56 protein-coding genes (2 of these 56 running past the window's edge) are annotated in these 54,839 nt (G+C 61.8%); 31 read left to right on the top strand and 25 right to left on the bottom strand.

The features are described 5' to 3' along the window. Nucleotides 1–516, bottom strand: partial view of a type IV pilus twitching motility protein PilT gene (locus ACM6HV_RS09485; protein ID WP_414904049.1) — the beginning only. 519 nt of this gene lie to the left of the window's left edge; the window shows 516 of its 1,035 coding nt (coding positions 1–516); the start codon lies at nucleotides 514–516; its stop codon lies off the left edge, out of view. A gap of 56 nt (nucleotides 517–572) precedes the next feature. Here ACM6HV_RS09485 and ACM6HV_RS09480 point away from each other — a divergent pair, with 56 nt between their 5' ends. From ACM6HV_RS09480 to ACM6HV_RS09435, 10 genes are all read left to right on the top strand, one after another. Then, nucleotides 573–1,259 carry a YggS family pyridoxal phosphate-dependent enzyme gene (locus ACM6HV_RS09480; RefSeq protein ID WP_414904048.1) on the top strand — a complete coding sequence of 229 codons (687 nt, stop codon included), beginning with the start codon at nucleotides 573–575 and terminating at the stop codon, nucleotides 1,257–1,259. A 28-nt stretch (nucleotides 1,260–1,287) separates the two neighbouring features. Then, nucleotides 1,288–2,106 (top strand): pyrroline-5-carboxylate reductase, encoded by an 819-nt coding sequence (proC, locus tag ACM6HV_RS09475; protein ID WP_414904047.1) that lies wholly within the window; start codon nucleotides 1,288–1,290, stop codon nucleotides 2,104–2,106. Between the two features lie 10 nt (nucleotides 2,107–2,116). Continuing rightward, nucleotides 2,117–2,707, top strand: coding sequence for a YggT family protein (locus ACM6HV_RS09470; protein ID WP_041063533.1), 591 nt, complete (start codon nucleotides 2,117–2,119; stop codon nucleotides 2,705–2,707). After that, entirely contained in the window at nucleotides 2,704–2,997 is a 294-nt protein-coding gene (locus ACM6HV_RS09465) for a DUF167 domain-containing protein (RefSeq protein WP_108184094.1), read from the top strand. The genes ACM6HV_RS09470 and ACM6HV_RS09465 overlap by 4 nt, the downstream gene beginning before the upstream one ends. Before the next feature lie 186 nt (nucleotides 2,998–3,183). Further along, nucleotides 3,184–4,323, top strand: coding sequence for a homoserine O-succinyltransferase MetX (gene metX / locus ACM6HV_RS09460; RefSeq protein ID WP_103369352.1), 1,140 nt, complete (start codon nucleotides 3,184–3,186; stop codon nucleotides 4,321–4,323). 7 nt (nucleotides 4,324–4,330) lie between these two features. Then, nucleotides 4,331–4,951 (top strand): methionine biosynthesis protein MetW, encoded by a 621-nt coding sequence (gene metW / locus ACM6HV_RS09455; RefSeq protein WP_003229126.1) that lies wholly within the window; start codon nucleotides 4,331–4,333, stop codon nucleotides 4,949–4,951. A gap of 26 nt (nucleotides 4,952–4,977) precedes the next feature. Beyond that, nucleotides 4,978–5,412 carry a DUF4426 domain-containing protein gene (locus tag ACM6HV_RS09450; RefSeq protein ID WP_041063542.1) on the top strand — a complete coding sequence of 145 codons (435 nt, stop codon included), beginning with the start codon at nucleotides 4,978–4,980 and terminating at the stop codon, nucleotides 5,410–5,412. Continuing rightward, nucleotides 5,409–6,005 carry an RdgB/HAM1 family non-canonical purine NTP pyrophosphatase gene (gene rdgB, locus ACM6HV_RS09445; RefSeq protein WP_041063545.1) on the top strand — a complete coding sequence of 199 codons (597 nt, stop codon included), beginning with the start codon at nucleotides 5,409–5,411 and terminating at the stop codon, nucleotides 6,003–6,005. The genes ACM6HV_RS09450 and rdgB overlap by 4 nt, the downstream gene beginning before the upstream one ends. Continuing rightward, entirely contained in the window at nucleotides 6,002–7,207 is a 1,206-nt protein-coding gene (gene hemW, locus ACM6HV_RS09440) for a radical SAM family heme chaperone HemW (RefSeq protein ID WP_414904046.1), read from the top strand. The genes rdgB and hemW overlap by 4 nt, the downstream gene beginning before the upstream one ends. Nucleotides 7,208–7,229: 22 nt before the next feature. Further along, on the top strand, nucleotides 7,230–7,553 hold the full coding sequence (locus ACM6HV_RS09435; protein WP_003229134.1) for a DUF3392 domain-containing protein: 324 nt from the start codon (nucleotides 7,230–7,232) through the stop codon (nucleotides 7,551–7,553). Nucleotides 7,554–7,673: 120 nt separating this feature from the next. Here ACM6HV_RS09435 and trmB read toward each other — a convergent pair whose 3' ends face one another. The 4 genes from trmB to ACM6HV_RS09415 all read right to left on the bottom strand — a co-directional run bounded on the left by trmB (nucleotide 7,674) and on the right by ACM6HV_RS09415 (nucleotide 9,916). Continuing rightward, nucleotides 7,674–8,399 carry a tRNA (guanosine(46)-N7)-methyltransferase TrmB gene (gene trmB, locus ACM6HV_RS09430; RefSeq protein WP_064589653.1) on the bottom strand — a complete coding sequence of 242 codons (726 nt, stop codon included), beginning with the start codon at nucleotides 8,397–8,399 and terminating at the stop codon, nucleotides 7,674–7,676. A 9-nt stretch (nucleotides 8,400–8,408) separates the two neighbouring features. Then, the gene (locus ACM6HV_RS09425) at nucleotides 8,409–9,203 is read right to left on the bottom strand and encodes a thiazole synthase (protein ID WP_007964131.1); all 795 of its coding nucleotides are present in this window, start codon (nucleotides 9,201–9,203) and stop codon (nucleotides 8,409–8,411) included. A 60-nt stretch (nucleotides 9,204–9,263) separates the two neighbouring features. Further along, nucleotides 9,264–9,464 carry a sulfur carrier protein ThiS gene (thiS, locus tag ACM6HV_RS09420; protein ID WP_167734067.1) on the bottom strand — a complete coding sequence of 67 codons (201 nt, stop codon included), beginning with the start codon at nucleotides 9,462–9,464 and terminating at the stop codon, nucleotides 9,264–9,266. An 80-nt stretch (nucleotides 9,465–9,544) separates the two neighbouring features. Next, on the bottom strand, nucleotides 9,545–9,916 hold the full coding sequence (locus ACM6HV_RS09415) for a DUF423 domain-containing protein (RefSeq protein ID WP_003229144.1): 372 nt from the start codon (nucleotides 9,914–9,916) through the stop codon (nucleotides 9,545–9,547). A 74-nt stretch (nucleotides 9,917–9,990) separates the two neighbouring features. Between ACM6HV_RS09415 and mtgA the strand changes: the two genes are divergently transcribed. Continuing rightward, nucleotides 9,991–10,713: a monofunctional biosynthetic peptidoglycan transglycosylase gene (mtgA, locus tag ACM6HV_RS09410; protein ID WP_150370157.1), complete on the top strand. Its 723-nt coding sequence runs from the start codon at nucleotides 9,991–9,993 to the stop codon at nucleotides 10,711–10,713. A 198-nt stretch (nucleotides 10,714–10,911) separates the two neighbouring features. On the opposite strand, the gene rpoH is transcribed toward mtgA, so the two are convergent. The 4 genes from rpoH to ftsY form a co-directional block, all read right to left on the bottom strand. Further along, complete coding sequence (gene rpoH, locus ACM6HV_RS09405) at nucleotides 10,912–11,766, bottom strand: RNA polymerase sigma factor RpoH (RefSeq protein WP_003229146.1); 855 nt, start codon at nucleotides 11,764–11,766, stop codon at nucleotides 10,912–10,914. Between the two features lie 115 nt (nucleotides 11,767–11,881). Beyond that, on the bottom strand, nucleotides 11,882–12,907 hold the full coding sequence (gene ftsX, locus ACM6HV_RS09400; protein WP_007964135.1) for a permease-like cell division protein FtsX: 1,026 nt from the start codon (nucleotides 12,905–12,907) through the stop codon (nucleotides 11,882–11,884). Next, nucleotides 12,904–13,575, bottom strand: a complete 672-nt coding sequence (ftsE, locus tag ACM6HV_RS09395; RefSeq protein ID WP_003229148.1) for a cell division ATP-binding protein FtsE — start codon at nucleotides 13,573–13,575, stop codon at nucleotides 12,904–12,906. The genes ftsX and ftsE overlap by 4 nt, the downstream gene beginning before the upstream one ends. Further along, nucleotides 13,572–15,074 carry a signal recognition particle-docking protein FtsY gene (gene ftsY, locus ACM6HV_RS09390; protein ID WP_414904045.1) on the bottom strand — a complete coding sequence of 501 codons (1,503 nt, stop codon included), beginning with the start codon at nucleotides 15,072–15,074 and terminating at the stop codon, nucleotides 13,572–13,574. Before ftsY ends, ftsE begins: the two co-directional genes overlap by 4 nt. A 344-nt stretch (nucleotides 15,075–15,418) precedes the next feature. Between ftsY and ACM6HV_RS09385 the strand changes: the two genes are divergently transcribed. The 5 genes from ACM6HV_RS09385 to ACM6HV_RS09365 all read left to right on the top strand — a co-directional run bounded on the left by ACM6HV_RS09385 (nucleotide 15,419) and on the right by ACM6HV_RS09365 (nucleotide 20,850). Beyond that, nucleotides 15,419–16,774 carry a M16 family metallopeptidase gene (locus tag ACM6HV_RS09385; protein WP_414904044.1) on the top strand — a complete coding sequence of 452 codons (1,356 nt, stop codon included), beginning with the start codon at nucleotides 15,419–15,421 and terminating at the stop codon, nucleotides 16,772–16,774. Continuing rightward, on the top strand, nucleotides 16,767–18,254 hold the full coding sequence (locus ACM6HV_RS09380) for a M16 family metallopeptidase (RefSeq protein WP_414904043.1): 1,488 nt from the start codon (nucleotides 16,767–16,769) through the stop codon (nucleotides 18,252–18,254). Before ACM6HV_RS09385 ends, ACM6HV_RS09380 begins: the two co-directional genes overlap by 8 nt. Continuing rightward, complete coding sequence (gene rsmD / locus ACM6HV_RS09375; protein WP_027610566.1) at nucleotides 18,254–18,865, top strand: 16S rRNA (guanine(966)-N(2))-methyltransferase RsmD; 612 nt, start codon at nucleotides 18,254–18,256, stop codon at nucleotides 18,863–18,865. Before ACM6HV_RS09380 ends, rsmD begins: the two co-directional genes overlap by 1 nt. A 162-nt stretch (nucleotides 18,866–19,027) precedes the next feature. Further along, nucleotides 19,028–20,023: a hydrolase gene (locus ACM6HV_RS09370; protein ID WP_414904042.1), complete on the top strand. Its 996-nt coding sequence runs from the start codon at nucleotides 19,028–19,030 to the stop codon at nucleotides 20,021–20,023. Further along, complete coding sequence (locus ACM6HV_RS09365; protein ID WP_121187666.1) at nucleotides 20,020–20,850, top strand: AraC family transcriptional regulator; 831 nt, start codon at nucleotides 20,020–20,022, stop codon at nucleotides 20,848–20,850. Before ACM6HV_RS09370 ends, ACM6HV_RS09365 begins: the two co-directional genes overlap by 4 nt. 78 nt (nucleotides 20,851–20,928) lie before the next feature. Here ACM6HV_RS09365 and ACM6HV_RS09360 read toward each other — a convergent pair whose 3' ends face one another. Further along, a complete protein-coding gene (locus ACM6HV_RS09360) occupies nucleotides 20,929–21,783 on the bottom strand; it encodes a sulfurtransferase (protein WP_414904041.1) in 855 nt (284 codons plus the stop codon). A 31-nt stretch (nucleotides 21,784–21,814) separates the two neighbouring features. Continuing rightward, a complete protein-coding gene (locus ACM6HV_RS09355) occupies nucleotides 21,815–22,486 on the bottom strand; it encodes a TetR/AcrR family transcriptional regulator (protein WP_414904040.1) in 672 nt (223 codons plus the stop codon). Between the two features lie 145 nt (nucleotides 22,487–22,631). Between ACM6HV_RS09355 and ACM6HV_RS09350 the strand changes: the two genes are divergently transcribed. From ACM6HV_RS09350 to ACM6HV_RS09330, 5 genes are all read left to right on the top strand, one after another. Then, on the top strand, nucleotides 22,632–24,062 hold the full coding sequence (locus ACM6HV_RS09350; RefSeq protein ID WP_414904039.1) for a coniferyl aldehyde dehydrogenase: 1,431 nt from the start codon (nucleotides 22,632–22,634) through the stop codon (nucleotides 24,060–24,062). Between the two features lie 28 nt (nucleotides 24,063–24,090). Further along, the gene (locus ACM6HV_RS09345) at nucleotides 24,091–24,636 is read left to right on the top strand and encodes a twin-arginine translocation pathway signal protein (protein ID WP_414904038.1); all 546 of its coding nucleotides are present in this window, start codon (nucleotides 24,091–24,093) and stop codon (nucleotides 24,634–24,636) included. Between the two features lie 120 nt (nucleotides 24,637–24,756). Then, nucleotides 24,757–26,352, top strand: coding sequence for a GMC family oxidoreductase N-terminal domain-containing protein (locus tag ACM6HV_RS09340; protein ID WP_414904037.1), 1,596 nt, complete (start codon nucleotides 24,757–24,759; stop codon nucleotides 26,350–26,352). A gap of 115 nt (nucleotides 26,353–26,467) precedes the next feature. Beyond that, nucleotides 26,468–26,947, top strand: a complete 480-nt coding sequence (gene coaD, locus ACM6HV_RS09335) for a pantetheine-phosphate adenylyltransferase (protein ID WP_003229157.1) — start codon at nucleotides 26,468–26,470, stop codon at nucleotides 26,945–26,947. A gap of 102 nt (nucleotides 26,948–27,049) precedes the next feature. Beyond that, complete coding sequence (locus ACM6HV_RS09330) at nucleotides 27,050–27,301, top strand: YfhL family 4Fe-4S dicluster ferredoxin (protein WP_003195146.1); 252 nt, start codon at nucleotides 27,050–27,052, stop codon at nucleotides 27,299–27,301. A gap of 132 nt (nucleotides 27,302–27,433) precedes the next feature. Here the strand turns inward: ACM6HV_RS09330 and ACM6HV_RS09325 are convergent, their stop codons facing one another. The 3 genes from ACM6HV_RS09325 to ACM6HV_RS09315 all read right to left on the bottom strand — a co-directional run bounded on the left by ACM6HV_RS09325 (nucleotide 27,434) and on the right by ACM6HV_RS09315 (nucleotide 29,464). Further along, a complete protein-coding gene (locus ACM6HV_RS09325) occupies nucleotides 27,434–27,757 on the bottom strand; it encodes a hypothetical protein (RefSeq protein WP_041063610.1) in 324 nt (107 codons plus the stop codon). A gap of 69 nt (nucleotides 27,758–27,826) precedes the next feature. After that, nucleotides 27,827–28,639: a bifunctional DNA-formamidopyrimidine glycosylase/DNA-(apurinic or apyrimidinic site) lyase gene (gene mutM, locus ACM6HV_RS09320; protein ID WP_414904036.1), complete on the bottom strand. Its 813-nt coding sequence runs from the start codon at nucleotides 28,637–28,639 to the stop codon at nucleotides 27,827–27,829. Between the two features lie 12 nt (nucleotides 28,640–28,651). Beyond that, nucleotides 28,652–29,464 carry an HDOD domain-containing protein gene (locus ACM6HV_RS09315; protein WP_186448443.1) on the bottom strand — a complete coding sequence of 271 codons (813 nt, stop codon included), beginning with the start codon at nucleotides 29,462–29,464 and terminating at the stop codon, nucleotides 28,652–28,654. A gap of 228 nt (nucleotides 29,465–29,692) precedes the next feature. Between ACM6HV_RS09315 and ACM6HV_RS09310 the strand changes: the two genes are divergently transcribed. From ACM6HV_RS09310 to ilvD, 6 genes are all read left to right on the top strand, one after another. Continuing rightward, entirely contained in the window at nucleotides 29,693–30,232 is a 540-nt protein-coding gene (locus ACM6HV_RS09310) for a type 1 glutamine amidotransferase domain-containing protein (protein WP_131670630.1), read from the top strand. A gap of 207 nt (nucleotides 30,233–30,439) precedes the next feature. Then, the gene (locus ACM6HV_RS09305; RefSeq protein ID WP_041063621.1) at nucleotides 30,440–31,636 is read left to right on the top strand and encodes a class I SAM-dependent rRNA methyltransferase; all 1,197 of its coding nucleotides are present in this window, start codon (nucleotides 30,440–30,442) and stop codon (nucleotides 31,634–31,636) included. A 437-nt stretch (nucleotides 31,637–32,073) separates the two neighbouring features. Beyond that, a complete protein-coding gene (locus ACM6HV_RS09300) occupies nucleotides 32,074–33,147 on the top strand; it encodes a SagB family peptide dehydrogenase (protein WP_414904035.1) in 1,074 nt (357 codons plus the stop codon). Further along, the gene (locus ACM6HV_RS09295) at nucleotides 33,144–34,121 is read left to right on the top strand and encodes a diiron oxygenase (protein ID WP_222017883.1); all 978 of its coding nucleotides are present in this window, start codon (nucleotides 33,144–33,146) and stop codon (nucleotides 34,119–34,121) included. The genes ACM6HV_RS09300 and ACM6HV_RS09295 overlap by 4 nt, the downstream gene beginning before the upstream one ends. Further along, nucleotides 34,114–35,346: an MFS transporter gene (locus ACM6HV_RS09290; protein ID WP_145593620.1), complete on the top strand. Its 1,233-nt coding sequence runs from the start codon at nucleotides 34,114–34,116 to the stop codon at nucleotides 35,344–35,346. Before ACM6HV_RS09295 ends, ACM6HV_RS09290 begins: the two co-directional genes overlap by 8 nt. A 258-nt stretch (nucleotides 35,347–35,604) precedes the next feature. After that, nucleotides 35,605–37,446 carry a dihydroxy-acid dehydratase gene (ilvD, locus tag ACM6HV_RS09285; protein ID WP_007964170.1) on the top strand — a complete coding sequence of 614 codons (1,842 nt, stop codon included), beginning with the start codon at nucleotides 35,605–35,607 and terminating at the stop codon, nucleotides 37,444–37,446. 172 nt (nucleotides 37,447–37,618) lie between these two features. Here ilvD and ACM6HV_RS09280 read toward each other — a convergent pair whose 3' ends face one another. Beyond that, nucleotides 37,619–38,674, bottom strand: a complete 1,056-nt coding sequence (locus tag ACM6HV_RS09280) for a hypothetical protein (protein WP_047297167.1) — start codon at nucleotides 38,672–38,674, stop codon at nucleotides 37,619–37,621. Nucleotides 38,675–38,915: 241 nt separating this feature from the next. On the opposite strand from ACM6HV_RS09280, the gene ACM6HV_RS09275 reads away from it, so the two are divergent. Then, nucleotides 38,916–40,307: an L-cystine transporter gene (locus ACM6HV_RS09275; protein ID WP_041063642.1), complete on the top strand. Its 1,392-nt coding sequence runs from the start codon at nucleotides 38,916–38,918 to the stop codon at nucleotides 40,305–40,307. Nucleotides 40,308–40,397: 90 nt separating this feature from the next. On the opposite strand, the gene ACM6HV_RS09270 is transcribed toward ACM6HV_RS09275, so the two are convergent. Further along, on the bottom strand, nucleotides 40,398–40,910 hold the full coding sequence (locus tag ACM6HV_RS09270; protein ID WP_414904034.1) for a dihydrofolate reductase: 513 nt from the start codon (nucleotides 40,908–40,910) through the stop codon (nucleotides 40,398–40,400). 85 nt (nucleotides 40,911–40,995) lie between these two features. Here ACM6HV_RS09270 and ACM6HV_RS09265 point away from each other — a divergent pair, with 85 nt between their 5' ends. Then, the gene (locus ACM6HV_RS09265) at nucleotides 40,996–42,369 is read left to right on the top strand and encodes a DUF2868 domain-containing protein (RefSeq protein ID WP_414904033.1); all 1,374 of its coding nucleotides are present in this window, start codon (nucleotides 40,996–40,998) and stop codon (nucleotides 42,367–42,369) included. Beyond that, a complete protein-coding gene (locus ACM6HV_RS09260) occupies nucleotides 42,362–43,738 on the top strand; it encodes a GTPase/DUF3482 domain-containing protein (protein ID WP_414904032.1) in 1,377 nt (458 codons plus the stop codon). Before ACM6HV_RS09265 ends, ACM6HV_RS09260 begins: the two co-directional genes overlap by 8 nt. Before the next feature lie 111 nt (nucleotides 43,739–43,849). On the opposite strand, the gene ACM6HV_RS09255 is transcribed toward ACM6HV_RS09260, so the two are convergent. The 7 genes from ACM6HV_RS09255 to ACM6HV_RS09225 form a co-directional block, all read right to left on the bottom strand. After that, entirely contained in the window at nucleotides 43,850–44,404 is a 555-nt protein-coding gene (locus tag ACM6HV_RS09255) for a phosphonate degradation HD-domain oxygenase (protein WP_414904031.1), read from the bottom strand. Continuing rightward, entirely contained in the window at nucleotides 44,404–45,537 is a 1,134-nt protein-coding gene (locus tag ACM6HV_RS09250; protein WP_414904030.1) for a TIGR03364 family FAD-dependent oxidoreductase, read from the bottom strand. The genes ACM6HV_RS09255 and ACM6HV_RS09250 overlap by 1 nt, the downstream gene beginning before the upstream one ends. Before the next feature lie 165 nt (nucleotides 45,538–45,702). Further along, nucleotides 45,703–46,728, bottom strand: coding sequence for a putative 2-aminoethylphosphonate ABC transporter substrate-binding protein (locus ACM6HV_RS09245; RefSeq protein WP_003229178.1), 1,026 nt, complete (start codon nucleotides 46,726–46,728; stop codon nucleotides 45,703–45,705). A gap of 35 nt (nucleotides 46,729–46,763) precedes the next feature. Next, nucleotides 46,764–48,488: a putative 2-aminoethylphosphonate ABC transporter permease subunit gene (locus ACM6HV_RS09240; RefSeq protein ID WP_414904029.1), complete on the bottom strand. Its 1,725-nt coding sequence runs from the start codon at nucleotides 48,486–48,488 to the stop codon at nucleotides 46,764–46,766. Next, complete coding sequence (locus ACM6HV_RS09235) at nucleotides 48,488–49,564, bottom strand: putative 2-aminoethylphosphonate ABC transporter ATP-binding protein (protein WP_414904028.1); 1,077 nt, start codon at nucleotides 49,562–49,564, stop codon at nucleotides 48,488–48,490. Before ACM6HV_RS09235 ends, ACM6HV_RS09240 begins: the two co-directional genes overlap by 1 nt. 221 nt (nucleotides 49,565–49,785) lie before the next feature. Beyond that, nucleotides 49,786–50,649 (bottom strand): LysR family transcriptional regulator, encoded by an 864-nt coding sequence (locus ACM6HV_RS09230; RefSeq protein WP_041072184.1) that lies wholly within the window; start codon nucleotides 50,647–50,649, stop codon nucleotides 49,786–49,788. A 16-nt stretch (nucleotides 50,650–50,665) separates the two neighbouring features. Then, nucleotides 50,666–52,981, bottom strand: a complete 2,316-nt coding sequence (locus ACM6HV_RS09225; protein ID WP_414904027.1) for a heavy metal translocating P-type ATPase — start codon at nucleotides 52,979–52,981, stop codon at nucleotides 50,666–50,668. 84 nt (nucleotides 52,982–53,065) lie between these two features. Between ACM6HV_RS09225 and cadR the strand changes: the two genes are divergently transcribed. Next, nucleotides 53,066–53,515: a Cd(II)/Pb(II)-responsive transcriptional regulator gene (gene cadR / locus ACM6HV_RS09220; RefSeq protein ID WP_007964189.1), complete on the top strand. Its 450-nt coding sequence runs from the start codon at nucleotides 53,066–53,068 to the stop codon at nucleotides 53,513–53,515. A 124-nt stretch (nucleotides 53,516–53,639) separates the two neighbouring features. Here cadR and ACM6HV_RS09215 read toward each other — a convergent pair whose 3' ends face one another. Together ACM6HV_RS09215 and lgt are read right to left on the bottom strand one after the other, a co-directional pair. Next, on the bottom strand, nucleotides 53,640–54,611 hold the full coding sequence (locus ACM6HV_RS09215) for a thymidylate synthase (RefSeq protein WP_108589209.1): 972 nt from the start codon (nucleotides 54,609–54,611) through the stop codon (nucleotides 53,640–53,642). A 50-nt stretch (nucleotides 54,612–54,661) separates the two neighbouring features. Next, on the bottom strand, nucleotides 54,662–54,839 hold the final stretch of the coding sequence (gene lgt, locus ACM6HV_RS09210) for a prolipoprotein diacylglyceryl transferase (RefSeq protein ID WP_095668081.1). 638 nt of this gene lie beyond the right edge of the window; the window shows 178 of its 816 coding nt (coding positions 639–816); its start codon lies off the right edge, out of view; its stop codon occupies nucleotides 54,662–54,664.

The raw sequence follows: 54,839 nt of genomic DNA, 5'->3' as shown, positions 1-54,839 counted from the left end.
CAGGCATTTGCGCGATTCGTGGACGAACTCGATGGGGTCTTCGATGGTGAGAATGTGATGATGGCGATGGGTGTTGAGGTAGTCGATCATCGCCGCCAGCGTGGTCGACTTGCCGGAACCCGTCGGCCCGGTCACCAGCACCAGCCCGCGTGGCGCATCGGTGATCTTGCGAAACACCTCGCCCATGGCGAGGTCTTCCATGCTCAGCACTTTCGACGGAATGGTGCGGAACACAGCGCCGGCGCCACGATTCTGGTTAAACGCATTGACCCGAAAACGCGCGACGCCGGGAACCTCGAACGAGAAATCCGTTTCCAGGTGTTTCTCGAAGTCGACGCGCTGGGTGTCGTTCATGATGTCGTAGATCAATTCGTGCACTTGCTTGTGATCCAGCGCCGGCAGATTGATCCGCCGCACATCGCCATCGACGCGGATCATCGGCGGCAGACCGGCCGACAGGTGCAGGTCGGAAGCGCCCTGTTTGGCGCTGAACGCCAGCAGTTCAGTGATATCCATAGCGTCCCTCAATTCCAGTAGAATGCCGCGAACCTTCAGACCGCCGGCGCCTCTTGATGTCCACGATAGCAGACAACATTCTCCAGGTTAGTTCGCGTATCCAGGCCGCGACCAAAGCGGCCGGTCGTGACGAACACAGCGTCCAGTTGCTCGCCGTGAGCAAAACCAAACCCGCGCAGGACCTGCGTGAAGCCTACGCCGCCGGCCTGCGTGACTTTGGCGAGAACTATCTTCAGGAAGCCTTGGGCAAACAGCTCGAACTGGCCGACCTGCCCTTGATCTGGCACTTCATCGGCCCCATTCAATCGAACAAGACTCGCGCTATCGCCGAGCATTTCGACTGGGTGCACTCCGTGGATCGCCTGAAAATTGCCCAACGCCTGTCCGAACAGCGCCCGGCCGAGCTGCCGCCGCTGAACATCTGCATTCAGGTCAACGTCAGCGGTGAAGCCAGCAAGTCCGGCTGCACCCCGGCCGACCTGCCGGCGCTGGCCGAGGCCATCAGCACCCTGCCCCGGCTGAAATTGCGCGGGCTGATGGCGATTCCCGAGCCGACCGAAGATCGCGCCGAACAAGACGCCGCTTTTGCTGCCGTGCAACGTTTGCAGGCCAGCCTGAATCTGCCGCTCGACACACTTTCCATGGGCATGAGCCACGACCTCGAGTCGGCCATCGCCCAAGGCGCCACCTGGGTGCGGATCGGTACCGCGCTGTTTGGTGCCAGAGATTACGGTCAGCAATGACCGACAGCCATCTGAAAAAGGACCTGACATGAGCAACACACGTATTGCCTTTATCGGTGCCGGCAACATGGCCGCCAGTCTGATCGGCGGCCTGCGCGCCAAGGGTCTGCAAGCCAGCCACATCCGCGCCAGCGATCCGGGCGAAGAAACCCGCCAACGCGTCAGCGCCGAACACGGCATCGAAACCTTCGCCGACAACGCGCAAGCCATCGACGGCGTCGACGTGATTGTGCTGGCGGTCAAGCCACAGGCGATGAAAACCGTGTGCGAAGCCATCCGTCCAAGCCTGAAACCGCAGCAACTGGTGGTATCGATCGCCGCCGGCATCACCTGCGCGAGCATGACTGCGTGGCTCGGCGAGCAGCCGATCGTGCGCTGCATGCCGAACACCCCGGCGCTGCTGCGTCAGGGCGTCAGCGGTTTGTACGCCACCAGCGAAGTGACTGCCGAACAGCGTCAGCAGGCTGAAGAGCTGCTGTCCGCCGTGGGCATAGCGCTGTGGCTGGACGAAGAGCAGCAACTCGATGCCGTGACCGCCGTCTCCGGCTCCGGCCCGGCGTACTTCTTCCTGCTGATCGAAGCGATGACCGCCGCTGGCGTCAAACTCGGCCTGCCGAAGGAAATCGCCGAGCAACTGACCCTGCAAACGGCGCTGGGCGCCGCGCACATGGCGGTATCCAGCGATGTCGACGCTGCCGAACTACGCCGTCGCGTGACGTCGCCAAATGGCACCACAGAGGCCGCGATCAAATCATTCCAGGCTGACGGCTTCGAAGCCCTGGTTGAAAAAGCACTCGGCGCCGCCGCGCACCGCTCGGCCGAAATGGCCGAACAACTGGGCAAATAAGGAGCCTTACATGATTGGATTGAACACCGCAGCGGTTTACGTGCTGCAAACCCTCGGCAGCCTGTACCTGCTGATTGTGCTGCTGCGCTTCGTCCTGCAACTGGTGCGGGCGAATTTTTATAACCCGCTGTGCCAATTCGTGGTCAAGGCCACCCAGCCGCTGCTCAAGCCGCTGCGCCGGATCATCCCGAGCCTGTTCGGCCTGGATATGTCATCGCTGGTGCTGGCAATTCTGGTGCAACTGGCCTTGATGGCCCTGACCCTGCTGCTGACCTACGGCACCACCGGCAACCCGCTGCAGCTGTTCATCTGGTCGATCATCGGCGTGACCGCGCTGTTCCTGAAGATCTTCTTCTTCGCCCTGATCATCAGCGTGATCCTGTCGTGGGTCGCTCCGGGCAGCCACAACCCGGGCGCTGAACTGGTGAACCAGATCTGCGAGCCGGCGCTGGCACCGTTCCGCAAGATTCTGCCGAACCTCGGCGGTCTGGACCTGTCGCCGATCTTCGCCTTCCTCGCGCTGAAGCTGATCGACATGCTGGTGATCAACAACCTAGCGGCGATGACGATGATGCCGGAAATCCTGCGCCTGCTGATGTGAGCTGGTTTCGCTGGGACGGGGACGACTTGATCCTCGAATGTCATCTGCAACCGGCAGCCCGCAGCGATGATTTCGCCGGGCTGCACGGTGACCGCCTGAAGATCCGCCTCACCGCGCCGCCGGTCGAGGGCAAGGCCAATGCGTATCTGATGGGCTTTCTGGCCAAGGCGTTTGGGGTGTCCAAGAGCCAGGTCAGTTTGCTCAGCGGCGAGCTGAACCGGCAGAAACGGGTGAAGATCTGTGCGCCGAAGAAGCTGCCGGAGTTGCCTGATCTGGTGCGTCCGGTCTGATCCACCGAGTCGCCCCATTCGCGAGCAGGCTCGCTCCCACACTGGAATGCAATCCCCTGTGGGAGCGAGCCTGCTCGCGAATGGCCGCACCTCGGTCCAGAGCGAAGACATCTGAGCCCCAACGTTGCTTGCCGCTAACCCCCCCGGTCTTTAGACTTACGCCTCATTTCAACGAGAGCAGGGTCGATGCCAGCTGCCTTTCCCCCCGATTCTGTTGGTCTGGTGACGCCGCAAACGGCGCACTTCAGTGAACCTCTGGCCCTGGCCTGTGGCCGTTCGCTGCCCGCCTACGACCTGATCTACGAAACCTACGGCACGCTGAACGCACAGGCGAGCAACGCCGTGCTGATCTGCCACGCCCTGTCCGGGCATCACCATGCCGCCGGCTATCACAGCGCCGACGACCGCAAGCCCGGTTGGTGGGACAGTTGCATCGGCCCCGGCAAACCGATCGACACCAACAAGTTCTTCGTGGTCAGCCTGAACAATCTGGGCGGCTGCAACGGCTCCACCGGCCCGAGCAGTATCAACCCGGAGACCGGCAAGCCGTTCGGCGCCGATTTCCCGGTGCTCACCGTCGAAGACTGGGTGCACAGTCAGGCGCGTCTGGCGGACCTGCTCGGCATTCGTCAGTTCGCCGCCGTCATCGGCGGCAGCCTCGGCGGCATGCAGGCGTTGCAATGGACCATCACTTACCCGGATCGCGTGCGCCACTGCCTGGCCATCGCTTCGGCCCCCAAGCTGTCGGCGCAGAACATCGCCTTCAACGAAGTGGCGCGCCAGGCGATCCTCACCGACCCGGAGTTCCACGGTGGTTCGTTCCAGGAACAAGGTGTGATCCCCAAGCGCGGGCTGATGCTGGCGCGGATGGTCGGGCACATCACCTACCTGTCCGACGACTCGATGGGCGAAAAATTCGGCCGCGGCCTGAAGAGCGAAAAGCTCAACTACGACTTCCACAGCGTCGAGTTCCAGGTCGAGAGCTACCTGCGCTATCAGGGTGAAGAGTTTTCCGGGCGTTTCGACGCCAACACTTATCTGTTGATGACCAAGGCACTGGACTACTTCGATCCGGCGGCGAACTTCGACGATAACCTGGCGAAAACTTTCGAAAACGCCACCGCCAAGTTCTGCGTGATGTCGTTCACCACCGATTGGCGCTTCTCCCCGGCCCGCTCGCGGGAGCTGGTGGACGCGCTGATGGCGGCACGCAAAGACGTCAGCTATCTGGAAATCGATGCACCCCAGGGCCACGACGCCTTCCTGATTCCGATCCCGCGCTATTTGCAGGCGTTCGGCAATTACATGAACCGAATTACGGTGTGAACAAGCCATGAGAGCTGATCTGGAAATCATCCAGGAATGGATCCCCGCTGGCAGCCGCGTGCTCGACCTCGGTTGCGGCGACGGCGAGTTGCTGACTTGGCTGCGCGACAACAAGAACGTCACCGGTTATGGCCTGGAAAACGACGCCGACAATATCGCCGAGTGCGTGGCCAAGGGCATCAACGTCATCGAGCAGGACCTGGACAAAGGGCTGGGCAACTTCGCCAGCAACAGTTTCGACATCGTCGTCATGACCCAGGCCCTGCAAGCCGTGCATTACCCGGACAAGATCCTCGACGAGATGCTGCGGGTCGGTCGTCAGTGCATCATCACCTTCCCCAACTTCGGTCACTGGCGCTGCCGCTGGTATCTGGCAAGCAAGGGCCGGATGCCGGTGTCGGAATTTCTGCCGTACACCTGGTACAACACGCCGAACATTCACTTCTGCACCTTCGAAGACTTTGAAGAACTTTGCCGCGAACGTGATGCGAAGGTCATTGATCGGCTTGCCGTGGATCAACAGCACCGCCACGGGTGGGCCAGTAAGCTATGGCCTAATCTGTTAGGTGAGATTGGTATCTACCGCGTCAGCAGCCCGGTGCTTGCAGATCATCGGGTCGCGGTCTGAACCACGACATTTCGAGGAGAACGATCATGGGTCGCTTGATTACTGTGCTATTGGCCGCCTGCCTGAGTCTGTCGGCGGTGGCCGCCGATGCCATCAAGGGCGAACGCAAGGAAGTGTTCGGTGACGTTACCGTGCACTACAACACCTTCAACTCGACCTTCCTGACACCCGAGATCGCCAAGGCAGCCGAGCTGATCCGCAGCAAGAACCAGGGCGTGATCAACGTCTCGGTGATCAAGGACGGCAAACCGCTGATCGCCAACGTCACTGGCACGATCAAAGACCTGACCAGCCAGAGCGTGCCGCTGAACTTCCGCCAGGTCACCGAACAGGGCGCGATCTACTACATCGCCCAGTACCCGGTGGAGCAGCAGGAAACCCGCACCTTTGAAATCAAGGTGCAGAACGGCGACAAGATCAACACCATCAACTTCAACCAAGAACTCTTTCCCGGCGAATGATGAACCTCACGCAACTCGTACTGGCCAGCCATAACGCCGGCAAACTCAAGGAACTCCAGGCCATGCTCGGCGACTCGGTGCAACTGCGCTCGATCGGCGAATGGAGCAAGGTCGAACCGGAGGAAACCGGTCTGTCGTTCGTCGAGAACGCGATCCTCAAGGCGCGCAATGCCGCGCGCATCTCCGGCCTGCCGGCGCTGGCCGACGATTCCGGTCTGGCGGTGGATTTCCTCGGCGGCGCGCCAGGCATCTACTCGGCGCGTTATGCCGATGGCAAAGGCGATGCGGCGAACAACGCCAAACTGCTCGACGCGCTTAAAGACGTGCCGCAAGCCGAGCGCGGTGCGCAGTTCGTCTGCGTGCTGGCACTGGTGCGGCATGCCGATGATCCGCTGCCGATCCTCTGCGAAGGCCTGTGGCACGGGCGCATCCTGACCGCCGCCAGCGGCGAGCACGGTTTCGGCTACGACCCGCTGTTCTGGGTGCCGGAGCGTGACGTGTCCAGCGCCGAACTGAGCCCGGCCGACAAGAACCAGATCAGCCACCGCGCCCGTGCAATGGATCTGCTGCGCCAGCGTCTGGGCCTGAAATGACCGACAGCCCCTCCGCGTCGTCGCTGATCATCGGCGGCGCCGCCTCTTCGCCTCGGGCGCCGCTGCCGACGCTGCCGCCTCTGGCGCTGTACATCCACATTCCGTGGTGTGTGCGCAAATGCCCGTATTGCGACTTCAACTCGCACACCGCCAGCCCGGTGCTGCCGGAAGAGGAATACGTCGACGCGTTGCTGGCTGACCTCGATCAGGACCTGCACGCGGTGTATGGCCGGGAGATCAGCTCGATCTTCTTCGGTGGCGGTACGCCGAGTCTGTTCAGCGCCGAAGCCCTCGGACGCTTGCTCAAAGGCGTCGAGCAGCGCATCCCGTTCGCCCACGACATCGAGATCACCCTGGAAGCCAATCCCGGCACCTTCGAGCAAGAGAAGTTCGTTGCGTATCGCAAGCTCGGGATCAATCGCCTGTCGATCGGCATTCAGAGCTTCCAGCAGCAGAAACTCGAAGCCCTCGGACGTATCCACAACGGCGACGAAGCAGTGCGCGCAGCGGGTATGGCGCGCCAGGCCGGGTTCGACAACTTCAACCTCGACTTGATGCACGGCTTGCCCGATCAGTCGCTGGACGATGCCTTGAGCGACCTGCGCCAGGCCATCGAACTGCAACCGACGCACATCTCCTGGTATCAGCTGACACTGGAGCCGAACACGGTGTTCTGGAACCAGCCGCCGGTGCTGCCGGAAGACGATACGCTGTGGGACATTCAGGAGGCCGGGCAAGCGCTGCTGGCCGCGCACGGTTACGCGCAATACGAGGTCTCGGCCTATGCCCAGCCCGGGCGTCCGGCGCGGCATAACCTCAATTACTGGAGTTTCGGCGACTTCATCGGCATCGGCGCCGGCGCTCACGGCAAACTCAGCCATCCGGACGGGCGCATCGTGCGCACCTGGAAGACGCGTTTGCCGAAGGACTATCTCAATCCGGCAAAAAACTTCCAGGCTGGCGAAAAAGCGCTGACCAACGACGAGATGCCATTCGAATTTCTGATGAACGCTTTGCGCCTGACCGCGGGCGTCGAATCGCGCCTGTATCCGGAGCGCACCGGCCTGCCGCTGGAAAGCCTCGCAGAAGACCGGGCAGCGGCAGAACAAAGTGGCCTGATGCAGGTCGAACCGTCACGTCTGGCGGCCACCGAGCGCGGACAGTTGTTCCTCAACGACTTGCTGCAACAATTTCTGAACTGATTTCAGTCCCAAGGGAAAACGCATGGATTTGATACTTGATCTGCTCGCCACCGTGTCCCGCTGGAGCCGCAGCAACCTCTCGGAAATCGCCCTGGCGCTGGTGGGCTGCCTGCTGGTGCTGTTCGGCGCCGACTTCAAAGGCTGGGTCGAACAACGCCTGGGCAGCATCGCCGGCGCCTTGCGCGTACCACTGATGGCCCTGCTCTGCGTGATCGGCAGCGGCGCCGCACTGATCTACGCCACGCCGTGGGTAGTCAAGGGCCTGAGCCAGTTCAACAACTACAGCCTGGCGCCGGTGTTGCTGGTGGTCCTGGTCCTGATCGGCGTCGTCGCTGATCGCCGCTGACCCCTTTCAGTACGCCCAAAACAACTGTAGGAGCTGCGGCACGCTGCGATCTTTTGATCTTCAAATCAAGATCAAAAGATCGCAGCGTGCCGCAGCTCCTACAGGAGTATTGCGCAGGACTCAGGACAGTTTTTCGAACTTAAGATCCCACACGCCATGCCCCAGACGTTCGCCGCGGCGTTCGAACTTGGTGATCGGCCGTTCGGCCGGGCGCGGTACGCATTTGCCGTCTTCGGCGAGGTTGCGGTAGCCCGGGGCGACGTTCATCACTTCCAGCATGTACTCGGCGTACGGCTCCCAGTCGGTGGCCATGTGCAGGATGCCGCCGACCTTCAGCTTGCTGCGCACCAGCTCGGCGAAGGACGCCTGAACGATGCGACGCTTGTGATGACGGCTCTTGTGCCATGGATCCGGGAAGAACAGCATCAGTCGATCGAGGCTGTTGTCGGCGATGCAGCGGTTGAGCACTTCGATCGCGTCGCAATCGTAGACCCGCAGGTTGGTCAGGCCCTGAGTCAGCACGCCGTTGAGCAGCGCGCCAACACCCGGACGGTGCACTTCTACACCGATGAAGTCCTGATCCGGCGCCGCCGCGGCCATTTCCAGCAACGAGTGGCCCATGCCGAAACCGATCTCCAGCGAGCGCGGCGCCGAACGGCCGAACACCTGATCGTAATCCACCGGCGCGTCGGCCAGCGGCAGCACGTACAGCGGCGCGCCCTGGTCCAGACCACGTTGCTGGCCTTCGGTCATGCGCCCGGCGCGCATCACGAAGCTCTTGATGCGGCGGTGTTGGCGCTCGTCGCCCTCTTCCGTCTGGATAGGCGTGTCGTTCGATTCAGTCATCAATAGCTCTTACTTGATCAGACCATCCAGCGGCGAAGAGGCGCTGGCATAGAGTTTTTTCGGCATGCGGCCGGCGAGGTAGGCCAGACGGCCCGCGACGATCGCGTGTTGCATGGCTTGGGCCATCATCACCGGTTGCTGGGCGTGGGCGATGGCCGAGTTCATCAGCACGGCGTCACAGCCCAGTTCCATGGCGATGGTGGCGTCGGAGGCGGTACCGACACCGGCATCCACCAGCACCGGAATTTTCGCTTCTTCGAGGATGATCTGCAGGTTATACGGGTTGCAGATCCCCAGACCGGAACCGATCAGACCGGCCAGCGGCATGACCGCGATGCAGCCGATTTCCGCCAGTTGCCGGGCGATGATCGGGTCATCACTGGTGTAAACCATCACGTCGAAGCCTTCCTTGACCAGCGTTTCCGCGGCCTTGAGGGTTTCGATCACGTTGGGGAACAAAGTTTTCTGGTCAGCCAGCACCTCCAGCTTCACCAGGTTGTGGCCGTCGAGCAGCTCACGGGCCAGGCGGCAGGTGCGCACGGCCTCGATAGCGTCGTAGCAACCGGCGGTGTTCGGCAGGAAGGTGTAGCGATCCGGCGACAGCACTTCGAGCAGGTTCGGCTCGCCTTCGATCTGGCCCAGGTTGGTACGGCGCACGGCGAAGGTGACGATCTCGGCACCCGAGGCTTCGATGGCCTGGCGGGTTTCTTCCATGTCACGGTACTTGCCGGTACCGACCAGCAAACGCGACTGGTAAGTACGACCGGCCAGAACGAAAGGCTTGTCGCTGCGAACGATGCTCATGGGGAATCCTCTTTAGGGGTGAGGGTCTTGCAGAATTCTATGCCCTTGCGGGCCTGGCGATCAGCCGCCGCCGATGGCGTGCACCACTTCGACGTTGTCGCCGTCGTTGAGGATGGTGTCGGCATGCTGGCTGCGCGGGACGATATCCAGATTGAGTTCGACTGCCACCCGCCGACCGGTCAGGTCCATACGGGCAATCAGGGCCGCAACGGTTTCACCGTCGGGCAGTTCAAGGGATTCGCCGTTCAACTGAATGCGCATGCGCCTGGCCGCCATCATTTTTAGGGGGTGGCATTCTAGCCCGATCATGACCTAAAGGTCAGCACCAAGCGTCAAGCGGTTCACTGCAGGCGCCAGGCGGCAAGCCCGAGGCACAGCCAGCCGACCAGAAACGCCAGGCCGCCGAACGGGGTAATGATGCCGAGCTTGCTGATGCCGGTGGTGGTCAGCACATACAGACTGCCGGAGAACAATAGAATGCCGACAGCGAACGAAATGCCGGCCCAGGTCACCAGCCGCCCCTGAATCTGCGTGGCCAGCAGCGCCACGCCGAACAACGCCAGGGTGTGCACCAGTTGATAAGTCACGCCAGTGTGGAAAATCGCCAGATACTCGGGGGTCAGGCGACTTTTCAGGCCATGCGCGGCGAAGGCGCCAAGGCCCACACCGGTAAAACCAAAGAAAGCGGCCAGCATCAGAAAGCCACGCAGCATGTGGAACTCCAGTCAGACTCGTTCGGCAGGGTCTGTATAATGGCCCGCTCCATCGGTTCGGCCAAGCCATCTCTATGCTGCGTTCACTTTTGCGTCGTCTCACGAAGGCCCTGCTCTGGTTCGCGGGCGGCAGTGTATTGCTGGTGTTGCTGTTTCGCTTCGTGCCGCCGCCGGGCACGGCGCTGATGGTCGAGCGCAAGGTTGAATCCTGGGTCGACGGCGAGCCGATTGACTTGCAGCGCACCTGGAAGCCGTGGGACGAGATCTCCGACGATCTGAAGGTCGCGGTCATGGCCGGCGAAGACCAGAAATTTCCCGAGCACTGGGGCTTTGACTTCGGCGCGATCCAGGCCGCATTGGCCCACAACGAATTGGGTGGTTCGATTCGCGGCGCCAGCACCCTGAGCCAGCAAGTGTCGAAAAACCTGTTTCTGTGGTCGGGGCGCAGCTATCTGCGCAAAGGCCTGGAAGCCTGGTTTACCGGACTGATCGAAGTGTTCTGGCCCAAGCAGCGGATTCTTGAGGTTTACCTGAACAGCGTCGAGTGGGATGACGGGGTGTTTGGTGCCGAAGCCGCAGCACGTCATCACTTTGGCGTGAGCGCCAAGTCACTGTCGCGTCAGCAGGCGAGTTATCTGGCGGCGGTGCTGCCTAACCCGCGCGTGTGGAGCGCCAGCCATCCGACAGCGTATGTGTCGCGCCGGGCCGGGTGGATTCGCCAGCAGATGAGTCAGTTGGGCGGGACCAGTTATTTGCTGGGGCTTGATGATTCGCGTCGGGCGCCTTGGGCGCAATAGCAGGCCACATTCATCCAAACCCTGAAAATCCCATGTGGGAGCGAGCCTGCTCGCGAAAGCGGTGTGCCAGCTTGCATTGATGTCACTGATAAACCGCATTCGCGAGCAGGCTCGCTCCCACAGGGATTTGTGTTGAAACAGAAATGAAAACGCCCCGATCATCACTGATCGGGGCGTTTTTTGTTGCCTGAGCGCCGGTTATGCGGCGATCGACAATTTGAGCTTGTTCATCGCGCTCTTCTCGAGCTGACGGATCCGCTCGGCCGATACGTTGTACTTCTGCGCCAGGTCGTGCAGCGTGGCTTTCTCTTCTGCCAGCCAGCGCTGGTAGAGGATGTCGCGGCTACGTTCGTCCAGCACTTCCAGCGCTTCGTGCAGGTTGTGGTTGGAGTTGTCGCTCCAGTCGGCATCTTCCAGTTGACGCGCCGGGTCGTACCGGTGGTCTTCCAGGTAGTTGGCCGGCGACTGGAAAGCACTGTCGTCATCGGCCTCCGCAGCCGGGTCGAAGGCCATGTCATGGCCGGTCAGGCGACTTTCCATCTCGCGCACTTCACGCGGTTCGACGCCGAGGCTTTCCGCCACACGGTGGACTTCCTCGTTGTTCAGCCATGCCAGACGCTTCTTCTGGCTGCGCAGGTTGAAGAACAGCTTGCGCTGGGCCTTGGTGGTCGCGACTTTCACAATGCGCCAGTTGCGCAGGATGAACTCGTGAATTTCCGCCTTGATCCAGTGCACGGCGAACGACACCAGACGCACACCCATTTCCGGGTTGAAGCGCTTTACAGCCTTCATCAGACCGACGTTGCCTTCCTGGATCAGGTCAGCCTGAGCCAGACCGTAGCCGGAATAGCTACGGGCGATGTGTACGACAAATCGCAGGTGGGCGAGCACCATCTGCCGAGCCGCCCCAAGATCCTGCTCATAGTAGAGACTCTCGGCCAGTTCACGCTCCTGCTCCGGCGTCAGCAATGGAATGCTGTTGACGGTGTGCACATAGGCTTCCAGGTTCGCACCCGGAACCAACGCGTACGCAGGTTGCAAAGAATTGGTCATGCGAAAAAACCTCCCACTTACATACTCGTGCCTCTCGGCACTGCGAAAAATTGACCGGGAATTCAAGTACAAGTTCCCAAAAAAACCGCAAGGTCAATCACGCGCAAAAAAGATTCTACTTCGGCGCCAGCTCCCTGAGATGACGTGCGACTGCAATCCATGCACCGATATAACCCAACAGCACCGCGCCAAGCAAGAGCGACAGACCGTCGGCAACTGGCACTCCGGCCAGCGCGAAATCACTGCCGTACAAGCCGGCCAGTCCAACCACCGCGTCGTTCAGCCAGTTCAGGCCGAACGCCAGCACACCCCAGGACAGAACACCTGCACCGAAGCCATACAACGCGCCCATATAAAGGAAGGGGCGACGTACATAGCTGTCAGTGCCGCCGACGAGTTTAATCACTTCTATCTCTGTGCGGCGGTTTTCAATATGAAGACGAATGGTATTGCCTATCACCAAAAGTAATGCAGACACCAACAGCACCGTCAGACCGAAGACAAAACGATCACCGAGCTTGAGGATGGCGGCCAGGCGCTCGACCCAGACTAGATCAAGTTGCGCCTGTTGTACCTTGGGCAGCTCGGAAAGTTTTTGTCTTAATGCTTCCAGGGTCGGCTTGTCGACCTCGTTCGGGGTCACCAGCACCACGCCCGGCAGCGGGTTCTCCGGCAGCTCGCGCAGGGCTTCGCCCAGACCGGACTGCTGCTGAAACTCTTCCAGCGCCTGATCACGACCGACATATTCGGCATCAGCGACGCCGGGCATGCCTTTGATCTGCTCGCGCAACGATTCACCCTGCGCGGGCGTGGCATCCAGCTGCAGGTACAGCGAAATCTGCGCCGCCCGCTGCCACGAACCGCCGAGACGCTCGACGTTGTTGATCAGCAGTGACAAGCCCATCGGCAGGCTCAGCGCCACGGCCATCACCATGCAGGTGAAGAAGCTGCCGATCGGCTGCTTGCCGAGGCGCCGCAGGCTGTCGAGCAGGCTGGCACGGTGACTTTCGATCCACGAACGCAACAGGGTGGAAAAGTCCGGGCCGTCGTCATCGTCGTGTTTTTTCTTCTTTGGCGGTTGCGGGTCGGCGGCTTTCGGGGCCACGCGCTCGGAAACCTTCGGACTGCGTGTCGCACTCATACGCCGGCCTCCCCGTCGCCGATCAGTCGGCCGCGTTGCAGGGTCAGCATGCGGTGGCGCATGCGCGCAATCAGGGCCAGGTCGTGGCTGGCGATCAGCACGCTGGTGCCCAGGCGGTTGATGTCTTCGAACACACCCATGATCTCGGCCGCCAGACGCGGGTCGAGGTTACCGGTCGGTTCGTCCGCCAGCAGCAGCGCCGGACGGTGGACGATGGCGCGGGCGATACCGACGCGCTGTTGCTGACCAGTGGACAGGTCGCCGGGGTACAGATCGGTTTTATCCGACAGCGCCACGCGCTCCAGCGCCGAATCGACGCGCTTGGCAATCTCGGCCTTGGACAGACCGAGAATCTGCAGCGGCAACGCGACGTTGTTGAACACCGTGCGATCGAACAGCAACTGGTGATTCTGGAACACCACGCCGATTTGCCGACGCAGGAACGGAATCTGCGCGTTACTGATGGTGCTCAGGTCCTGCCCGGCCAGCAGCAGTTTGCCGCTGGTCGGACGTTCCATCGCCAGCAACAGGCGCAACAGCGTGGACTTACCGGCACCGGAGTGACCGGTGACAAACAGAAACTCGCCACGACGGACTCGAAAGCTCAGCTCATGCAAGCCGACGTGACCGTTCGGGTAGCGTTTACCGACCTGTTCGAAACGAATCATGAACGCTCCCGCTCGGCAAACAGTGCCTGGACAAAGGGTTCGGCTTCAAAGGTACGCAGGTCGTCGATGCCTTCACCGACGCCGATGTAGCGGATCGGCAGACCAAACTGCTTGGCCAGGGCGAAAATCACCCCGCCCTTGGCGGTGCCGTCGAGCTTGGTCAGCGCCAGGCCGGTCAGTTCGACGGTCTGGTTGAATTGCTTGGCCTGGTTGATGGCGTTCTGGCCGGTGCCGGCGTCGAGCACCAGCAGCACTTCGTGCGGCGCGTCGGCATCAAGCTTGCCGATCACCCGGCGAACTTTCTTCAGTTCTTCCATCAGGTTGTCTTTGGTATGCAGACGACCGGCGGTGTCGGCGATCAGCACGTCAATGCCACGGGCCTTGGCGGCCTGCACGGCGTCGAAGATCACTGAAGCCGAGTCCGCGCCAGTGTGCTGGGCGATCACCGGGATCTTGTTGCGCTCGCCCCAGACCTGCAACTGCTCAACGGCAGCGGCGCGGAAGGTGTCACCGGCGGCGAGCATGACTTTCTTGCCTTCCAGCTGCAGCTTCTTCGCCAGCTTGCCGATGGTGGTGGTCTTGCCGGCGCCGTTGACGCCAACCACCAGAATCACGAACGGCTTGGTCTGAGAGGCGATTTTCAGCGGCTGTTCGACCGGTTTCAGCATCGCCGCCAGCTCGGCCTGCAGCGACTTGTACAGCGCGTCGGCATCGGCCAGCTCCTTGCGGGCGACCTTCTGAGTCAAGCGCTGGATGATCTGCGTAGTGGCTTCGACACCGACGTCGGCGGTCAGCAGACGCGTTTCCAGCTCATCGAGCAAATCGTCATCAATGGTTTTACGGCCGAGAAACAGGCTGGCCATGCCCTCGCCGATGCTGGCGCTGGTTTTCGACAGGCCTTGCTTGAGGCGGGCGAAAAAGCCGACTTTGGTTTCTTCGCTGCGCGGGGCTTCCACTGGCGTTTCAGCGACGACTTCTACCGGCACCACCGGAGCAGCGACGACCGGTGCAGGTGCAGGCTGCTGAACGACCGGCGCAACAGGGGCGACGAACACCGGGGCCACGGGTTCGGGAACAACCGGTGCCGGTTCGACAACCGGCTCAACCATTGGCGCCGGAGCGACTTCAGGGACGAACGCGGCAGGCGCCGGAATCGGCGGCGTCACATGCGGCGCCGCCTCTTCGACCAAGGCCACCGGCTCTTCGGCCACCGGCAAGGTCAGCCACGGCTCGGCCGCCGGGGTCAGTGGCAGCTCGGCCGCTACCGGGGTTTCAGGTTCTGGCTCGGGCTCGACCGGTTGCAGCACCGGCTCGGCAATCGGCAGCACAATCGGCGCCGGCTCTTCTTCTATGGCAGGCGCTGGCGTCGGAGCCGGTTCAGGAATCGCGGGCGGCTGTTCGACGACGGGTTCCTGCGGTTTCTTACGCAGCCATCCGAACAGGCTTTTCTTCTCGCCAGCCGCAGCTGGGGTCTTCTTGTCGTCGTTGGAACCAAACATGGAGGACGGCTATCTCACGGTAGCGACGCGCCATAAGGGCGCCCCGGCAAATAAATATTCGATGCAGAACAGACTGTGTTTCATCCAGCTTGTTCACGCGCAACATTTTGTCGAGGCGCCAGCGGCACCCCAAAGATTCGTATTAACGAAGGACTAAACCGGCAAAATCGGCGAAAAAGCGAAGTCTAGTCGATAAACCGCAGCTTTCTGCCGCCAACCTATACAACCGGATCAGGCCTGAAAACCTGATAGGCGTGGTCGCCGGTAAAACGGATCAGTATCCTAGCACCCTCTCGCCCGCCGACGCTAAGACCAAGCGGGCAGCCCAACAGGTTAAAAAACGAATGAATGCTCTAGCCCGCCGCGCTGCAGGCCTGCTGCTCAGCACAGTCTGTCTGCCCCTTTCGGCCCTGGCGGCCGACCCGCAACCGACCCACGAATTCACCCTCGACAATGGCCTGAAGGTCGTCGTGCGCGAAGACCATCGCGCGCCGGTGGTGGTGTCGCAGGTCTGGTACAAGGTCGGCTCCAGCTACGAAACTCCGGGCCAGACCGGTCTGTCCCACGCGCTCGAGCACATGATGTTCAAGGGCAGCGAGAAAGTCGGCCCCGGCGAAGCCTCTCTGATCCTGCGCGACCTGGGTGCCGAAGAAAACGCCTTCACCGGTGACGACTTCACCGCCTATTACCAGGTGCTGGCCCGCGACCGTCTGGGCGTAGCGTTTGAACTGGAAGCCGACCGCATGGCCAATCTGCGCCTGCCGGCGGACGAGTTCGCCAAGGAAATCGAAGTCATCAAGGAAGAGCGCCGCCTGCGCACCGATGACAAGCCGATGTCCAAAGCCTACGAGCGCTACAAGGCGATGGCTTACCCGGCCAGCGGCTACCACACGCCGACTATCGGCTGGATGGCGGACCTTGACCGGATGAAGGTTGAGGAGCTGCGCCACTGGTATCAATCCTGGTATGTGCCGAACAATGCCACGCTGGTGGTGGTCGGCGACGTCACCCCCGATGAAGTGAAAACCCTCGCCCAGCGCTACTTCGGACCGATTGCCAAGCGCGACGTACCGCCAGCGAAGAAACCGCTGGAACTGGCCGAGCCGGGTGAGCGCCAGATCACGCTGCATGTGCAGACCCAACTGCCCAGCCTGATGCTCGGTTTCAACGTGCCCAGCATTGCCACCGCTGAAGACAAACGCTCGGTCAACGCCCTGCGCCTGATCTCGGCGCTGCTCGACGGCGGCTACAGCGGGCGCATCCCGACGCAACTGGAGCGCGGCGAAGAGCTGGTTTCCGGCGGTTCGTCGAGCTACGACGCCTACACCCGTGGCGACAGCCTGTTCACTTTGTCGGCGACGCCGAACACGCAGAAGAACAAGACCATGGCGCAAGCTGAAGCCGGTCTGTGGAAACTGCTGGAACAGCTGAAAACCACCGCACCGTCCGCCGAAGAGCTGGAACGCGTGCGGGCACAGGTCATCGCCGGCCTGGTGTTCGAACGTGATTCGATCACCAGCCAGGCCACCGCCATCGGCCAACTGGAAACGGTCGGTCTGTCGTGGAAACTGATGGACACCGAACTCGCCGATCTGGAAAGCGTGACCCCGCAAGACATCCAGAACGCCGCCAAGCTGTATTTCACCCGCGAACGTCTCAGCGTCGCCCATGTCCTGCCACTGGAGACGACTCATGAGTGAGCGCAAATCCCCACGCCTGCTGCTCGGTTTGATCGCCATCGCCGTGATCGGCTCTGCCGCGTTCTATCTGATGCCCGGTGTCAAAACCGACGCCAGCGAAGCGCTGGACAACGCCAAGACCAGCCAGAAGCTGCAATCGCTGGCCGAACTCGACGGCAAGGCCCCGGCCAGCCGCAAGCTCGACGTGCAAACCTGGAACACCGCCGAAGGCGCCAAGGTGCTGTTCGTCGAAGCCCATGAGCTGCCGATGTTCGACATGCGCCTGATCTTCGCCGCCGGCAGCAGCCAGGACGGCAATGCGCCGGGCCTGGCAGTCCTGACCAATGCCATGCTCAACGAAGGTGTGGCGGGCAAGGACGTCGGCGCCATCGCCCAAGGCTTCGAAAGCCTCGGCGCGGATTTTGGCAACGGTGCCTACAAGGACATGGCGCTGGCTTCGCTGCGCAGTCTGAGTGCCGCCGAGCAACGTGAGCCGGCGTTGAAGCTGTTCTCCGAAGTGGTGGGCAAACCGACCTTCCCGAGCGACTCCTTCGCACGCATCAAGAACCAGATGCTCGCCGGTTTCGAATACCAGAAACAGAACCCCGGCAAACTCGCCAGCCTCGAGCTGATGAAGCGCTTGTACGGCGACCACCCGTATGCGCATTCCAGCGATGGCAACCCGCAGAGCGTGCCGAAGATCACTCTGGCGCAACTGCGTGAGTTCCACGCCAAGGCCTACGCGGCGGGCAACGTGGTGATAGCGCTGGTCGGTGACCTGTCTCGCGCCGAGGCGGAGGCGATTGCCAATCAGGTCTCCGGCGCCCTGCCGAAAGGCCCGGCGCTGGCGAAAATCGCCCAGCCGCAGGAACCGAAGGCCAGCGTCAATCACATCGAGTTCCCGTCCAAGCAAACCAACCTGCTGCTCGCACAGCTGGGCATCGACCGTGACGACCCGGATTACGCGGCGCTGTCGATGGGCAACCAGATCCTCGGTGGTGGCGGTTTCGGCACCCGGCTGATGAGCGAAGTGCGCGAGAAGCGCGGCCTGACCTACGGCGTGTATTCCGGCTTAAGCCCGATGCAGGCTCGCGGCCCGTTCATGATCAACCTGCAGACCCGCGCGGAAATGAGCGAAGGCACGCTGAAACTGGTGCAGGACGTGCTCGCCGATTACCTGAAGAGCGGCCCGACCCAGAAAGAACTCGACGACGCCAAACGCGAGCTGGCCGGCAGCTTCCCGCTGTCCACCGCAAGCAACGCCGATATCGTCGGCCAACTGGGCGCCATGGGCTTCTATAATCTGCCGCTGAGCTATCTGGATGACTTCATGCGTCAGTCCCAGAGCCTGACTGTCGAGCAGGTCAAAGACGCGATGAACAAACACCTGAGCACGGACAAACTGGTCATCGTCAGCGCTGGCCCGACCGTGCCGCAAAAGCCGTTACCGGCCCCATCTGATAAACCTGCCGAGCCACCGCTCGGGGTTCCGGAGCATTAATGGCTACTCGTCCTAAAAAACCTGCGCAGAACGTCCATAACGGTGTGAACCAGTTGCGCATCATCGGCGGCGAATGGCGCAGCCGCAAACTGAGCTTCCCCGATGCGCCGGGCCTGCGCCCGACGCCGGACCGCGTGCGCGAAACCCTGTTCAACTGGCTCGCGCCGTACGTCGCCGGGGCCAAGGTGCTGGATCCGTTCGCCGGCAGCGGCGCGCTGTTTCTTGAGGCCCTGTCGCGTGGCGCGGCCATGGGGCAGGCGCTGGATGCCAGCCACGTTGCCGTATCGAGCCTGAAGGAACACCTCGGCACCCTGCGCTGCACCAACGGCCAGGTGCAGACCGCCGACGCGCTGCGTTATCTGGAGACCCAGGTGGCCACGCCGTTCGATCTGGTATTTCTCGATCCGCCGTTCAACCAGAACCTGCTGCCAGCGGTCTGCACTTTGCTCGAAGAGCGCCAATGGCTGGCGCCGGATTCGTGGATCTACACTGAAAGCGAGACCGCGCCTTCGACGCTGGGCCTGCCGGGCAACTGGCGCCTGCACCGCGAGCAGAAATCCGGGCGGGTGTACTACGCGTTGTGGCAACGTATGGCAGAGATCGCCGGTTAACTGAAAGTTTGCGCTAAATCTGTGACGAGGGAGCTTGCTCCCGCTGGGTCGCGTAGCGGCCCCTTTTTCAGCAGCGAGGCCTGCTGCGCAGTCCAGCGGGAGCAAGCTCCCTCGCCACAAAAGCGTGCGTACTCTGCCCACAAAGCTGCATCGAGAATCATCGTGCCCGCTTCTTCAGATCGCTTTACCCCCGCCTTCGGCCTCGGCAATCCGCACCTGCAAACCTTGTGGGGGCCGCTGTGGCGCAAAACCGTCCACCTGGATCGCGAGCGTGAACGCCTGTGGCTGGACGACGGGGATTTCCTCGATCTCGACTGGCATGGCCCGCACAGCGCCGAGGCGCCGCTGGTGCTGGTGCTGCATGGGCTGACCGGCTCTTCAAATTCACCCTACGTCGCCGGAATTCAGGCCGCCCTCGCCGCACAAGGCTGGGCCAGCGTCGCGCTGAACTGGCGCGGCTGCTCCGGCGAACCGAATCTGCTGCCGCGCAGTTACCACTCCGGCGCCAGCGAAGACCTCGCCGAAGCCATCAGACACCTGCGCGCCAAGCGGCCACTGGCGCCGCTGTATGCAGTCGGATACTCATTGGGCGGCAATGTGTTGCTCAAGCATCTCGGCGAGACCGGCAGCGACAGCGGCGTGCTCGGTGCGGTGGCGGTGTCGGTGCCGTTTCGTCTCGATCAATGCGCCGATCGGATCGGTCAGGGGTTCTCCAAGGTCTATCAGGCACACTTCATGCGCGAGATGGTCGCCTACATCAAGAACAAGCAGCGCCAGTTCCAGCATGACGGGCGCGAGGATGGCCTGGCGGCGCTGGCGGCGCTCGGTTCGCTGGAGAACATGCGCACCTTCTGGGACTTCGATGGCCGGGTCACCGCGCCGCTGCACGGTTTCACCGATGCGGAGGATTACTATCGGCGGGCATCGAGTCGCTACTTTCTCGGTGAAATCCGCACCCCGACCCTGATCATTCAGGCCGCTGACGATCCGTTCGTATTCCCCCACAGCCTGCCGACTGCCGAAGAACTGTCCGCCAGCACCCAGTTCGAATTGCAGGCCAAGGGCGGGCACGTCGGATTTGTCGATGGCACGTTCCGCCAGCCCGGCTACTACCTGGAACGGCGCATCCCGCAATGGCTGGCCCGTGTGACGTCATGAGCGATCAGGGCGAGTCGATCCGCTTCTGGCAAACCGCGCCACTGGCCGGGGTCGAGTTGCTGTCGGCGCGCTACATCGAGCATCGCTTCGCCCCGCATGTCCACGACGGTTATGTGATCGGCATGATCATGGCCGGCGCCCAGCGTTATCGCTATCGCGGCGCCGAACACCTGGCCGGCAGCGGCACGCTGGTGCTGATCAATCCGGACGAATTGCACACCGGGCACAAGGGCACCGAGGACGGCTGGCTGTACCGGGCGTTTTATCCCGATACCGGACAGATCGTGTCCTTGCTCGAAGAACTGGAACTGCCCTGCGCACCGATGCCGGCGTTTGGCGCGACGCTGTACCGCGACCCGGATCTGGTCAACGGCTTCTGTCAGTTGCACCGTTTGCTGGAAAGCCCCGCCACCGCACTGCAACAGCAGACGGTGTGGCGCGAGATGATGATGCTGCTGTTGCAGCGTCATGCAGCGGTGCAGATCAACGGCAAACCGGGCAAGGAGCATCGCGCGGTGGTGATGGCCAAGGAGCTGCTGCACGCGCAACTGGCGGCGCCGCCATCGCTGGAAGAACTGGCGGCTGCGGTGAATCTGTCGCCCTTCCACTTCGCCCGTGTCTTCCGCCGCGCCACCGGCATGCCGCCGCACACCTGGCTGATGCAGCAACGCATCGCCACCGCCCGGGGTTTATTGCAGAGTGGTTGCCTGCCGGTGGAAGTCGCCATGCAACTGGGCTTCGCCGATCAGAGTCATCTGAGCCGACAGTTCAAGCAGGTTTACGGGGTTGGGCCGGCGGCGTATCGCAGTGCCCGCGTGGAACGCTAAAAGATCGCAGCTTTCGGCAGCTCCTGCAGATGTACGACGGACTCTGTAGGAGCTGCCGAAGGCTGCGATCTTTTGCGGTTATTCGCCCGTGGCTATACCTCTGGAAGGCTCGTTGATCCACTCACTCCACGACCCGGCATACAACGAACCCAGCGGATACCCCGCCAGGCACAACGCAAACAGGTTGTGACACGCCGTCACCCCGGAACCGCAATAAGCGACCAGGTCCGTTGGCGAACGATCACCAAGTTTCGCCGCAAAACGCTGCTTGAGCTGCTCCGCTGGCAGGAAGCGTCCGTCGCTGCCGAGGTTCTCGGTAAACGCCGCGCATTGCGCCCCGGGAATGTGCCCGGCAATCGGATCGATCGGTTCCACCTCACCCTTGAAGCGCGGCAAGGCCCGGGCATCGAGCAATGTCAGCGACGGCTGCGCAAGGCGCTTGTGCAATTGCTCGGCGCTCAGCAGCAGTTTCATGTCCGGTTGACCACTGAAGTTGCCCCGGCTGACCGACGGCGCATCCAGGCTCAGCGGTTGACCCGCCGCGTGCCAGGCCTTGAGGCCGCCGTCGAGAATGAACACGCCGTCGCGCTTGCCCAGCCACGCCAGCAACCACCAGGCGCGGGCCGCATAGGCACCAGGGCCGTCGTCGTACAAAACCACATCGCTGTCGGCATTGATGCCCCACGCCTGCAGACGCTCGATCAGCGCCGCCGGCTCCGGCAACGGGTGACGTCCGGTCACGCCTTTGACCACTTTGCCACTCAGGTCACGCTCAAGGTCAGCGAAGCGGGCGCCGGCGATGTGCCCTTCGGCATAGCTGCGCTGCCCGTAGTCCGGGTCTTCGAGGGCAAAACGACAATCGAGAATCACCAGCCCCGGCTGCTCCTTGCGGGCATCCAGTGCGGTCGGGCTGAGCAGTTGCGCAATCGGCATGACGGACTCCTGTGAGCGACTTCGAAATGGGTTACCGCCCTTCCTCCAGGGCCTGGGCCAGCGGTACGTAGAACTCGTCGAACAAGGCATTCACCTCTTCGCGGGCCTGATCGGTGACGAACCCGGCTTCCAGCACCAGCACCTGATACACGCCACGCTTGATGGCCTGCTCGCTGAGGTGGTTGGAGTTTTCCCGGGTGGTGCACAGAAAACGCACCCACGAGGTGAGGATGATCCAGGCATTGATCGTCAGGGATTCGATCTGCACCCGGTTCATCTTGAGAATGCCGGCGGCGACAAAGCCCTCGTAGATCGCCATGCCCTGGATCACACAGCGCTGGGAAAAACGCCGGTAGCGCGCGGCCAGATCCGGGTCACTGTCGAGCAGGTGTTCCAGATCCCGATGCAGAAAGCGGTAGCCCCACATCGCCGACAGCAGCTCCTTGAGGTAATAGCGCTTGTCTTCGACGGTGGCGGCACGCCCCTGTGGCGGGCGCAAAAAGCTGTCGACTAGACTTTCGTACTCACTGAACAGCACGGCGATGATCGCCTGCTTGTTGGGGAAGTGGTAGTACAGATTGCCCGGAGAAATCTCCATGTGCGCGGCAATGTGGTTGGTGCTGATGCTGCGCTCGCCCTGCTGATTGAACAGTTCGAGGCTGTTCTGCACGATGCGCTCGCTGGTTTTTATTCGTGGGGCCATGGCTTGAGCTTTAATTCAGAGTGCGGTGAGGGGCATCTTACGACCTAACCGGAATGGGATAAAACAAAGCTGTGTCGGGAAGTCATTTGACTTTCTAGAGCTTAGACTCTAAAAAGTCCTCACGACAATAAATCCGGAGCCGACGATGACTGCCGACATTGCTTATCTGCAAACGCTGCAACAGCCCCTGGATGAGCTGGATCGGCTATTCGCGGCACAGCGCGCCGCCTATGCCGCCAACCCGATGCCTGCGGCGGCCCAGCGTCAGCAATGGCTCAAGGCGTTGCGCGACATGCTCAGCAATGAGCGCCAGGCCTTGATCGACGCCATCAGCGCGGATTTCAGTCATCGCAGCGCCGATGAAACCCTGCTTGCCGAGCTGATGCCCAGCCTGCACGGTATCCATTACGCCAGCCGCCACCTCAAGGGCTGGATGAAGTCGTCGCGACGCAAAGTCGGCATGGCCTTTCAGCCGGCGTCAGCGAAAGTCGTGTACCAGCCGCTCGGCGTGGTCGGCATCATCGTCCCGTGGAACTACCCGTTGTATCTGGCCATCGGCCCATTGGTCGGCGCACTCGCGGCGGGTAACCGGGTGATGCTCAAACTCAGCGAATCGACCCCGGCCACCGGCCAGTTGCTCAAAACCCTGCTGGGACGAATTTTCCCCGAAGACCTGGTCTGCGTGGTGCTCGGCGAGGCCGACATCGGCGTGGCGTTCTCCCGTCTGCGCTTTGATCACTTGCTGTTTACCGGCGCCACCAGCATCGGTAAGCATGTGATGCGCGCGGCGGCGGAAAACCTGACCCCGGTGACCCTCGAACTGGGCGGCAAGTCCCCGGCCATCGTTTCCCGCGATGTGCCGCTCAAGGACGCCGCCGAACGCATCGCCTTCGGCAAGACCCTCAACGCCGGCCAGACCTGCGTCGCCCCCGATTACGTGTTGGTGCCGCAAGACCGCGTCGGCGCGTTCGTCGAAGCCTATCGCCAGGTGGTCAACAATTTCTATCCGACCCTCGCCGACAACCCGGACTACACCGCGATCATCAACGAGCGCCAACTGACGCGGCTCAACAGTTATGTCAGCGACGCCACGAGCAAGGGCGCGCTGCTGATTCCGCTGTTCGAACAGGGCCAGGGCCGGCGCATGCCGCACAGTCTGCTGCTGAACGTCACCGATGAAATGACCGTGATGCAGGACGAAATCTTCGGCCCGCTGCTGCCGATCGTGCCGTATCAGGATCTCGATCAGGCGTTTGCCTACATCAATCAGCGCCCGCGTCCTCTGGCGCTTTACTACTTCGGCTACGACAAACGTGAACAGAGCCGCGTGCTGCACGAGACCCACTCCGGCGGCGTGTGCCTGAACGACACCTTGTTGCACGTGGCGCAGGACGACATGCCATTCGGCGGCATCGGCCCGTCGGGCATGGGCCACTATCACGGCCACGAAGGCTTCCTGACTTTCAGCAAGGCCAAGGGCGTACTGATCAAACAGCGCTTCAACGCCGCGAAGTTGATCTATCCGCCGTACGGCAAATCGATCCAGAAACTGATCCAGAAGCTGTTCATCCGCTAATCGTCGTCACCGCCGGGTAATAACAACAATGCACCCAAGCCTGACCGAAACACCTGCCCTGTCGCGCCGTGGCCTGCTGAAATTCAGCCTCGGTGCCACCGCGTTCCTCGCCACCGCCGGCCTTGGCGCCAGCCTCAGTGGTTGTTCATCGAGTGTCGCGGCCAACGGTTTCGCCACCTTGCGTGACGGCGACCTGCTGTTCCTGCGGGCACTGATTCCGGTGATGCTCGAAGGCGCCGTGACCACCGATAAAATGCCCGGTGCGGTGGATGGCACTCTGAAGTCGCTGGACTTCAGCCTCGATCACCTGTCGCCGGAGATGCTCAAACTCACCCGACAACTGTTCGACGTGCTCGGCATGGCCGTCACCCGCGGGCCGCTCACCGGAATTTGGGGCAGTTGGGAAAACGCCAGCCCCGAGGCGATGCGTCACTTCCTCGAACGTTGGCAGAACAGTTCATTGAGCCTGCTGCGCATGGGCCACAGTTCTTTGCAGCAGATGGTGATGATGGCCTGGTACACCCGCCCCGAGTCCTGGGGCCATTGCGGCTACCCCGGCCCGCCGACTGTATGAAACCGAGTCGCGCCCTTCGCGAGCAGGCTCGCTCCCACAGGGGGTTGCGGTGCAAATGTGGGAGAGAGCCTGCTCGCGAAGGGGCCCGCCAGAACAACAAGAACAAAGAGAACCTGATCAATGCCCGTACCCGACCCGTTCCGCGAAGGCCTCGCCCGTGGCTGGAAAACCTACAACGGCGCACAACTGACCGACGACCTGACACTGCAAACCGACGTGGCCATCATCGGCAGCGGTGCCGGAGGCGGCACCACGGCGGAAATCCTCAGCGCCGCCGGTTACAAAGTGCTGCTGATCGAAGAAGGCCCGCTCAAGACCAGTTCCGACTTCAAAATGCTTGAAGACCAGGCCTACAGCAGCCTCTATCAGGAAGGCATCGGCCGCATGAGCAAGGACGGCGCGATCACCATCCTCCAGGGTCGTGCGGTGGGCGGCACCACGCTGATCAACTGGACGTCGAGCTTCCGCACGCCCGAGCCGACCCTCGAACACTGGGCGAAAGAGCACAACGTCAAAGGCCACAGCCCTGCCGAAATGGCGCCATGGTTCGAGAAAATGGAACAGCGCCTCGGCGTCGCGCCGTGGATGGTTCCGCCCAATGCCAACAACGACGTAATCCGCAAAGGCTGTGAACAACTCGGCTACAGCTGGCACGTGATCCCGCGCAACGTGCGCGGCTGCTGGAACCTCGGTTATTGCGGCATGGGCTGCCCGACCAACGCCAAGCAGTCGATGATGGTCACCACCATTCCGGCGACCCTGGAAAAGGGCGGCGAGTTGCTGTACCTGGCCCGTGCGGAAAAGCTGTTGATCAACGGCGACAAGATCACCGGCCTGCAATGCGTGGCGATGGACGAGCGCTGCGTCGCGCCGACCGGACGCAAAATCACGGTCAAGGCCCGGCATTACGTGCTGGCGGGCGGCGGCATCAACAGCCCGGCCCTGCTCTTGCGTTCAGACGCGCCGGACCCGCATCAGCGCCTCGGCAAACGCACCTTCTTGCATCTGGTTAACATGTCTGCGGGGCGCTTCGACGAGGTGATCAACCCGTTCTACGGCGCGCCGCAGTCGATCTACTCGGATCATTTCCAGTGGAAGGACGGCACCAGCGGGCCGATGGGCTACAAACTCGAAGTGCCACCGCTGCAACCGGCTCTGGCGGCAACGCTGCTCGGCGGCTTCGGCCAGCAGAACGCCGAACACATGGCTGATCTGCCGCGCACCCACGCGATGCTGGCACTGCTGCGCGACGGCTTCCATCCGGACAGCCCCGGCGGCAGTGTCGAATTGCGCGGCGACGGCTCACCAGTGCTCGACTATCAAGTCTCGCCTTACGCCTGGGAGGGCTTGCGTCGCGCGTTTCACAGCATGGCCGAGATCCAGTTTGCCGGCGGCGCGAAGGCGGTAATGCCGATGCACGCCGATGCGCGCTACGTGAACACCCTGGCCGAGGCGCGCAAATTGATCGACGGTCTGAGCCTTGAGCTGTATCGCACGCGGCTGGGCAGTGCCCACGTGATGGGCGGTTGCGCAATGGGTGAAGACCCGAAAAACGCGGTTACCGACAGCCTTGGCCGGCATCATCAACTGAGCAATCTGTCGGTTCACGACGGCTCGCTGTTCCCCACCAGCATTGGCGCCAACCCGCAATTGTCGGTGTATGGACTGACTGCACAACTGGCGACATCCCTCGCCGATCGGCTGAGAAATCCGTGAAAAAAACGGTTTATCGCGTCGTCTATAGTGCTTTCTTACCCAACAGGCGACTTGGCCGACCGGGACGGCTGCGATACCATCCGACTCCCCAACGGACTCCCGCCAGGACGACGCGATGAACCGAGTGTTGTACCCAGGTACCTTCGACCCTATTACCAAAGGGCATGGCGATCTGGTCGAACGCGCCTCGCGCCTGTTCGATCACGTGATCATTGCGGTCGCCGCCAGCCCGAAGAAAAATCCGCTGTTCCCGCTGGAACAACGGGTTGAGCTGGCTCGCGAGGTCACCAAACACCTGCCCAACGTCGAAGTGGTCGGCTTCTCGACGCTGCTGGCGCATTTCGCCAAAGAGCAGAATGCCAATGTGTTCCTGCGCGGTCTGCGCGCGGTGTCGGACTTCGAATACGAATTCCAGCTGGCCAACATGAACCGCCAGTTGGCCCCGGACGTCGAGAGCCTGTTTCTCACCCCGTCCGAGCGTTATTCGTTCATTTCCTCGACGCTGGTGCGGGAGATCGCCGCGCTGGGCGGCGATATCAGCAAGTTCGTGCACCCGGCCGTGGCCGATGCGCTGACCCTGCGCTTCAAGAAGTAACGACCGTTCAAACGGCGCCCGCGTGCACTGCGGGCGCCAATGCGGCACAATTGCGCGCATTGATTTATTGCGCCCGGGCCTGCCGCCCCGGCTGGAGTTAGCATGTCCCTGATCATCACCGACGATTGCATCAACTGCGACGTCTGCGAACCCGAGTGCCCGAACGCTGCCATTTCCCAAGGCGAAGAGATCTACGTGATCGACCCGAACCTGTGCACCCAGTGCGTTGGCCACTACGACGAACCGCAGTGCCAACAGGTCTGCCCGGTGGATTGCATTCCGCTGGACGAGGCGCATCCGGAGACTGAAGAACAGTTGATGGAGAAGTACCGCAAGATCACCGGCAAGGCCTGATCTGAACGTTTTGTAGCGCTCTTCCGGGCCTCTTCGCGAGCAAGCTCGCTCCCACATTTGAAATGCGCTCCAATGTGGGAGCGAGCTTGCTCGCGAAAGGGCCATCAGCAGCAGCGCAAAACCCTGATCAGCTCACTCACGCTGCTCAAACCCCTCCCCCGTACACCCCAGACACCGCACAAAAGCAGCTTTCGCCGGATCCACCACCAGTGCCTGCCCCGCATCGCCCACCCCGCCACCCAGCGCGGTAAACGGCAATGACACCACAAACACCCCCGCACCCAGCACCGTTGCCACCACCAATAAAGGTCGGGCAATCAGCAAATCGCCGATCATGGCGTAGGCGGGAGGGTTCTGGATGGCGTAGCGCGGATCACCGCTGCCGTTTTCCGTGGCCTGAACGGCCAGGCTGGAACACAGCAGCAGTGTGACAAACAGGGCTTGCAAGGACTTCATGGCACGATCCTTCGGGCTGAACAGTGAGACCACTCACTATAGACCGTAGGACTTTTTCAGCTTTTTGCCTCAGGTCTGGCAGCGCGGACAGAACACACTGGCCCGCTGACCGAGCTTCACCTCCCGCAGACCGGTGCCGCAGACCTTGCAGTGCTCACCACCACGACCATAAACGAAGAGCTCCTGCTGGAAGTACCCCGGTTGCCCGTCGCCGCCAATGAAATCACGCAACGTGGTGCCGCCGCGCTCGATGGCTGCGGCCAGGATGCGTTTGATCTCGATCGCCAGCTTCAGATACCGCGCCCGGGAAATGCTCTTGGCTTCGCGCCGCGGATCAATCCCGGCGGCGAACAGCGCTTCGGTCGCGTAAATGTTGCCGACGCCCACCACCACCGCGTTGTCCATGATGAACGGTTTGACCGCCATCGAACGCCCGCGTGACAACTGGAACAGCCGCTCGCCGTTGAACAGATCGGTCAACGGCTCCGGCCCGAGGCGAATCAGCAGTTCGTGATTGAGCGGGTCGCTACTCCAGAGCATCGCACCGAACCGGCGCGGATCGGTGTAGCGCAGGGCCAGCCCGGATTCCAGTTCGATATCGACATGCTCATGCTTGGCCGCCGGCATCCCGGCCTCAACCAGCCGCAAGTTACCGGACATGCCCAAGTGGCTGATCAGCGTGCCGACTTCGGCGTTGATCAGCAAATACTTGGCCCGCCGCTCGACCAGCACAATGCGCTGCCCGGACAGGCGCACATCGAGGTCCTCGGGAATCGGCCAGCGCAACCGACGATCACGCACGATGACCCGGCTGACACGCTGACCTTCCAGGTGCGGAGCAATGCCCCGGCGGGTGGTTTCGACTTCCGGCAGTTCAGGCATGGCGTCCTCGAATCAATGCGCGCCGAGGTCGCGGATGGTCTGTTTGAGGGTTTCGAAATCGTAGTCCGACAGGCCCACGTAATCGAGAATCAGCGCACCGATGCTGTTCCACTCGTGGTCCTCGGTCTGGTTGCCCAGCACCCGATACGACGCACAGATGTGTTCGGCCATCTTCAGGATTGCCAGCAGATTCTTCATCTGGCTGTTGCGCGAGGACTCATCGCTGAAAATCGCCAGCGCATTGTGGTGATTGGCAATCGCCGTGCTCACATGTTCCGGCAAGCGCCACGACTTGGCGGTGTAGTAACCGACCACAGCGTGGTTCGTATTGAACTCGGCGTTCTCGGTGTCCACCACCCGGCATTCGGCGCTGGCGTTGGCGTAAGCCGTTTCCAGTACCGACATGTAGTTGGGGAAGCGCTGCAGCATCAACGGCACGCCGCAGTCGTGGAACAGGCCCAAGGCATAGGCTTCGTCGCCGGCCTGGGTGCCGATGCGCTTGGCCAGGGTCAGGCACGTCATCGCCACGTCCTGGGCGGTGTCCCAGAAACGGTTGAGGGTGACGATGGTGTCGTCGTTCATCTCGCCCTTGATCGACTGTGCGTTGATCAGGTTGATGATCGAACGGCTGCCCAACAGGTTCACCGCACGCTGGATCGAGGTGATCTTGTTGCTCAGGCCGTAATACGGCGAATTGACGATTTTCAGCAGCGAACCGGACAGACCGGGATCCTGGGAGATCAGCTTGGCGATCACCTCCAGGTCCGGGTCGGGCATGTACTGCTCCATTTGCAGATCCACCATGATCTGCGGCTGCGCCGGCACACTGATGCCTTGCAGGGATTGTTGAATCTGTTCGGTGGTCAGCTCTTGGGACATAAGTACACACTCTGGGACAGGCGGCGATTCTAACCTCTAAAAACCGCACGACGACACACCAGTGGGCAATTGTCAGGAACTTTCATTCACGCTCAGGCTTCGGACTGTGTAAGGCCGACCGGACAATCAAGCACCGGCGCGGCGGTAATTTCCCGCAGACTCAGGAGCTTATCGATGACTACCTCCCTCACCGGCAAACGCGTCGCCATTTTGGTAACCGACGGTTTCGAACAGGTCGAGTTGACCGGCCCCAAGCAGGCACTCGAGCAGGCCGGCGCCCAGGTCGACATCCTTTCGGCCGAGGCCGGCAAGGTCAAAGGCTGGAACCACGACAAACCGGCGGATGACTTCAAGGTCGACCAGACCTTTCAAGGTGCCAGCAGCGAGCAGTACGACGCGATCGTCCTGCCGGGCGGCGTGCAGAACTCCGACACCATCCGCATCGACCAGGACGCCCAGCATCTGGTGAAAACCGGGGCCTCCGCCGGCAAACCGATTGCGGTGATCTGCCATGGCGGCTGGTTGCTGATTTCCGCAGGACTGGTCAACGGCAAAACCATGACCAGTTACAAGACCCTCAAGGATGACCTGGTGAATGCCGGGGCCAACTGGGTCGACAAGGAAGTGGTCAAGGACGGTCATCTGATCAGCAGCCGTCAGCCGGACGATATTCCGGCGTTCAACAAGGAGCTGATCGACGCGCTGTCAGCCTGACGCGCCTCTGTGGCGAGGGAGCTTGCTCCCGCTCGGCTGCGCAGCAGTCGCAAGCCCTGCCAACCGGTTCTTCCTGATGAATCGAGTGGCATGAATTGGGGCCGCTTCGCAGCCCGGCGGGAGCAAGCTCCCTCGCCACATGTCCAGCGCTGAACCTGCACACGCATCAACACGCTATACTCCCGCTCTTTTTTCCGGAGCGACGTCATGTCCCTGCCTAGCCTGCGCCTTAAAGCCAACGCCGACCGTCGCCTGCGCAACGGCCACTTGTGGGTCTACAGCAACGAAATCGATGTGGCCGCCACGCCACTGCACGGCTTCAAGGCCGGCGATCAGGCGATCCTCGAAGCTGCCGGCGGCAAGCCGCTGGGCATCGTTGCCATGAGCCCGAACAACCTGATCTGCGCGCGTCTGCTGTCGCGCGACATCAAGTTGCCGCTGGACAAGTCGCTGCTGGTGCACCGCCTGAACGTGGCCCTGTCACTGCGCGAGCGTCTGTTCGACAAGCCGTTCTACCGCCTGGTCTACGGCGACTCCGATCTGCTGCCAGGTCTCGTAGTCGACCGTTTCGGCGACATCCTCGTCGTGCAGATCGCCTCGGCGACCATGGAAGCGCATAAAGATGCTGTGATCGCTGCACTGACTCAAGTGCTCAAGCCAAGCGGCATTCTGTTCAAGAACGATTCCGCCGCCCGTGATGCCGAAGGCCTCAACCGCTATGTCGAAACCGTGTTCGGCCTGGTGCCGGAGTGGGTGGCCCTGGAAGAGAACGGCGTGAAATTCGAAGCGCCGGTCATTGGCGGCCAGAAAACCGGCTGGTTCTACGACCACCGCATGAACCGCGCCCGCCTCGCCCCTTACGCCAAAGGCAAACGCGTCCTCGACCTCTATAGCTACATCGGTGGCTGGGGCGTGCAGGCTGCTGCGTTCGGCGCCAGCGAAGTGTTCTGCGTCGATGCATCGGGCTTTGCCCTCGACGGCGTCGAGCGTAACGCCGCGCTCAATGGTTTCGCCGACAAGATGACCTGCATCGAAGGCGATGTCTTCGAAGCACTGAAGGAACTCAAGGCCAGCGAAGAACGTTTCGACGTGATCGTTGCCGACCCGCCTGCGTTCATCAAGCGCAAGAAAGACATGAAGAACGGCGAAGGCGCCTACCGTCGTCTGAACGAGCAAGCCATGCGTCTGCTCACCAAGGACGGCATTCTGGTCAGCGCTTCATGCTCCATGCACCTGCCGGAAGACGACCTGCAGAACATCCTGCTGACCAGCGCCCGTCACCTGGACCGCAACATCCAGTTGCTCGAACGCGGCGGTCAAGGTCCGGACCATCCGGTACACCCGGCTATCGCCGAGACTCGCTACATCAAGAGCATCACCTGCCGTCTGCTGCCGAACAGCTGATTGGCTCATGAAACGGGGAGCCTGCGGGCTTCCCGTTGCTTTACGGCGATGCAATATCGTCGAATTCCTTTCCTTTTCCTACAACTAACTTCCTACATGTACGCAGGACATTTCCCTGCGCGTTGAATTTCAAGAACCAAAACTTACAAACTTGACCTTGCAGCACACCCACTCCGACAAAATTAATAGAAATTTCCTACCCAAGTATCGCTTGCCAATAATTCATTACAACCTATTATTAAGTTGTCACCACGACGGTGACATTCACTCTCAATGAACAAGGAGTTCATACTTATGAAAGCAATTACTCTGGAAACCAACAAAATCGCAAACCTGGCTTTCCTGGTTGCGCCTAAAGCCCGTTAAGTAAACCGGAACGCTGGGGAGTGCCGGCACCCCAGCGTTCTTTCGACTACGTCCAGAGTGATGAATACAACATGTACATCAATCCTTATTTATTCATATTGCCGCGCACGCCCGGACAAATAGTCTGGAACTATAAAGACCACACCCAACATGAACTTGACCTGACTTACTCTTGTCGACTTGCACAACTTATCAATAACCCGGAACAGTTCGACAGACGCAACATAATAGACTCACAACTTCTGAACGCGGGCATATTAACCGTTGCAAAAATAGACAGTCCGCCATGGGGCTGGGACGAGCTGTCGAAGATTTATCATATTGGTACCCAGAACATTCCCTGTGAACAGACACCCCAGAATATTCATGAGTGGTCCAGGCAATACCTGAACCATTGCAGTGCGGTGCTGACCACACCGGCACCCGCTCAAGATCGCCCGATACTTGAAGACGCACTTCGAATCGCCCTGCCCGCCTCTGCGGCCCTGACCGTCGCCAGCCTGGGTAATGTCCTGCGCTTGAGAAAAACCTGCCGCTCCTTTACTGGCGAAGCGATCACGCTCGGCGACGTCGGCACGCTGATGTATCTCACACTGGGTTTTCTTCACCATCGCGACCATGACCGCGACGAAAGCATCGCCGAAGGCCTCGGCGCCCGTCGCAGCAGTCCCTCCGGGGGTGGACTGAATGCCTGTGAAGGCTTTCTTCTGGCACGCAATATCGAGGGCCTGGAACCGGGCCTCTACGCCTATCACCCGGCAGAACACGCGCTCAGCCGGGTCAACCCATTGCCCGAACCTGCGCTCGGCCATTTGCTGGCGGGCCAGCATTTCATCAATAACCTGCCTCTGGGCCTGTTCATCACCGCTCGTTTCGACAAGCTCTGGTGGAAGTATGAACACTCGCGCGCCTATCGCATGGCGTTCGTCGAGGCGGGTCATCTGTCGCAGACCTTTCAACTGGTGGCCACGGCGCTGGGCCTGGGAACGTGGCTGACCGGGGCATTCGCTGATCGGCAGGTCGAAGCCCTGCTCAAACTCGAAGGCAGCGCTGAACAACCGTTGTTCTTTGTCGGCTGCGGTGCCAGCGACGGTCAGGCGATGTGTCAGGAAATGCGCGAGCTGTTGCTGGAGACGCGGACATGAACGTGCCATCCACGGATCTTCCCGAAGCGCCAACGTCCTGGGCGCTTCGATTCACCCTCGGCGACTGGAACAACCACGCTTCGGTACGCACCAGCCGGCACGACTACCAGTTGCCGGAAGACCTGCAGCTGCAACTGCAGACCCGCTTCTGGTTCCCGCCGGCCTTCCTGCCGTATCTGTCCCATCCGGCCATCGAAGCCGCAGGCAGCAAGGTCATGCATCGGCTGGCAGCCAGCCACCTGGTGCACTTCCTGGACTACACCACGCTGCTTGAACACCGCATCGTCAACCGCGCCGTGGAAACCATCGTCCACGGCGAGTTGCCCGCCTACATTCCTTCACGGATGAAAACCGCCGCGCTGCAGCTGTATACCGACGAGGGTTATCACGCGCTGTTCTCCCATCATCTGGCCGAACAGATCGCCGAACTGCATGGTTTTACCGGTCGCCCGCAGATGCCGCTGCGCATCACCCGCCTGACCGGTCAGATTGCCCGAACGCCGGAGAGTAAACGCCCACTGGCATGGTTTCTGCTGGGTTTCGTCTCGGAAACCATCATTGCCCGGGAGCTGCTGGATGTGTGTCGGGAAACGCTGGTCAGCAGCGTGAATGACATGTTGCGCGATCACCTCGCTGACGAAGCGCGCCACAGCCGGTTTTTTTCCGAAGTCTTCCACTACCTCTGGTTGACCCTGAACAGCCGCCAGCGCGCCTTCGTTGCCAGAACCTTGCTGGAGACCCTGGCGACCTTCTTCGAAGTGGACGAGCAATGGCTGCACCAAAGCCTGCGCCGCGCCGGTATCGGCGAAGGTGCGATCAAGGAAATCCTCGACAGCCTGACCAACGAGCACGCCAGCCGCCAGCGTGCCAGATCCGGAGCCGTGGCCACACTTGCCGCACTCGAAAGGGCCGGATTTTTCGCGCTACCCAACAACCGCAAACTTTTCGCCAAGGCAGGACTGATCGATGCGTGAAGGAAGAAAGGCAGTAACAACCCGACAACGCCGCGGGGCGGTCAGTCTGCTGTTGGCCATGGTGCTGCTGGGGGTGTTTCCGCTGGATGTTCTGCTGCCGTCGTTCCCGGCGCTGGCCGAACACTTCGCCCGCACTCCGGCCGACATTGCTCTGTCGATCAGCCTGTTTGCCGTGGGCATTGCCTTCGCCCAGCTGGTGATCGGGCCGTTGTCCGACGTCATTGGGCGCAAGGGACTTTTACTCGCCGGCATGGGAGTCTCGATCCTCGGCGCCATTGGTTGCGTGATGACCAGTCACTACACGCTGTTCATGACCTTTCGCATCGTGCAGGCCATCGGCTGCGGCTGTTTTGTCCTGTCGCAGGCGCTGGTACAGGATCTGTTCGATGGCAAGGAGCGCGACCGCCTGCGAATCCTGATGGTGACCGCCACCGGGATCTTCATCTCCCTGTCACCGCTGGCTGGCAGCTTCCTGCAAGCGGCCCTGGGCTGGCGCGGCAGCTTCTGGCTGTTCATCGCACTCGCGGCTGCGGTGTTGCTCAAGGCCTGGCTGTTTCTCGACGGTGGTCGGCCGAACGTCAACGCTACACCGCTCAATTTCCTCAGAGCCTATCGACGGGTGCTCGGGGATTTCGAGTTCGTCGGCTACTGGCTGATTTCGGCTTTCGCATTCGCCTGCCACTTCTCGTTCATCGTCATTTCGCCGTTGATCTTCATGGATCAGTTGCAGTTGTCCGCCTACGACTTCTCGCTGATCCTGCTGATCTACGGCGCGGCCTATGTAACAGGCGGAATTGCCGCCGCGCTATTGAGCCGACGCATCAGTTCTGCGCAACAGATCGTGGCCGGGTTGAGTCTGATCCTGCTGGCGGGGCTGGTGATGCTATTTCTGTCGCAGCACTTCGCGCTCTCGCCCGCCACGGTATTGATCCCGATGCTGATCTGCACCGCCGGCACCACCATCTCACGCCCGGCCGCCACCTCACGAGCCATGGACCTGTTCCCGGAGAACGCCGGTACGTCAGCCTCGGCCGGCAGCACAATCATTTTTATTTGTGGTGGGTTGATCAGCGCACTGATCAGCCTCAGTCCGAGCAATCTGCAAGCGACCCTCGGCTACAGTTTTGTTCTGCTCAGTTGCATCGCACTGGCATTGAACAAGCGGATCAGCCATCGCGCCAGCGTCATCGAAAACGACACCGTCACGCCCTCTGGCAGCGATTGAGCCTGCCAGTCGTCATGCCATACGCACCGTCGGCACTGGAACAACGCTTTGCGCCATTCCCTCCAGACGCCAGCGGTGTAGAATCGGCTGATTCATCGCCATTCATCCCCCGGCGGGTTTATGAGCTCAGGCTGAGGCAAGCGGCGATCCCGCAAAGTCATCGGCAACATCCAGGACACACGGCCATTTCTGAGTGTTCCAGACGTCAATAGAAGCTCACTCCCTTTTGATACCTGATTTAGCCGCCCGGAGTGCTCCATGCCAGATTACCGCTCGAAAACATCCACCCACGGCCGCAACATGGCCGGCGCCCGCGCACTGTGGCGCGCCACCGGGATGAAAGATGACGACTTCAAGAAGCCGATCATCGCCATTGCCAACTCCTTCACCCAGTTCGTTCCGGGCCATGTGCACCTCAAAGACCTCGGTCAACTGGTCGCTCGTGAGATCGAACGCGCCGGTGGCGTCGCGAAAGAATTCAATACCATTGCCGTGGATGACGGCATCGCCATGGGCCACGACGGCATGCTGTATTCGCTGCCGAGCCGCGAGATCATCGCCGACTCCGTCGAATACATGGTCAACGCCCACTGCGCCGACGCCATCGTCTGCATCTCCAACTGCGACAAGATCACCCCCGGCATGCTGATGGCCGCCTTGCGCCTGAACATTCCGGTGATCTTCGTGTCCGGCGGCCCAATGGAGGCCGGCAAAACCAAACTCGCTTCCCACGGCCTCGACCTCGTCGACGCCATGGTGATCGCCGCCGACTCCAGCGCTTCTGACGAGAAAGTCGCCGAGTACGAGCGCAGCGCTTGCCCGACCTGCGGTTCGTGCTCCGGCATGTTCACCGCCAACTCGATGAACTGCCTGACCGAAGCCCTCGGCCTGGCATTGCCGGGCAACGGTTCGACCCTGGCCACCCACAGCGACCGCGAACAGCTGTTCCTGCAGGCCGGCCGCACCATCGTCGAGCTGTGCAAGCGTTACTACGGCGAGAACGACGAATCCGTGCTGCCGCGCAACATCGCCAACTTCAAGGCGTTCGAGAACGCGATGATGCTCGACATCGCCATGGGCGGTTCGACCAACACCATCCTGCACCTGCTGGCGGCCGCCCAGGAAGCCGAGATCGATTTCGATCTGCGCGACATCGACCGTCTCTCGCGCAGCGTGCCGCAACTGTGCAAAGTGGCGCCGAACATCCAGAAGTACCACATGGAAGACGTGCACCGCGCTGGCGGCATCTTCAGCATTCTCGGCTCTCTGGCCCGTGGCGGCCTGCTGCACACCGACCTGCCGACCGTGCACAGCCGCAGCATGGAAGAAGCCATCGCCAAGTGGGACATCACCCAGACCACCGACGAAGCCGTGCATCACTTCTTCAAGGCCGGCCCGGCGGGCATCCCGACCCAGACCGCGTTCAGCCAGTCGACTCGTTGGGAAACCCTGGATGACGACCGTGAAAACGGCTGCATCCGCAGCTTCGAACACGCCTATTCGAAAGAAGGTGGCCTGGCCGTGCTGTACGGCAATATCGCGCTGGACGGCTGCGTGGTTAAGACAGCCGGCGTTGACGAGTCGATCCACGTCTTCGAAGGCAACGCGAAAATCTTCGAAAGCCAGGACAGCGCGGTGCGCGGCATCCTTGCCGACGAAGTGAAGGAAGGCGACATCGTCATCATTCGCTACGAAGGTCCGAAAGGTGGCCCGGGCATGCAGGAAATGCTCTACCCGACGTCGTACCTGAAGTCCAAAGGCCTGGGCAAAGCCTGTGCGTTGCTCACCGACGGTCGCTTCTCCGGCGGTACTTCCGGTCTGTCGATCGGTCACGCTTCGCCAGAGGCCGCGGCCGGCGGCGCGATCGGTCTGGTGCAAGACGGCGACAAAGTGCTGATCGACATTCCGAACCGCTCGATCAACCTGTTGGTCAGCGATGAAGAACTGGCTGCACGCCGGGTCGAGCAGGACAAGAAAGGCTGGAAACCGGTCGAACAGCGTCCACGCAAAGTGACCACCGCCCTGAAGGCCTACGCCCTGCTGGCGACCAGCGCCGACAAGGGTGCGGTGCGTAACAAGGCGATGCTCGACGGGCTGTAAGCGTCGAATCGCCAAAACAAAAATGCCCCGCCAACTGCGGGGCATTTTTTTGCCTGATGCTTGCAAACCACCCCATGTAGGAGCTGCCGCAGGCTGCGATCTTTTGATCTTGCTCTTAAAAACAAGATCAAAAGATCGCAGCCTGCGGCAGCTCCTACAGGGATTTCAGGGCTTACTGAATTTCTTCAGGCTTCACGATCACCCAGTTCTTGTCCGCCGTCACCGGCAATCCTTCCTTGGCCTGCGCCGCCGCATGCTTGGCCATCATGCCGTTCAATTGAGTCATGTATTTGTCCTTGCGGTTGACCCACAAGTGAATGCCGCCCTTGGCTACATCCACATCGTGGAACAGCATGTAGCCGTCGCTACTCGGGGTGTCGCCGCCCACCAGTACCGGTTTTTTCCACTCGTCGATGTAGGTCAGGATCGCCGCATGCTTGCCGGCCATCCAGGTCGCCGGGGTCCACAGGTAAGGGGTCAGTTCGAGGCCGAGGTTGGCCTTCTCGTCATACTTGCCGGCGGTGATCTGTTTGCGCGCAGTGGTCAGTTCGCCGGTTTCGCGGTTCTTCAGCAGCGTGGTCACGCCGATCACGTTCTGCGGTTTAACGTTGTAGCCGTACTTCGGATCTGCCGCGACCATGCGCACCAGTTCTTCGGAAGCGGCAGTCATCACGTAGACCTCGATGCCATTCTCCATCAGCTTGTTGTACAGCTCGGCCTGGCCGGTGAAGACTTTCGGCGGCTGCACATCGAGGTTCTTCACCACGTCGCCGTCGTAATAAGTGGTCGGCACCGGTTTGCCCGAGGCCATCAGCTCATCGACGTAGCCCTTGAGTTCCTTGAGGGTGAAGCCGGAGAACACCTGCGCCACCCACGGGTAGCAGACCATGTCGTCGACTTCGCACAGACGATAGTAGTAACTGAACAGGCTTTCCTTATGGTCGGCGGTGTCCTTGAACGGCATCAGTTTCAGCGAGGGATCGAGTTTGTCGCGGGTGATCAGGCCCTTGTTTTCCATGAACGGCAGCAACGACTCTTCAAGGTCGTATCGGTAGCTGGTGTTGTCCATGTCGAACACCGCGTAGTTACCCTTGTTGGCATTGGCGGCGATCATCGCGTCCAGTGCCTTGGCCTGATCCGCCGGCCAGTGCTTCAGATCGGTGGCGAATGCGTGAGCGGCTAGACCCAATCCAAGCACCACAGCGAGCATTTTCGGTGCGAACTTCATCGGCGTTTTCTCCCTGACTGAAAGACATCGACGCTAACAAATAAGTGTGACAGTCCTCGTCTGTCAGCGACCGCTTACGTCTCCTCAACGCCAGTTGCATTGCCAAGAGCGACAAGCGCTTATTCCAAAAACGACGGACGACCTGCTATTTCGGTATTAATTCATTGGAAATCAAACTGTTAGGCTTGCCGGTTCGCAGTTGCCCCAGAAGGCGACTGGCACAAGTCTTATCGGAGTCTTCATGAATCTGCCGCTGATCCTCAATCTGCTGGTGTTCCTCGCCCTGCTCTTCGGTCTGGCGCAAACCCGCCACACAACGTGGAGCCTGGCGAAAAAAGTCCTGCTCGCACTGGTGCTGGGCGTGGCGTTCGGCGTGGCCCTGCACACCGTTTACGGTGCCGGCAATCCGGTGCTGAAAGCCTCGATCGGCTGGTTCGATCTGGTCGGCAACGGCTACGTGCAGCTGCTGCAAATGATCGTGATCCCGCTGGTGTTCGCCTCGATCCTCAGCGCGGTTGCGCGTCTGCACAACGCCTCGTCGCTGGGCAAGATCAGCTTCCTGACCATCGGCACGCTGCTGTTCACCACCGCGATTGCGGCGCTGATCGGTATCGGCCTGACCAACCTGTTCGGCCTCACCGCCGAAGGCCTGGTCGCCGGTACTCAGGAAATGGCCCGTCTGCAAACCATCCAGACCGACTACGCCGGCAAGGTCGCTGACCTGAATGTGCCGCAGTTGCTGCTGTCGTTCATTCCGCAGAACCCGTTCGCCGACCTGGCCCGGGCCAAGCCGACTTCGATCATCAGCGTGGTGATCTTCGCTGCATTCCTCGGTGTCGCGGCGCTGCAACTGCTCAAGGATGACGTCGAAAAAGGTCAGAAAGTGATCAACGCCATCGACACCTTGCAAGCCTGGGTGATGCGTCTGGTGCGTCTGGTGATGAAGCTGACCCCGTACGGCGTATTGGCGCTGATGACCAAAGTGGTCGCCGGTTCCAACCTGCAAGACATCATCAAACTCGGCAGTTTCGTCGTGGTTTCGTACCTCGGTCTGGGCCTGATGTTCGTGGTGCATGGCCTGCTGGTGTCAGCGGCCGGGATCAACCCGCTGCGGTTCTTCCGCAAGATCTGGCCGGTGCTGACGTTCGCGTTCACCAGCCGTTCCAGCGCCGCGAGCATTCCGCTGAGCATCGAAGCGCAGACCCGTCGTCTGGGCATTCCGCAGTCAGTGGCAAGTTTTGCCGCCTCGTTCGGCGCGACCATCGGCCAGAACGGTTGCGCCGGTCTGTACCCGGCGATGCTCGCGGTGATGGTGGCGCCAACGGTCGGCATCAATCCGCTGGATCCGCTGTGGATCGCGACGCTGGTGGCGATTGTGACCCTGAGCTCGGCCGGTGTGGCCGGTGTTGGTGGCGGCGCGACGTTTGCCGCGCTGATCGTGCTGCCGGCGATGGGCTTGCCGGTGTCACTGGTGGCGTTGCTGATTTCGGTGGAGCCGCTGATCGACATGGGTCGTACGGCGTTGAACGTGAGTGGTTCGATCACCGCGGGTGCGATTACCAGCCAGGTGATGCAGCAGACAGACAAAGCGCTGCTGGATGCGGATGAGCATGCGGAGCTTGCTCAGGCTTGATGTAAAGCAAGATCAAAAGATCGCAGGCTTCGCCAGCTCCTACAGGGGACATGCGTAAACCTTGTAGGAGCTGCCGCAGGCTGCGATCTTTTAGGCTTTTTCCCAGACCTCGAAGTTGTACGCAGGCCTGTCGCCCTCAGGCGGATTCGGCACGTTCGACACCAGCTTCCACTGGTTCAGGTCAAACTCCGGAAACCACGCATCCCCTTCCGGGCTCAGCGCCACACGGGTCAGATACAGACGATCGGCCTGCGCCAGCCCTTGCGCATACAACTGCGCGCCACCAATCAGCATCAGCTCATCGACGCCCTGCGCTTGCGCCCATTCCTCGGCGCGCGCCACCGCGGCTTCCAGCGACGGATACACCTCCGCGCCTTCCAACACCAAATCTGGCTGGCGGCTGACCACGATGTTCAAGCGCCCCGGCAGCGGACGACCGAGCGAATCCCAGGTCTTGCGGCCCATGATGATCGGCTTGCCGAGGGTCGTGGCCTTGAAGTATTTGAAGTCCCCCGGCAGGTGCCAGGGCATGCTGTTGTCGACGCCGATCACGCGGTTTTCACCGAGGGCTGCGATCAGGCTGAGGGGGAGTGATTTAGTCATGCCGGCGAGGATACCAGAGCCTCGCTTGACCCGATAAGCGCCACAGCGGTTATGCTCACGGCTCAATTGAGCAACGGAATGGCGCGTGACTGAACTGACTCCCCTGCAAAACCTCTGGCTGACTGAAACCATCCGCCTGCGTGAAGAGCACGCAGGTCCCCTGGAGGATCTGGAAGCCAATCGTCTGGCCCGCGCGGCCGGCGGCGATCTGCCGAGCCGTATTCAGCGCCGGGCGGCGTGGCTGGCCGAGCGCGACGGGCTGAGTACGGCACTCAAGCACTGGCTGCAGGGCGCGCGTCTGGCGCTGGTGCTGCTGGTGATTTTCGCGCTGCTGAGCGGCGCCGGACTGGCCTTCGCCGCACTGAGCCAGTCAACGGTGAATGTGTTCTGGGCCTTGGGCAGCCTGCTCGGGCTGAACCTGATTCTGCTGCTGAGCTGGGCGCTGGGGCTGATCTTTGCCGGCGAACACGGCGCCACCCTCGGCCGATTGTGGCTGTGGCTCAGCGAAAAACTTGCCCGCGACGCCAAGGCCGCGCAACTCGCACCGGCCCTACTGCTGATGTTACAGCGCAGAAAGCTCAATCGCTGGGCCCTCGGCACATTGGTCAATGGCCTGTGGTTGCTGGCGATGCTCAGCGCACTGGTGCTGCTGCTGACGCTGATGGCGACCCGGCGCTATGGCTTCGTCTGGGAAACCACGATCCTCAGCGCGGATACGTTCATCAACCTGACCCAAGCCCTTGGCGCTCTGCCGGCGCTGCTCGGTTTCAACGTACCCAGCGTGGAAATGATCCGTGCCAGTGGCGACGCGGCGCTGGGTATCGAAAGCGCGCGACAGGCCTGGGCGACCTGGCTGGTTGGCGTGCTGGTGGTCTACGGCGTGCTGCCGCGTCTACTGCTGGCGACATTTTGTTTGTGGCGCTGGAATCGCGGCAAAGCCGCACTGACGCTGGACCTGAACCTGCCCGGCTACGCCCAGTTGCGCGAACGGCTGATGCCAACCAGCGAACGCCTTGGCATTAACGACGCCGCGCCTGAGCAGTTGCATCGCGTCGAAAGCAGCGTCAGCGAACACGCCAGCGAGGGTGCCCTGCTGGTCGCCATCGAACTCGACGATCAACGCTCCTGGCCGCCAGCGCTGCCGAAAACCGTGAGCAACGCCGGCATCCTCGACAGCCGCGAATCGCGCAACAAACTGCTCGAACAACTCAGCCGTTTCCCTCCGGCGCGCCTGCTGATCGCCTGCGATCCACGGCGCTCGCCGGATCGCGGCAGCCTCGCGCTGATCGCCGAACTGGCGCGCAACGCCAGCGCCACCCGCGTCTGGCTGCTGCAAGCACCACCCGGCGAAGCGCTGGACAGCGCCCGCCTCGGCGACTGGCACGTCGCGCTGCAACAGCTGGAATTGCCGTTCGCCGATTGCGCACCGATGAACTGGCTGGAGAACGGTCATGACTGATGCCCGCAAAGCCCCGCTGAAACTCGCGGTGGTCGGCCACACCAACGTCGGCAAGACCTCGCTGCTGCGCACCTTGACCCGTGACGTCGGTTTCGGCGAAGTCTCGCACCGGCCGAGCACCACTCGGCATGTCGAGGGCGCGCGGTTGTCGGTGGACGGCGAGCCCTTGCTTGATCTCTACGACACGCCGGGGCTGGAAGATGCCATTGCCCTGCTGGATTTTCTCGAGCGTCTGGAGCGCCCCGGCGAACGTCTCGACGGCCCGGCGCGACTGGCGCGGTTTCTCGACGGCAGCGAAGCACGTCAGCGTTTCGAACAGGAGGCGAAAGTGCTGCGACAGCTACTCGCCTCTGACGCCGGTCTGTATGTGATCGACGCCCGCGAACCGGTGCTGGCCAAGTATCGTGACGAACTCGAAGTGCTGGCCAGTTGCGGCAAACCGCTGCTGCCGGTGCTGAATTTCGTCAGCAGCGCCAACCATCGCGAGCCGGACTGGCGCGAAGCGTTGGCGCGGCTCGGCCTGCATGCGCTGGTGCGGTTCGACAGCGTTGCGCCGCCGGAAGATGGCGAGCGGCGCCTGTACGAAAGCCTTGCGCTGTTGCTGGAAAACGCCCGTTCGCAACTGGAGCGCTTGATCGCCGATCAACAGGCCCAGCGCCTCGCCCGCCAACAAAGTGCGGCGCGTTTGATCGCCGAATTGCTGATCGACTGCGCGGCGTGCCGGCGCAGCGTGGTCAGCGACGCCGAGCAGGAACAGCAAGCCATCAGCGAACTGCGCAAAGCCGTGCGTCAGCGTGAACAGAAGTGCGTCGAGGCGCTGCTCAAGCTCTACGCGTTTCGCCCGCAGGACGCGGCGGCCAGTGATCTGCCGCTGCTGGATGGGCGTTGGGGCGATGACCTGTTCAACCCGGAAACGCTGAAGCAACTCGGCGTGCGGGTGGGCGGCGGGATTGCTGCCGGTGCCGCTGCCGGGGCTGGCGTGGATTTGCTGGTCGGCGGGATTACCCTCGGAGCGGCGGCATTGGCCGGTGCGCTTGCCGGTGGTGCACTGCAAACGGCGCGCAGTTATGGCAGCCGTCTGCTCGGCAAGATCAAGGGCCAGCGCGAGTTGACCGTGGATGACGGGGTGCTGCGGCTGCTGGCGTTGCGTCAGCGGCAGTTGCTGTCAGCGCTGGATCAACGCGGACATGCGGCGATGGACGCGGTTCAGGTCGCCACCCCGCAGGACAAGAGCTGGCGCGAGGGCAAGTTGCCGGATGCGCTGAGCAAGGCGCGGGCGCATCCGCAGTGGTCTTCGCTCAATCCGCATGCGAAGTTGAATCAGGCGGAGCGGCAGGAGCAGATTGATACTCTGGCTGCAGATCTGTAGCGCCTGATCCGGCCTCTTCGCGAGCAGGCTCGCTCCCACATTGGAGTGGTCAGAACACAAAACCCTGTGGGAGCGAGCCTGCTCGCGAATGGCGCGACGCGGTGACATGGATTACGCAGCCAGCAGCCGCGCCGCTTTCTCCTTCAGCAAACCAAGGTCCATCACCGGCACCGCCGTTTCCTTGGCCAACTCATCCCACTGGCGCATGCGCAAACTCACGGCACACAACGGATCACGCTCAAACGCATCCGCCTCAGCCTCGCTCATCACCCCGCCCTGGTACTCCAGGGTCCGGCGACTCGCTTCACTCAAGCGCTCGAAATACCCAGGCTCACGCAACGTCAGGTAACGCTTGGCCTCAACGTGATATTCCACCAGCCGCGCCATACGCTCACTGAAACCCGCCTCACGCAAATAATCCGCACCCAGCCGCTCATGGCTGACCACGCCATACCCGCCCATGTTCTCGGCGCCCTCGGCACACAAATGGCCGATGTCATGAAAGAACGCCGCCAGCACCACTTCATCATCAAACCCTTCAGCCATCGCCAACTGCGCGGCCTGAGACATGTGCTCGATCTGCGACACCGGCTCGCCGATGTAATCGCTGGCGCCGAAGCGCTCGTACAACCCGAATACCCGAGCGACGATTTGTGGGTGATCCATCAGATTTCCTCCAGCCACTGCGCGACATTGCGCTCCGCCAATGCCGGGCCGACGCTCATGCCGACGCCGGTGTGCATCAGCGCCACACTCAGCCCCGGGGCCGGGCGCAGCAACGAAAACGGTCCCGGCCCCCGGGCACCGTAGACGCCTTGCCAGCGCTCGAGCACTTGCACCTTGCAGCCCAGCGTCTGTTCGGCCAGCTCGAGCATCCAGTTGTCCACTTGCTCGGCATTGAACGGCGACGGATCGCTGCCGTAATGGTGCGAGTCGCCGATGATCAGCTCGCCATACGGCGTCGGGCTGATCAGCAGGTGAATGCCGTTGTCGTGCAGGTACGGTTGTTCGCGCAGGATCTGCGCCTGCACCGCCGCCGCTTCTGGCAAATCGGCGAAGGCGCCGTAGTGCACGCAGCTCAGACCGGTGAGCAAGGCGTGTTGCAGATTCAGCTCGATCTGCGGTTTGGCGCGGAGCATTTGCAGGCGGCAGATCTGCGGATCGAGCGCGACAATCGGTTCGGCCAGCAGGGTCTGATAATCGTGGCCGGAGCAGACGATGATTTGCTTTGCCGTGAAGCTGCCGGCGGTACTGTGCAGGTGCCCCGGTTCGACGTCGCGCACCAGCGTACTGAAGTGAAACTCGACGCCGAGGTCGCGGCGCAGGTAGTCGATCAACGCCGGAATCGCTTCGCGCGAGTACAGCTGTTGATCGTCCAGGCCGTGCAACGCCGCGCGGTGATGACTGAACTGACCGTGGTACAGATCACGCAGGGCTGCGCCGCGTAGCAAGGCGACGTTGTAACCGTGCTCTACGGCGCGGCCGTTGCAGAAAGCTTCGAGCAAGTGCTCTTCGACTTCGCTGCGGGCGAACAGGTACGAGCCGTTGCGCTTGAGCTGCAGACCGGCGAGTTGCGCCCAGTCGCCCCAGATCTCGCGGCTGGCCTTGGCCAGTTCGAGCATCTGACCCGGCGGCTGACCGGTGACCAGCGCCTGACCAAAGTTGCGCACCGAAGCGCCGAGGGGCGTGGCGGTGCGTTCGAAAACGCTGACCTTGAGGCCGCGTTTGGCCGCGGCATAGGCGTGGGACAGGCCGAGGATGCCGGCGCCGACGATCAGCAGGTCTTGGTGTTGGGTCATAAAAGCAATCCCGCTTTTGTGGCGAGGGAGCTTGCTCCCGCTCGGCTGCGCAGCAGTCGTAAATTCAGCAGACGCGGAGTGCCTGACACTACTCGTTTGCAGAATTTGGGACCGCTTCGCGCTCCAGCGGGAGCAAGCTCCCTCGCCACAGGCTGTGTGAGTCAGTTACTTGGCGACAACTTTCTCGGACTTGCCGTCATAGCGCTTGCGCCACTCGGTGAGGATCTCGTCGCGATTCTTCGAAGCCCAGGCGAAGTCGTTCTTGATCAGGCGCTGCTCGTAGTCGGCCGGCAGTTCGGTCTGTGGCTTGGCGATGCCCGGCTGGGCGAGGACGGCGAAGTTTTCCTTGTACAGGTCCATCGCCTCGGCGCTGGCGGAGAAGTCCGCGAGTTTTTTCGCCGCGTCTTCATGCGGGGTGCCTTTGATCACCGCAGTGGCTTCGATCTCCCAGCCCAGGCCTTCCTTCGGCAGGATGATGTCCAGCGGCGCGCCCTGGCGTTTCAGCTGTACGGCCGGGTATTCGAAGGAAATGCCGATCGGAAATTCGCCGGCAGCGGCCAGTTTGCAAGGCTTGGAACCGGAGTGAACATACTGGCCGATGTTCTGGTGCAGACCGTCCATGTAGGCCCAGCCCTGCTTCTCGCCGAAGGTTTGCAGCCAGGCGCTGACGTCGAGGAAACCGGTGCCGGACGACGCCGGGTTCGGCATGACGATCTTGCCCTTGTACTCAGGCTTGGTCAGGTCCTGCCAGCTCACCGGCTTGCTCAGACCCTGCTTCTCGGCTTCGACGGTGTTGAAGCAGATGGTCGCGGCCCACACGTCCATCCCGACCCAGGCGGGCGGGTTGGCGGCGTCGCGGTAGTTCGCGCCGATCTTGCCCAGATCCTTCGGTGCGTAGCTTTGCAGCATGCCCTGCTGATCAAGGATCGCCAGGCTCGAAGCGGCCAGGCCCCACACCGCGTCAGCCTGTGGACGGGCCTTTTCGGCCAGCAGCTTGGCGGTGATGATCCCGGTGGAGTCGCGCACCCACTTGATCTCGACGTCCGGGTTGGCCTTTTCGAACGCAGCCTTGTAGGCGGTCAGTTGTTCGGCTTCGAGGGCGGTGTACACCGTCAACTCGGTTTTTGCCGCAAAGGCATTCAGGCTGAAAGTCGCGAGCACAGCAGCGGCCAGGGCCATAGGCTTGAACATGATCGTTTTCCTGTCTTGAGTTGAGGTTGGGAAAATCAGTGACCGGGCGCGGTTTGCCGCCAGGCCTGGGAACGGCGCAGCAAGCCGCGCGAAGCCCACGCCAGCAGCAAGGACACGCCCGCCGAGGTGAACAGAATCAGGGTCGACATCGCTGCCGCGCCGCCGACGTTGCCGGCGTCATCCATGTTCAGCACCGCCACCGCCGCGAGGATCGTGTCGGGGCTGTAGAGGAAGATCGCCGCCGACACCGTAGTCATCGCCGAGACAAACAGGTAACGCACGATGTCCAGCAGCGCCGGCAGACAGATCGGCACGGTGACCCGCAGGTAATGCCGGTACAGCGGCGCCTTGAGCGACAGCGCGGCGGCTTCGAACTCGGCGTCGAGCTGGCGCAGTGCAGTGGTCGCGGTCATTTGGGCGGTGGTCAGGTAGTGCGCAATGGTGCAGACGATCAGCAGGGTCATCGTGCCGTACAGCACGTGCAGCGGGTTGCCGCTGAGGTTGAAGAAGAAGACATAACCCAGACCGAGCACCAGCCCCGGCACGGCCATCGGGATGAAACTGAGCATGCGCAGCGTCAAGTTGAGGCCGCGCTGGCTGCGGGTTTTCTCCATCAGGTAAGCGCCGGTGAAGATCAGCACGCTGCCGATCAATGCGGTGCCCAGCGCCATCTTCAGGCTGTTGCCATAGGCCAGCCAGCCGCCGCCAGCGGTTTCGTTGAACTGGTAGTGATTGAGCGACAGCGACAGGTTGTACGGCCAGAACTTCACCAGCGAGGAAAACACCGCCATGCCGAACACCAGCAGCAACGCCGCGCTGATCAGCACAACAATCGCCAAATAGCAGGCATCACGCATTTTCGACGGCGCTGGTTTGAACACTTGCGCACGGCCACTCATGGAATCGCCGTGACGCCGACGCAGCCAGGCATCGACGCCGAAGCTGAACAGCGCCGGCAGCAACAGCACCATGCCGATCAACGCGCCGCGACCGAATTGTTGCTGGCCGACCACGGCTTTGTAGGCTTCCAGCGCCAGCACTTGATAGTCGCCACCGACCACCACCGGCACGCCGAAATCGGTGATGGTCAGGGTGAACACCAGACAGAACGCGGCGAATACCGCTTGCCGGGTCGCCGGCCAGGTGATGCTGCGAAAGGCTTTCGCCGGACTGGCACCCATGCTCGACGCCGCATCAAACAGCCGCGCATCGGCCAGCGACAACGCCGACAACAGAATCATCAGCGCATGGGGGAAGGTGTAAATCACCTCACCCAGCACAATGCCCCAGAACCCGTAAATGTTGTCCGAGAGCAGTCCACGCAACATGCCTTGGTTGCCGAACAGATAAACCAGTGCGATACCCGGCAGCATCGACGGCGCCATCAAGGGCAGCAGGGAGATCCCGCGCCAGAGGCCCTTGGCCGGAATCATCGTGCGTTGCAGGGCGTAGGCAAACAGGTAGGCCAGCGGGACGACGATGGCCGCGACGCTGAGGGAAACCTTCAGGCTGTTGCCGAGCAGCCAGTGGAAATTCTCGCTGCTCACCAGCGCCTTCGCAGCGAGCCAGCCACCGCCCTGCCCGGCCTCACTGCTGAAGCCGCGCCAGAAGATCGCCAGTAACGGCAGCAGCACCGCGACACCGAGCAGCAACAGCAGCAGGAGTTTGCCGCCGAGGACGAAGATCCGGTCACCGACCTCGGCCCCGGACACTCGCCGCGCCTGCTTGTGCGGTAGCGGCAGTGCGATGTTCGCGCTCATCAGGCAAACACCTGCAGGCTGCGCGGTGGCAAGGCGACCATGATCTGTTGGGCGCCGAGGCGCGGCATGGCTTCCGGTGCCAGTTCGGCGAGCAGCGCGTGGCCCGGCAGTTGATCGAGTTCGAAGCTCATGCGGCAGCGATTGCCGAGGAACGTGATCTCGCGCACCTTGGCCGGGAACAGGTTTTCTTCGTGCACCAGCGGATTGACGTTGATCGCTTCCGGACGGCAGAACAGTCGGCCCGAAGCGCCGCTCACGCTGCCATCCGCCAGGCGCACATCCATCCCGCCAACCCGGGCGTGACTGGCGCTGCTGCGCTGGAACGGCAGCCAGTTGCCCTGACCGACAAACTCGGCCACGAACGGCGTGGCCGGGCGGTTATAGATTTCCTGCGGAGTGGCGTACTGCTCGACCCGACCGTTGTGCATCACGGCGATGCGGTCGGCCATCAGCATGGCTTCGTCCTGATTGTGGGTGACCATCAGGGTGGTGATGCCGAGGTTGCGCTGCAATTGGCGCAGTTCGGTGCACAGATGCTCGCGCACCCGGGCGTCCAGCGCCGACATCGGCTCATCAAGCAATAACAGCGACGGCGCCGGGGCCAGGGCGCGGGCCAGCGCGACACGTTGCTGCTGACCGCCGGACAACTGGCCTGGATACTTTTTCTCACTGCCGCTGAGGCCGACCAGCTCCAGCATCTGCCCGACGCGACGGCGTACTTCGTCACGACCACTGCCGGCGAGGCCGTAGGCAATGTTCGCTTCGACGGTCAGATTGGGGAACAGCGCGTAGGACTGGAACAGAATGCCGTAATCCCGGGCTTGCGGCGCGAGCTGCGAAACATCGCGGTCACCGAGGTACAACTCGCCGCTGTCCTGCTTCTCCAGCCCGGCGATGCAGCGCAGCAGCGTGGTCTTGCCGCAGCCCGACGGGCCGAGCAGGCACACCAATTCACCGGCGGCGACATCGAGGGAGACGTTATCCAGTGCGGTGAAGGCGCCGAAGCGTTTCTGCACGCCGCGCACTTTCATCGGCGCACCGGGGTTGGTCAGGGCAGTTGCGATGGCAGGATTCATGGACAAACCTCATCAAGCAGATGGGGCCAATCCTAGAGTTGTAATGCGTCCGTCATGTGGCAGTAGGGCAAAAACGGCTGATAGTGGTATTCGGGGATTTTGGTTCAGATTCTGTATTGCCTGGTCTGACGCTTTCGCGAGCAGGCTCGCTCCCACAGGGAACGCATTCCAATGTGGGAGCGAGCCTGCTCGCGAAGAGGCCAGCAAGATAGATGGAGATCTCAGGCCGGGGACATTTCCTGCGCCAGTCCGAGGAACGCCGCCGGCAACCGCGCACCCTTGCGCTCCTTGAGGCAATACAGGTACTCGGGAATCTGCGGCGCATTCTCGATGGTCAGCACGCGCAACTGCGGATCATGCGGCACTTCCTGGCGGGCAATGATGCTGATGCCGATATTGCGCAGCACCGCCTCGCGGATCGACTCACGGCTGCCGATCTCCAGCAACGGGCCAAAACTGACCCCAGCGCTTTCCAGCAACTCCTCGGTCAAACGGCGGGTGGTCGAACCCGACTCGCGCATCAACAACGTATGCCCGGCCAGCGCACTCAACGCCACATGCTCCTGCGCCGCCAGCGGATGGTTGCGATGCACCGCCAGCACCAGCGGATCGCTGCCGAGCACCCGGCGAATCAACCGCGCATCCTCAAGCAACTGCGACGACGCCGCGACATCCACACGGTAATCCTCCAGCGCTTCCAGCACCTGCTGCGAGTTGCCGATCTCCACCGATACTTCCACCTGCGGCAGACGCTCGCGGAAGGTCTTCACCAGATCGAGGATGTAATACGGCGCAGTGGCAGCGATGCGCAACGTGCCCTGCACCTGACCGCTGTTGCGCAGGAAGAACTCGATGTCGGCCTCCTGCTGCAACAGCGCCTTGACCATCGGCAGCAACCGCGCGCCTTCGTCGCTGACACTCAAGCGTCGGCCGCCACGGTAGAACAGCTCCACCGAATACTGGCTTTCCAGATTACGAATCTGCGTGGTCACGGTGGGTTGGCTCAGGCCGAGCTTTTTCGCCGCCAGCGTAATGCTGCCCAGGCGGGCGACCATATAAAACGCTTTCAGCTCGGCACTCAGCACAACCATCCCTCATCGTTTATTTGCGCAGCAGGCGCAAACCGTTGAACACCACCAGCAGGCTCACGCCCATGTCGGCGAACACCGCCATCCACATGGTGGCGAGTCCGGCGAAGGTTACCCCAAGAAAGATAGCCTTGATCACCAGGGCCAAGGCGATGTTCTGTTTCAGGATGCTCGCGGTGTCGCGCGACAGGCTGATGAACGCCGGGATCTTGCGCAGATCGTCGTCCATCAGGGCGACATCAGCGGTTTCGATCGCGGTGTCGGTACCGGCCGCCGCCATGGCAAAACCGATCTCTGCGCGGGCCAGTGCCGGGGCGTCGTTGATACCGTCGCCGACCATACCCACCCGATGACCCTGTGCATAAAGCGCTTCGATGGCTTGCAGCTTGTCGGTCGGCAGCAAGTCGCCCTTGGCCTGATCGATACCGACCTGCGCCGCGATGGCCTGCGCGGTGTGTACGTTATCGCCGGTGAGCATCAACGTTTTCACGCCCAGGGCATGCAACTGGCGGATCGCTTCGCGGCTGGATTCCTTGACCGTGTCGGCCACGGCGAACAGCGCCAGCGGACTAGAACTGTCGAGCAGCAACACCACGGACTTGCCCTGTTTCTCCAGCGCAAACAGCTTCTCTTCCAGTTGCGGCGAGCACAGGCCAAGCTCTTCGACCAGACGGTGGTTGCCCAGGTGATAAGTCTGACCGTTGACCTGGCCTTTCACGCCGCGACCGGCCAGCGCTTCAAAGTTATCCACACTGAGCACGGCGAGGTTTTTATCCACAGCCGCATTGGCAATCGCCAGCGACACCGGGTGATCGGAGCGTCCGGCCAGCGCCGCGGCAATCGCCGGAGCGCTGGCGTCGGCGGTCGGGTCGAGCGACAGGTAATCGGTCTGCACCGGTTTGCCATGGGTGATGGTGCCGGTTTTATCCAGCGCCAGATAATCGAGCTTGAAACCGCCCTCCAGATAAACGCCGCCCTTGACCAGAATGCCTTTGCGCGCCGCTGCCGCGAGGCCGCTGACGATGGTCACCGGGGTGGAGATCACCAGTGCGCACGGGCAGGCCACCACCAGCAACACCAGCGCACGGTAGATCCAGTCGAACCACACCGCGCCCATGAGCAGCGGCGGAATGATCGCCACGGCCAGCGCCAGCACGAACACCACCGGGGTGTAGATTTTCGAGAATTGATCGACGAAGCGCTGCGTCGGCGCCCGCGCCCCCTGCGCCTGCTCGACGGCGTGGATGATCCGCGCCAGGGTCGAGTTGTTCGCCGCCGCAGTCACCGTGTATTCCAGCGAGCCGGCCTGGTTGATGGTGCCGGCGAAGACTTTGTCGCCCACGGTTTTCTCCACCGGCAGGCTTTCACCGGTGATCGGCGCCTGATCGATGGTGGAACTGCCGCTGACCACTTCACCGTCCAGGGCGATGCGCTCGCCGGGTTTTACCCGCACGCGGGCGCCGAGTTCGACGCTTTTAACCTCTTGTTCGACCCAGTTGCCGTCGGCCTGCTGCACCGTGGCCTGTTCCGGGGTCATCTGCATCAGGCCGCTGATGGCGTTGCGCGCACGATCCAGCGAGCGCGCTTCGATCAGCTCGGCCACGGTGAACAGGAACATCACCATCGCCGCTTCCGGCCACTGCCCGATCAACACCGCACCGGTCACCGCGATGCTCATCAGCGCGTTGATGTTGAGGTTGCGGTTCTTCAGGGCGATCCAACCCTTTTTATAGGTGGTCAGGCCGCCGCTGAGGATCGACACCAGCGCAATGATCGCCACCACCCAGGTCGGCGCGGCGTTGGTAACGTGGATCAGTTCGGCGGCGAGCGCACCGACACCGGACAACGCCAGGGGCCACCAGTGTTTTTTTACTGGTGCCGGGGCCGGGGTTTCGACGCCCGCCTCCAAAGGCTCGGCGTGCATGCCCAGCGAGGTGATCGCCTCGGTGATCGGCGCGGTGTCTGGCAGATTGTGGGTCACGCCGAGCACGCGATTGATCAGGTTGAATTCCAGCTGCTGCACACCGGCCAGTTTGCCGAGTTTGTTCTGGATCAGTGTCTGCTCGGTCGGGCAGTCCATCGCCTCGATGCGGAAGCTGCTCAACCGGGCGTCAGCACTGGTTTTCTCGCTCAGTTGCACCAACGCAGGCGCAGCCGCTGTCGACGAGCAGCAAGAATCTTCGTGCGAATGAACCGGTGCCGGTGCTGCGGCTTTCGACCCGCAGCAGGAATCGCCGCCATGTTCGTGCTTATGCACAGGCTGCAATTTATGGCTGTGGCTATGATCGTGCCCGTCGCCGGGCTTGTGGGTGTGCTGGGAATCGCTCATTGGTCGCGTCCATGAAGGTGCCTGTTGCCAAGTAAAGACCCTGTAGCCACTATAGGGTCAAGCACCCATTTGGAGATGGCCGTCATGAAGATCGGAGAACTGGCGAAACTCACCGATTGCGCCGTGGAAACCATCCGCTACTACGAGCGCGAAAACCTGCTGCCTGAACCGGCGCGCAGCGATGGCAACTACCGCGTCTACACCCAGGCCCACGCCGAACGCCTGACCTTCATCCGCAACTGTCGCACCCTCGATATGACCCTCGAAGAAATCCGCAGCCTGCTGGCCATGCGTGACAGCCCGCAGGATCAGTGTGCAAGCGTCAATACGTTGATCGACGAACACATCCAGCACGTGAAAGCGCGGATTGACGGATTGCTGGCCTTGCAGACACAACTGCTCGACCTGCGCCAACGCTGTGGCGAAGGGCCGGGGGCCGATCAGTGCGGGATTTTGCAGCGGCTGGAGGTGAGTGGTGGCGTCGTCGCAACCGAAGTCGAACATTCCCACGTAGGCCGCAGCCACGGCCACTGAGACTTACACAGAACCCAATGTGGGAGCGAGCCTGCTCGCGAAAGCGGTGTATCAGTCGACATCTCCATGACTGACACGCCCTCTTCGCGAGCAGGCTCGCTCCCACAGGGTTTTGTGCAACGGTTTAGACCGCCATCGGCGCGGTCATCGGCGCATGGTGCTCATAACCTTCCAGCGAGAAATCACTCGGCTCCACCAACTCCAGCCACTCCGGCTGGTACACACCGGTCTTGGCAAACTCCGGTACGCGGTCGGAGATTTTCAGTTTCGGCATGGCGAACGGCTCGCGCTTGAGCTGTTCGTTGAGCATGTCCAGATGGTTCTCGTAGACGTGCGCATCACCGATGAAATAGGTGAACCAGCGCGGCGTGTAACCGGTCAGGCGCCCGATCAGGCTCAGCAACGCAGCGCCTTCGGTGAGGTTGAACGGCGTGCCCAGGCCCAGGTCGTTGGAGCGGATGTACAGGGTCAGGGAGATCTCTTTGGTCTCTACATTCGGATGGAACTGGTACAGCAGATGGCACGGCGGCAGGGCCATTTCATCGAGCTGGGCGCAGTTCCAGCCGTGGAACAGGATGCGGCGGCTGCCCGGATCCTTGATGATCGTGTCGACGCACTGGCGCACCTGATCGATGGCTTTGTACAGCACCACGTAGGCCTGACCATCCTCTTCGCCTTGGGCGATCTGCTTGTAGCCGTTGTTCAGGGTTTGTTCGATGGCGGCGGTGTTGCTCAGCGGGATCTGCTTGTACGCCGGCCACTTGCGCCATTGCACACCGTAGATTTCGCCGAGGTCGTCTTCGCCCTGACGGAACGGGTTGGCCAGCCACTGCGCGTTTTCGTTGGCGTTCTGGTCCCAGACCTTGCAGCCCAGCGCACGGAATTCAGCGGCATTGTTCACGCCACGCAGAAAACCGCACATCTCGCCGATGGCCGATTTGAAGGCCATCTTGCGGGTAGTAATCGCCGGAAAGCCTTCCTGCAGATCGAAACGCAGCATCGCACCCGGGAAGCTGATGGTGTTGATGCCGGTGCGGTTGGCCTGTTTGGTGCCGTTCTGGATGACGTGCGAGACCAGTTCGAGATATTGCTTCATGAGTTACCTGTGTCCTTTGAGCCCCGGCGTCGCGCGCCGGGGTTCGTAGTTTAAGCGGTCGGCGCGAGCGGCGCTGCCGGCGCACGACGATAGGCCAGCCAGATCAGGAACAGCCCGCCGACGATCATCGGTACGCACAGCACCTGACCCATGGTCAGCCAGTTCCAGGCCAGGTAGCCCAGCTGCGCATCCGGTACGCGGACGAACTCGACAATAAAACGGAAAATT

Source organism: Pseudomonas sp. IT-P260 (assembly GCF_949768395.1).
GTDB classification, from domain to species: Bacteria; Pseudomonadota; Gammaproteobacteria; order Pseudomonadales; family Pseudomonadaceae; genus Aquipseudomonas; species Aquipseudomonas parakoreensis.
Note: the sequence above shows the minus strand (reverse complement) of the source record. Positions and strands in the feature narration are given on the sequence as shown.

What these genes read in the sequence shown, in the direction of transcription:
- ACM6HV_RS09480 (WP_414904048.1), top strand. Translation starts at nt 573, where the DNA reads ATGTCCACGATAGCAGACAACATTCTCCAGGTTAGTTCGCGTATCCAG.
- proC (WP_414904047.1), top strand. Translation starts at nt 1,288, where the DNA reads ATGAGCAACACACGTATTGCCTTTATCGGTGCCGGCAACATGGCCGCC.
- ACM6HV_RS09470 (WP_041063533.1), top strand. Translation starts at nt 2,117, where the DNA reads ATGATTGGATTGAACACCGCAGCGGTTTACGTGCTGCAAACCCTCGGC.
- metX (WP_103369352.1), top strand. Translation starts at nt 3,184, where the DNA reads ATGCCAGCTGCCTTTCCCCCCGATTCTGTTGGTCTGGTGACGCCGCAA.
- metW (WP_003229126.1), top strand. Translation starts at nt 4,331, where the DNA reads ATGAGAGCTGATCTGGAAATCATCCAGGAATGGATCCCCGCTGGCAGC.
- ACM6HV_RS09450 (WP_041063542.1), top strand. Translation starts at nt 4,978, where the DNA reads ATGGGTCGCTTGATTACTGTGCTATTGGCCGCCTGCCTGAGTCTGTCG.
- rdgB (WP_041063545.1), top strand. Translation starts at nt 5,409, where the DNA reads ATGATGAACCTCACGCAACTCGTACTGGCCAGCCATAACGCCGGCAAA.
- hemW (WP_414904046.1), top strand. Translation starts at nt 6,002, where the DNA reads ATGACCGACAGCCCCTCCGCGTCGTCGCTGATCATCGGCGGCGCCGCC.
- ACM6HV_RS09435 (WP_003229134.1), top strand. Translation starts at nt 7,230, where the DNA reads ATGGATTTGATACTTGATCTGCTCGCCACCGTGTCCCGCTGGAGCCGC.
- trmB (WP_064589653.1), bottom strand. Translation starts at nt 8,399, where the DNA reads ATGACTGAATCGAACGACACGCCTATCCAGACGGAAGAGGGCGACGAG.
- ACM6HV_RS09425 (WP_007964131.1), bottom strand. Translation starts at nt 9,203, where the DNA reads ATGAGCATCGTTCGCAGCGACAAGCCTTTCGTTCTGGCCGGTCGTACT.
- thiS (WP_167734067.1), bottom strand. Translation starts at nt 9,464, where the DNA reads ATGCGCATTCAGTTGAACGGCGAATCCCTTGAACTGCCCGACGGTGAA.
- ACM6HV_RS09415 (WP_003229144.1), bottom strand. Translation starts at nt 9,916, where the DNA reads ATGCTGCGTGGCTTTCTGATGCTGGCCGCTTTCTTTGGTTTTACCGGT.
- mtgA (WP_150370157.1), top strand. Translation starts at nt 9,991, where the DNA reads ATGCTGCGTTCACTTTTGCGTCGTCTCACGAAGGCCCTGCTCTGGTTC.
- rpoH (WP_003229146.1), bottom strand. Translation starts at nt 11,766, where the DNA reads ATGACCAATTCTTTGCAACCTGCGTACGCGTTGGTTCCGGGTGCGAAC.
- ftsX (WP_007964135.1), bottom strand. Translation starts at nt 12,907, where the DNA reads ATGAGTGCGACACGCAGTCCGAAGGTTTCCGAGCGCGTGGCCCCGAAA.
- ftsE (WP_003229148.1), bottom strand. Translation starts at nt 13,575, where the DNA reads ATGATTCGTTTCGAACAGGTCGGTAAACGCTACCCGAACGGTCACGTC.
- ftsY (WP_414904045.1), bottom strand. Translation starts at nt 15,074, where the DNA reads ATGTTTGGTTCCAACGACGACAAGAAGACCCCAGCTGCGGCTGGCGAG.
- ACM6HV_RS09385 (WP_414904044.1), top strand. Translation starts at nt 15,419, where the DNA reads ATGAATGCTCTAGCCCGCCGCGCTGCAGGCCTGCTGCTCAGCACAGTC.
- ACM6HV_RS09380 (WP_414904043.1), top strand. Translation starts at nt 16,767, where the DNA reads ATGAGTGAGCGCAAATCCCCACGCCTGCTGCTCGGTTTGATCGCCATC.
- rsmD (WP_027610566.1), top strand. Translation starts at nt 18,254, where the DNA reads ATGGCTACTCGTCCTAAAAAACCTGCGCAGAACGTCCATAACGGTGTG.
- ACM6HV_RS09365 (WP_121187666.1), top strand. Translation starts at nt 20,020, where the DNA reads ATGAGCGATCAGGGCGAGTCGATCCGCTTCTGGCAAACCGCGCCACTG.
- ACM6HV_RS09360 (WP_414904041.1), bottom strand. Translation starts at nt 21,783, where the DNA reads ATGCCGATTGCGCAACTGCTCAGCCCGACCGCACTGGATGCCCGCAAG.
- ACM6HV_RS09355 (WP_414904040.1), bottom strand. Translation starts at nt 22,486, where the DNA reads ATGGCCCCACGAATAAAAACCAGCGAGCGCATCGTGCAGAACAGCCTC.
- ACM6HV_RS09350 (WP_414904039.1), top strand. Translation starts at nt 22,632, where the DNA reads ATGACTGCCGACATTGCTTATCTGCAAACGCTGCAACAGCCCCTGGAT.
- ACM6HV_RS09345 (WP_414904038.1), top strand. Translation starts at nt 24,091, where the DNA reads ATGCACCCAAGCCTGACCGAAACACCTGCCCTGTCGCGCCGTGGCCTG.
- ACM6HV_RS09340 (WP_414904037.1), top strand. Translation starts at nt 24,757, where the DNA reads ATGCCCGTACCCGACCCGTTCCGCGAAGGCCTCGCCCGTGGCTGGAAA.
- coaD (WP_003229157.1), top strand. Translation starts at nt 26,468, where the DNA reads ATGAACCGAGTGTTGTACCCAGGTACCTTCGACCCTATTACCAAAGGG.
- ACM6HV_RS09330 (WP_003195146.1), top strand. Translation starts at nt 27,050, where the DNA reads ATGTCCCTGATCATCACCGACGATTGCATCAACTGCGACGTCTGCGAA.
- ACM6HV_RS09325 (WP_041063610.1), bottom strand. Translation starts at nt 27,757, where the DNA reads ATGAAGTCCTTGCAAGCCCTGTTTGTCACACTGCTGCTGTGTTCCAGC.
- mutM (WP_414904036.1), bottom strand. Translation starts at nt 28,639, where the DNA reads ATGCCTGAACTGCCGGAAGTCGAAACCACCCGCCGGGGCATTGCTCCG.
- ACM6HV_RS09310 (WP_131670630.1), top strand. Translation starts at nt 29,693, where the DNA reads ATGACTACCTCCCTCACCGGCAAACGCGTCGCCATTTTGGTAACCGAC.
- ACM6HV_RS09305 (WP_041063621.1), top strand. Translation starts at nt 30,440, where the DNA reads ATGTCCCTGCCTAGCCTGCGCCTTAAAGCCAACGCCGACCGTCGCCTG.
- ACM6HV_RS09300 (WP_414904035.1), top strand. Translation starts at nt 32,074, where the DNA reads ATGTACATCAATCCTTATTTATTCATATTGCCGCGCACGCCCGGACAA.
- ACM6HV_RS09295 (WP_222017883.1), top strand. Translation starts at nt 33,144, where the DNA reads ATGAACGTGCCATCCACGGATCTTCCCGAAGCGCCAACGTCCTGGGCG.
- ACM6HV_RS09290 (WP_145593620.1), top strand. Translation starts at nt 34,114, where the DNA reads ATGCGTGAAGGAAGAAAGGCAGTAACAACCCGACAACGCCGCGGGGCG.
- ilvD (WP_007964170.1), top strand. Translation starts at nt 35,605, where the DNA reads ATGCCAGATTACCGCTCGAAAACATCCACCCACGGCCGCAACATGGCC.
- ACM6HV_RS09280 (WP_047297167.1), bottom strand. Translation starts at nt 38,674, where the DNA reads ATGAAGTTCGCACCGAAAATGCTCGCTGTGGTGCTTGGATTGGGTCTA.
- ACM6HV_RS09275 (WP_041063642.1), top strand. Translation starts at nt 38,916, where the DNA reads ATGAATCTGCCGCTGATCCTCAATCTGCTGGTGTTCCTCGCCCTGCTC.
- ACM6HV_RS09270 (WP_414904034.1), bottom strand. Translation starts at nt 40,910, where the DNA reads ATGACTAAATCACTCCCCCTCAGCCTGATCGCAGCCCTCGGTGAAAAC.
- ACM6HV_RS09260 (WP_414904032.1), top strand. Translation starts at nt 42,362, where the DNA reads ATGACTGATGCCCGCAAAGCCCCGCTGAAACTCGCGGTGGTCGGCCAC.
- ACM6HV_RS09255 (WP_414904031.1), bottom strand. Translation starts at nt 44,404, where the DNA reads ATGGATCACCCACAAATCGTCGCTCGGGTATTCGGGTTGTACGAGCGC.
- ACM6HV_RS09250 (WP_414904030.1), bottom strand. Translation starts at nt 45,537, where the DNA reads ATGACCCAACACCAAGACCTGCTGATCGTCGGCGCCGGCATCCTCGGC.
- ACM6HV_RS09245 (WP_003229178.1), bottom strand. Translation starts at nt 46,728, where the DNA reads ATGTTCAAGCCTATGGCCCTGGCCGCTGCTGTGCTCGCGACTTTCAGC.
- ACM6HV_RS09240 (WP_414904029.1), bottom strand. Translation starts at nt 48,488, where the DNA reads ATGAGCGCGAACATCGCACTGCCGCTACCGCACAAGCAGGCGCGGCGA.
- ACM6HV_RS09235 (WP_414904028.1), bottom strand. Translation starts at nt 49,564, where the DNA reads ATGAATCCTGCCATCGCAACTGCCCTGACCAACCCCGGTGCGCCGATG.
- ACM6HV_RS09225 (WP_414904027.1), bottom strand. Translation starts at nt 52,981, where the DNA reads ATGAGCGATTCCCAGCACACCCACAAGCCCGGCGACGGGCACGATCAT.
- cadR (WP_007964189.1), top strand. Translation starts at nt 53,066, where the DNA reads ATGAAGATCGGAGAACTGGCGAAACTCACCGATTGCGCCGTGGAAACC.
- ACM6HV_RS09215 (WP_108589209.1), bottom strand. Translation starts at nt 54,611, where the DNA reads ATGAAGCAATATCTCGAACTGGTCTCGCACGTCATCCAGAACGGCACC.